Below are 55,635 nucleotides of genomic sequence, written 5' to 3'. Positions count from 1 at the left end.
CGGTCGCCCGCGTGAAGAGGGCGGCGAGGTCGGCCTCCTGCAGGACCGCGACGGCCCGCTCGGTGGTGCCCTTCGGGCTCGTGACCCGCCGGCGCAGCTCCGCGGGCTCCTCGCCGGAGTGGGCGAGCAGCTCGGCCGCGCCGCGGAACGTGCCGACCACCATCGTCGACGCCTGCTCCGGCGTGAAGCCCTTCGCGACAGCGGCCGCGATGAGCTCCTCGATCAGCAGGAACACGTAGGCGGGCCCCGAGCCGGAGATCGTCGAGAGCGCGTCGAGCTGCGACTCCGGCACCTCGACCACCTCGCCGACCGTCTCGAACAGGCGGCGCACGAGCGCCAGGTCCTCGTCGTCGGACCGCGTGCCCGCGCTGAGGCCGGTGACGGCGCGGCCCACGACCGCGGGAGTGTTCGGCATCGAGCGGAGCACGGCGACGGACGCGGGCAGGTGCCGCTCGAACGTGGCCGCGGTCACGCCGGCGGCGACGGAGACGACGACCGCGCCCGGGGCGAGCGCGTCGGCGATCTCGTCGAGCAGGTCCGGCACCATGTGCGGCTTGACGGCCACGAGCACGATCGCCGCGCCCTCGACCGCACGCCGGTTGGCCTCCGGGTCGTCCGCGGTGGCGAAGGCGGTGACCACCGGGTGGCCGTCCCACGCGGCGGCCTTCGCGGAGTCGCGGTTGGTCACCCGCACGCCCCCCTCGACGCGCACGCCGGGAGCCAGCAGGCCCTGGAGGATCGCGCCCCCCATCGAGCCGAGGCCGAGGACGGCGATGGACGGGAGCAGGACGGGCGCATCGGTCACGCCGCTCATCCTACGAAGAGCCCGCGGCAAGGGGGTCCAGGGGCGGTCCGGCGCCTCGTAGGATGGCCCGACCATCCAGCGGCGAGCCCGAGGAGACCACGTGAGCGCATCCGGAGGCGGCACCGCGATCATCGCGGCGCTCGCGGCCAACCTCGGCATCGCCCTGACGAAGTTCGTCGCCTGGTTCTTCTCCGGATCCGCCTCCATGCTCGCCGAGGGCGTGCACTCGCTCGCCGACTCCGGCAATCAGCTGCTCCTGCTGCTCGGCGGCCGCAAGTCGCGGAAGGCCGCCGACGAGGAGCACCCGTTCGGCTACGGACGGGAGCGCTACGTCTACGCCTTCGTGGTGTCGATCATCCTGTTCTCGGTCGGCGGCGTCTTCTCGCTCTACGAGGGCATCGAGAAGATCGCCGAGCCGCACGAGCTCGAGAACGCCTGGCTGCCGATCCTGGTCCTCGTGATCTCGATCTGCCTCGAGGGCTACTCGCTGCGCACCGGAGTGAAGGAGTCGAACCGGGTCCGCGGCTCGCAGTCCTGGTTGCAGTTCATCCGCCGGGCGAAGGCGCCGGAGCTGCCGGTCGTGCTCCTCGAGGACGTCGCCGCGCTCACCGGTCTGACGTTCGCGCTGCTCGGAGTCGGGCTGACCGTGATCACCGGCGACTCGGTCTACGACGCGATCGGAACGATCATGATCGGCACCCTGCTGATCGTGGTGGCGATCGTGCTGGGCGTCGAGACGAAGAGCCTGCTGGTCGGCGAGGGGGCGACCCCCGCCGACGCCGCCTCGATCCGCGCCGCGCTCGAGGCCGGGCGCGACGTCGAGCGCGTCATCCACATGCGCACCCTCTACCTCGGGCCGGACGAGATCCTCGTGGCCGCGAAGCTCGCCTTCCCGGCCGCCGAGACCCTCGAGCACGTGGCCGCCGGGATCGACGCCGCGGAGAAGCGGATCCGCGAGGCCGTCCCGGCCGCCACCACGATCTACCTCGAGCCCGACGTCGACCGCGGACGCGCGGGATCGGCGGCGGCCCGTCCGGCCGTGACGGAGGCGGAAGGGACGGCCGCTGCGGTCGCTCCGGCCGCCTCCGCTCCGCCCGCCGCCTCCCCGCCGGCCGCGCCGCACGGGAGCGCCTGAGATGCGCCGGGCCCTGGCGATCGTCAACGAGCGCGGTGCCGGGCTCGGCGCGCTCGAGCCGATGCTGACCGAGCGGGGGTTCGCCGTCGACGCCGTCGCAGGGACGGACCTCGACGCGATCGACATCCTCGCCCCCGACCTCGTCGTCACGCTGGGCTCCAGCGCCGGCGTCTACGAGACCTCGCGGCACCCCTTCATCAGCCCCGAGATCGCGCTCCTGCAGGACCGGATGCACCACCGCCGTCCCACGCTCGGCGTCTGCTTCGGAGCGCAGCTGATCGCGGCCGCCCTGGGCGAGTCCGTCCATCCCGGATCGGCCCGCGAGGTCGGCTTCCGCCCGGTCGTGCTCACGGAGGAGGGCGCCGGCTCCCCGCTCCGGCACCTCGCCGGCGTCGACGTGATGCAGTGGCACGGCGACACCTTCGCGCTGCCGAGCGGAGCGGCGCTGCTGGCGTCGTCGACGACCGGCGAGGTGCAGGCGTTCGCCGTGGAGGACTGGCTCCTCGGCGTGCAGTTCCACCCCGAGCTGACCGGCACGATGGCCGCGCAGTGGCTCGAGGGCGACGGGGAGTGGGCAGGAGCGGCGGGCTACGACGCCGCCGCGCTCGCCGACGACGTCGCGGCGGAGCGCTTCGAGCGGATGCACGCGGCGACGCGGCTCGCGCTGACGGAGTGGCTGGGCGCTCCGAGCTGAGGGGTTCTGCGGCGGTCGGCGTCAGCGGCGGTCGGCGTCAGCGGCGCTCGGCGTCAGCGGCGGTCGGCGTCAGCGGCGGTCGGCGAAGAAGTCGAGCAGGAGCCGCGAGCACTCCGCGGCGCGGACCCCGGGGTACACCTCGACCACGTGGTTGTGCCGGCGGTCGCGGAGGAGGTCGTGCACGGATCCGGAGGCGCCCGCCTTCTCGTCCCACGCACCGAAGACGACGCGGTCGATCCGCGCCGCCAGGATCGCTCCGGCGCAGAGCACGCACGGCTCGAGCGTGACCACCAGCGTGCAGCCCTCGAGATGCCAGTCGCCGCGGGCCTCGGCCGCCGCGCGGATCGCGACCACCTCGGCGTGCGCCGTCGGATCCCGCCGCAGCTCGCGCTCGTTGCGCCCGAGCCCGAGCACCGCACCCTCCGAGTCGAGGACCACCGCGCCCACGGGGACGTCGCCCCAACCCGCGGCCCGCCGCGCCTCGTCGAGCGCCAGGCCCATCCACTCCTCGGAGCGGCGGGGGACGCGGAGATCGCTGTCGCGCATCGCTCCCCCTCCTGCGGCGGCCCGCTGCGGCCGGTGGGGCGCCGCTCCGGCCAGTAGATTGAGCTTATGCGCGTCCACGTAGCCGACCACCCGCTGATCACCCACAAGCTCACCGTGCTGCGTGACAAGCGCACCCCCTCCCCCACCTTCCGGCAGCTCGCCGAGGAGCTGATGACGCTCCTCGCCTACGAGGCCACCCGCGGCGTCCGCACCCGCACCGTCACCATCGAGACCCCCGTGACGCAGACCACCGGCCTCGCGCTCAGCGACCCGCAGCCGCTGGTCGTCCCGATCCTCCGGGCCGGCCTCGGGATGCTCGAGGGCATGGTCAAGCTCATCCCGACCGCCGAGGTCGGCTTCCTGGGCATGGCGCGCAACGAGGAGACGCTCGAGCCGACCACGTACGCGGAGCGCCTGCCCGACGACCTGTCGAACCGCCAGTGCTTCGTCCTCGACCCGATGCTCGCGACCGGCGGCTCGCTCGTCGCGGCCATCCAGTTCCTCTTCGACCGGGGAGCGGTCGACGTCACCGCCGTCTGCCTGCTCGCCGCCCCCGAGGGCCTGGCCGCCGTCGAGAAGGCCTTCGGCGACCGCGACGTGACCATCGTCCTCGGCTCCCTCGACGAGAGGCTCAACGAGCTCGGCTACATCGTCCCCGGCCTCGGCGACGCGGGCGACCGCCTCTACGGCCTCGCGGGCTGAGCCCACCGGCCCCCGGACGAGCGGGCCCCGCGTCGGGCCCCGGAACAGGGAGCCCCGCTGAGCCGTGCCGGTCGGCCGGCGCAGCGAGGGTCTCGACACCCCCTCAGCGAGACCGTCCGGCACCGCCCGTCCTGCTGATCGAGCAGCCCGCGCAGCGGCCTCATCGCGATCCCCCGTCACGACTCGCGCCTCCTCCCGAGCACCGGAACCACCCGCGACGCGCCGTCCATCCCCACGGAAGTGTTGACGCACCGCACCGGCCTCCGCTTTACTGACGGACATGACTGACACCCTGCACGCCCTGACCTCCCTCGAGGCCACCGGGAATGCCGGCATGATGATGGCCGGTGGCCCCGTCATGTGCTGTCGAATGTGTGCATGAGGAACTGACCTCGCCGGATCCCCGCACCGCCTCCGCCCGCTGATCGTCACGATCGGCTGAGCGTTCGAGGCGCGGACGATCCCCTGGATGCCCCGCATCCGACTCTGCCGCCACCGCGCACCGCGGGCCGGCTCGATCGCGCACACCCGGATCCGCTCCCTCGGACACTCGTCCCGGATCCGACCAGCCAAGGACTCGTCATGACCCTCCTCCACACCCGCACCGTCACCGCTGCCACCACCACCGAGGCGCCCCGCCTCCAGCCGGTCGCCGACGGAGCGCCCGCAGCTCCCCGTCTCCGCGCCGTGCCCCAGGGCACCGAGGCCCGCGGCTTCGCCCTCTACGTCGGCATCGACGAGGCCAAGGCCCGCGCCGCCGGAGTCGACCTCGGCCGCCTGGTCGAGGAGCTCAAGCGCGTTACGGCGCAGCTCGCCCCCGACGCCGAGACCTACGCCTCCGTCGCCCTCGCCCCGCAGGGCGCCGGCGGCCGCGACGTGGACGTGGTCCGCCTCGCGCTGCAGGACCCGGCCGCCGTCGCCAAGCGCCGCTCCGACGCCGAGCCCGACCCCGACCGCGCACCCGGCGGCGTCGTCATCGACATCTCCCGCAAGCGCGTCGTCCTCGACGACGAGACCACCCCCCTCACCTACAAGGAGTTCGAGCTCCTCCAGTACCTCGTGCTCCGCGAGGGCCGCACCATCGAGCGCGCCGAGCTCATCGCCTCGCTCTGGGGCGCCGCGGACGACGACGCGCCGAACGAGCGCACCATCGACGTCCACGTCCGCCGCCTCCGCGCCAAGCTCGGCCGCTACGAGGAGATCGTGCGCACCGTCCGCGGAGTCGGCTACCGCTTCGACCGCCACGCCGACGTCGCCATCCGCTACGCGTCGACGCCGTCGCCGGATCTGTTCTGAACCGTGAGGAGAGCGATTGCGCTCTCCTCACCGCGGTCGGCTTCACCGGTGGTCGCGATTCGGAGAGCGGGTCGCGACCGGTTAGCGGGAAACGCTGACACGCGTTTCCCGCGTTCGCCTCGAGGGCGGAACGTCCTCTCGACCTCGACGGATGTGCGCGACCGCTCCTCAGACGTGGAGGGCTGCTCGACGGCCCGCTGCGTGGTCGAAGCCGTGGCGGGGCGGGTCGCGCCTCGCGTGGCAGGACGACGGGGCCGGGCCGCGTCGGCGGGGGACGAGGGCAGGGGGTGCTCGTCGTGTCCGTCAACGGTCAGGGATGGGCTGCGGTTCGGTGCGGACGTCGGAGGCAGCAGACGGGGCGTCCTGGGTCAGGAGAGAGTCGTGCGGAGCGCGGGCGGGCGCGGCGACGGGCGCGGCGGGGCGGCTCAGGGAGGATTCAGGAAAGAGAGGGTTGCGTCGTTACCGGGTCGTTATATAGTTCAAGTGCGTCGACCGTTTGCTGTGGCGGGAAGCGCGAGAAGTGATTGCAGGACACTCTTGGTGCAAGGGAATGAAGGCCGGCCGCTCGCCTCAGCGGCCGGCCTTCTGTCGTTCCCCCGGCCCCCCTCCTCCCAGCACCCCGGCGTAGGCTGTACGGCGTCTGGATGTCAGGGAACCGCTTCCTGAGTGCCGTGAAGGAGGACCAGTGGGGTCGAGAGAGGCCGTCGCCGCCTGGGAGTCGCTCTTCCGCGCCCAGGTCCAGGTGATGCGCACCCTGAGCACCGAGTTCCCCTCGCGGGAGATCTCGATGAACGAGTACGACGTGCTCTTCAACCTCACCCGGCAGCCCGGTCGGCGCGCGCGGCTGCGCGACCTGAACCGGCACGTCCTCCTGACGCAGCCCAGCGTCAGCAGGCTGATCGATAGGCTCGCCGCCCGCGGCTGCGTCGAGAAGAGCGAGGATCCGGCGGACGCCCGCGGCACGATCATCGCGATCACCGACGAGGGCTACGCGCTCTTCCGCCGCGTCGCGCTCACCCACATGAGGACCATCTCGGAGCAGGTCGGCGGCGTCCTCGACGAGGACGAGCTGAAGCAGCTGACCGCGCTCTGCGACAAGCTCCGCGACGGCATCGCCTCCTCCTGATCCGTCCCCGCTAGCACGGGCCGCAGCGACCGGCCAGGTCTTCGCCGCGGCGCGGGACTCGCGGATCATGGTGGTCACCATGAGTGACACCTCCCCCACCCTCGTCTGGCTCCGCGACGACCTGCGCCTGGCCGACAACCCCGCTCTGCGCGCCGCGATCGACCGTGGCGGCCCCGTCGCGGTCTGCTACGTGCTCGACGAGGAGTCGGCGGGCATCCGTCCGCTCGGGGGCGCCTCCCGCTGGTGGCTGCACGGCAGCCTCGCAGCCCTCGCTGCCGACTTGCGCGAGCACGGCGCCCCGCTGATCCTGCGCCGCGGGCCGGCCGAGGCCGTCGTCCTCCAGCTCGCCGAGGAGATCGGCGCCGGAGCCGTGCACTGGAACCGCCGCTACGGGAGGGCTGAGCGCACCGTCGACGCGGCGGTGAAGGAATCGCTCCGCAACGGCGGCCTCGAGGCCGAGAGCCACCAGGGCTCGCTGATGTTCGAGCCGTGGACCGTGCAGACCGGCGCCGGCGGCCCCTACTCCGTCTACACGCCCTTCGCCCGTGCCTGCCGCGCCAAGCCGACGCCGCGCGCGCCGCTCCCCCGCCCCCGCTCGCTCGACGGCGTCACGGGAGACATCGCCTCCGACTCCCTCGACGACTGGGAGCTGCTGCCCACGCGGCCCGACTGGGCGGGAGGGCTGCGCGAGCGCTGGGTCCCCGGCGAGAAGGCGGCGGCCGACCGGCTGCGCGCGTTCCTCGCGGAGCAGCTCGACGACTACGCCGACGGCCGCGACCGGCCGGCGGAGGACGCCACCTCGAACCTCTCCCCGCACCTGAGGTGGGGCGAGATCAGCCCCTTCCAGGTGTGGCACGCCCTGGAGGAGGCGCACGCGAAGGGCCTGCACCGCGGCGACGGCAGCGACCGGTTCCTCTCCGAGGTGCTCTGGCGCGAGTTCTGCTACCACCTGCTGTTCCACTGGCCGGATCTGGCGACCGCGAACTTCGACACCCGGTTCGACTCCTTCCCGTGGGGACGCCCCGGCCAGGAGGCGATCGACGCCTGGCACCAGGGGCGCACCGGATACCCCCTGGTGGACGCCGGCATGCGCGAGCTCTGGAGCACCGGCTACATGCACAACCGGGTCCGGATGGTGACCGCGTCGTTCCTGATTAAGAACCTGCTGGTCGACTGGCGGGTGGGCGAGGAGTGGTTCTGGGACACCCTGGTGGACGCGGACCCGGCGAGCAACGCCGCGAACTGGCAGTGGGTCGCGGGCTCGGGAGCCGATGCGTCGCCGTTCTTCCGGGTCTTCAACCCGGTCACGCAGTCGAGGAAGTTCGACCCGGCCGGAGAGTACATCCGCCACAACGTGCCGGAGCTGGGCGGAGTCGAGGGCGCCGCCGTGCACGAGCCGTGGACGCTCGGGGACACGCTGACCGGAGGCGCGGACGGCTACCCGGCGCCCCTCGTCGACCTCAAGGAGACGCGGGCGCACGCGCTGGACGCCTTCGCGCAGATCAAGAGCGCCCCGCGCGACATCTCGCCGCGGGGCGACGACTGAGCGTCGCCGGCTAGACGCGTCCCGCCGGTCCGGTGGAGCGGCCGGACCCGGCGAGCGGGTCCTCCTCCCCGCCCTGATCGCGCAGATCGCGGGCCGGGATGCCGACGAGAACCGCCCCGTCGGGCGCGTCCTTCACCACGACGGCGTTCGCGCCCACGCTGACGTCGGATCCGAGCACGAGCGGGCCCAGGACGACCGCGCCGGCGCCGACGACCACCCGGTCGCCGAGCGTGGGGTGCCGACGCTCGCGCCGGGCCGACCTCCCGCCCAGCGTGACGGAGTGGTAGAGCATGCAGTCGTCGCCGATCCGCGCGGTCTCGCCGATGACGACGCCCATGCCGTGGTCGATGAACAGACGCCGGCCGATGGTCGCACCGGGGTGGATCTCCACTCCGGTCGCCGCGCGCGCCGCCTGGCTGAGCAGCCGGGCGGGCAGGCGGAGGCCGCGCCGCCACCAGGCGTGCGCGACGCGGTGCACCCAGACCGCGTGCACTCCCGGGTAGGAGAGGACGACCTCCACCGCGCTCCGGGCGGCGGGGTCGCGCTCCCGGGCGGTGCGGACGTCCTCGCGGAGCAGGGCGAGGAGCCCGGGACGCTCCGGTCCGAACGGGACGCGGCGCTCCGGCCGACCGTCGCGTCCGGAGCGGGGCGTCCCGCCTCGTCTCGAGGGGCTCAGCTGCGGAGGTCCTCGTACAGGACGGTCGAGATGTACCGCTCGCCGAAGTCGCAGACGATGGCGACGATGGTCTTCCCCGCGTTCTCGGGGCGCTTCGCGACCTCGAGCGCGGCCCACATGATCGAGCCGGAGGAGATGCCGCCGAGGATCCCCTCCTGCGCGGCCATCTCGCGGGCCACCCGCACGGAGTCGTCGAGCGTCACGTCGATGATCTCGTCGTAGACCTCGCGGTCGAGGATCGCGGGGACGAAGTTGGCGCCGATGCCCTGGATCTTGTGCGGACCGGCGGTGCCCTGGGTGAGGAGCGGGGAGTCGATCGGCTCCACTCCGATGATCTGCACACCGGGCTTGCGCTCCTTGAGCACCTGGCCGACTCCGGTGATGGTGCCGCCGGTGCCGATGCCGGCCACGAAGACGTCGACCTCGCCGTCGGTGTCCTCCCAGACCTCCTCCGCGGTGGTGCGGCGGTGCACCTCGGGGTTGGCGGCGTTCTCGAACTGGCGGGCGAGGATCGCGCCGGGGGTCTCGTCGACGATCGCGCGGGCGCGCTCGACCGCTCCACGCATGCCCTCGCTGCCGGGGGTGAGCACGATCTCGGCTCCGTAGGCGCGGAGGAGGACCCGGCGCTCGACGGACATCGTCTCGGGCATCGTGAGGACGACCTTGTAGCCGCGGGCGGCACCCACCATCGCGAGCGCGATGCCGGTGTTGCCGCTCGTGCCCTCGACGATCGTCCCGCCGGGGTGCAGCTCGCCGGAGGCCTCGGCCGCGTCGATGATGGCGACGCCGATGCGGTCCTTCACGCTGTTCGCGGGGTTGTAGAACTCGAGCTTGGCGAGGACCGTCGCGTGGTCGGCGCCCTCCAGCCGGTTGATGCGGACGAGAGGGGTCCTGCCGACGAGCTGGGTCACGTCGTCGTGGATGCGTGCCATGGTGTGCGCTTTCTGCCGGGGCCGGCCGCCCGGGGCCCCGGAGCGGTGGGTGGAACGGGTGCTGCAGCGCCCCTCGGAGCGGCGCTCCCCCCACGATACGGATGCATCGACCCGAGGTCAGCACTCCGGACGCGCCCGCTCCTGCGCATCACCCGCCAGCTCCTCATCTCCACCGGGAGGAGGACGCCCCGCGGGCGCACCCGTCACGTACCATGAACCCGGGGGATCGCGCGACTGCTCGCGAGGCTTCTCGCCACCCTCCCTCACATCTCCGCGGCCCCGCGCCGCGTCGAAAGGACGACCGCTCCATGGCACTTCCCACTGCATCCCGCCGCTCCGTCCGGCCGCTCGGGATGTCGCTGCGGGCGGTCATGGGGTTCATCGGGATGAGCGCCGTGGCGGGCGTCCTGATCACCGTCGGCGTCACGCCGGCTCTCGCGCTGACGGGCCTGGCGACGAGCAACACGATCGGCATGTTCCAGAACCTGCCGGGCTACCTCGACGTGGGCCAGCTGATGCAGCGCACCAACGTCTACGCGAGCGACGGAACGACCCTCCTCGCCTCCGTCTACGACCAGAACCGCGTGGAGGTCGGCTGGGACGACGTCGCGCAGTCCGCGAAGGACGCCGCCGTCGCCGGCGAGGACCCGCGCTTCTACGAGCACGGCGGCATCGACCTCCAGGGCACGCTCCGGGCCATCGCCGTCACGCTGACGGGCGACGACCTGCAGGGCGGGTCGTCGATCACGCAGCAGTACGTCAAGAACGTCCTGGTGCAGAAGGCGGAGTCGATCACCGACGAGGCCGCGCGCGACAAGGCCTACCAGGAGGCGACGGACCCGACCCCCGAGCGCAAGCTCAAGGAGATGCGCCTCGCGATCGGACTCGAGAAGGAGGCGTCGAAGGACGACATCCTGCTCGGCTACCTCAACATCGCCCTCTTCGGGGGCACCGTCTACGGCATCGAGGCCGCGGCGAACTACTACTACGGCATCCCCGCGAGCCAGCTCTCGACCTCGCAGGCGGCCGCGCTGCTGGCGATCGTGAACAACCCGGCGAAGTTCCGCTTCGACAACCCGGGCGACGAGGCGAACGGCGCCGCCAACGGCTACGCCGCCACCAAGGAGCGCCGCGACTACATCCTCTCGGAGGAGCTCAAGCACGGCCGGATCGACCAGGCCGCGCACGACGCCGCCGTCGCCGAGCCGATCACCCCGAACATCACGGAGCCCTCGACCGGCTGCACCACCGCCGGCAACGCCGCGTACTTCTGCGACTACGTGCTGAACGTCCTCCGCAACGACTCCGTCTTCGGGGCGACCGACGACGAGCGCTACCAGCGCATCCGCCAGGGCGGCTTCGACGTCGTGACGACCCTCGACCTCGACATCCAGCAGGTCTCGCAGGCGGCGCTCAACGCCTACATCCCCTCCGTCGACCCGCGCTTCCAGGTCGGCGCGACGGCCGCCTCCGTCGAGGCGAAGACGGGCCGCGTGCTCTCCATGGTGCAGAACACGCAGTACAGCCAGGACGAGCAGTTCCTCGCCGCGAACCCCGGCTACAGCGCGATCAACCTCAACGTCGACCTCAGCATGGGCGGCGGCTCCGGCGTGCAGACCGGATCGACCTACAAGGTGTTCACGCTGGCGCAGTGGCTGAAGGCGGGGCACACAGTCAACGAGTCGTTCGCCTCCCCCACCTCCGGCTTCAGCTCCTACCCCCAGAAGTGCAACGTCGAGGGCGACGGCGGCTACTACGGCAAGTTCTCGCCTCGCAACGACGACCCGTCGGAGGACGCGAGCTCGATGAGCGCGCTCGGCGCGACCACGAACTCGATCAACACCGGCTTCATGGGAATGGCGCAGCAGCTCGACCTCTGCGACATCCGCACCACCGCCGAGTCGTTCGGGATGCACCGCGCCGACGGCCGCGAGCTCGCCAACGGGCCGGCCTCGGTCCTCGGGACGAACGAGATCGCGCCGCTGACGGTGGCCAACGCCTACGCGGGGATCGCGAACGACGGCACGACCTGCTCGGCGATCGTCATCGACCGGATCACCGACAGCGAGGGCAACGCCGTCGCCGCCCCGGCATCGGCGTGCACGCCCTCCGTGTCGCCCGAGGTCGCCCGAGGGATGCAGTACGCGATGCAGCGGGTGATGACCTCCGGAACGGCCTACGCCTCGAACCCCTTCGACGGGATCGAGCACATCGGCAAGACGGGCACCACCGACGAGGCCGCCGACGTATGGACGGCGGGCGCCAGCAAGGCCGCCTCCCTGGCGGTCTGGGTCGGCAGCATCAACGGCTTCGCCGACAACACCAAGCAGAACCTGCGCTTCATCAGCCTGACGGGCGAGAAGGGCACCATCCGCGCCTCCAACGCCCGGCACGCCATCTGGAAGCCGATCATGACGGCGCTCGACGAGAAGTACGGCGGCGACGACTTCACGGCACCGCCGGCCTCGATGCTCGCGTACTCGCCCCGATCGGCGGCGAACTCCGAGGTCCCCGACGTCACGGGCGAGACGGTCGAGAGCGCCACGGCGATCCTCACCGCCGCCGGTTTCGTCGTCGGGATGCACGAGTCGGTCGACTCCGCGACGATCCCGGAGGGCTCCGTCGTGTCGACGACGCCGAGCGCGGAGGAGACGGCGGTCGCCGGCGGGGTGATCCCCCTCCAGGTGAGCACGGGCAAGGCTCCGGCCAATCCGAACGACATCTCGGACCTGAACGGCGACCTGATCGAGTAGAGACGTCGCCCGTCCCGTGAGGGGGCCGATCCCTCCGGGGGTCGGCCCCCTCTGCTGTCGTGGCGCCGAGCCTGCGCGGGCGCCGTCGCGCCGACTCCGGGCGGACGGGCGTCCGGCGCGGCCGTGGCGCGCCTCGTCGGGGATGTCGCAGGCCTCGCCTAGGGTGCTGGTGCAGCGAGAGGATCCATCCTGAAGCGACCGAACGTCCCCGTCTTCCAGCCCCGTCGAACCGTCCACGGGGCTCTCGGCGCGCTGTTCGGATTCGTGATCGTCAGCGTCCTGGCGGGTCTGCTCGCCTCGCTCGTGGTCGCCCCCGCCGCCGCGCTCACCGGCGCGGCGACCTCCGGCACCATCTCGGCGTTCCAGTCCCTCCCGAGCTACCTCGAGGTCGGGCGCCTGATGCAGAAGAGCGACGTCTACGCGGGCGACCCTGACGATCCGACGCTGCTGGCCTCCTTCTACGACCAGAACCGGATCGAGGTGCCGGCCGACCGGATCGCCGACTCCGTGAAGGACGCGCTCGTCGCGAGCGAGGACCCGCGCTTCTACGACCACGGCGGGATCGACCTGCAGGGCACCCTCCGCGCCATCGCCAGCACCTACCTCCTCGACGGCGACACCCAGGGCGGCTCGTCGATCACGCAGCAGTACGTGAAGAACGTGCTCGTGCAGAAGGCCGAGTCGATCCCGGACGAGGCGGACCGCGACCGCGCGTACGCGGAGGCGACGGCGACCACGGCCGAGCGCAAGCTCAAGGAGATGCGGCTCGCGATCGGGCTCGAGAAGGTGTCCTCGAAGGACGACATCCTGCTCGGCTATCTCAACATCGCCCTGTTCGGAGGCACCGTCTACGGCATCGAGGCCGCGGCGGAGTACTACTACGGCATCCCGGCGGCCGACCTCTCCCTCGCGCAGTCCGCCTCGCTCCTGGCGATCGTGAACAACCCCGAGAAGTTCCGCTTCGACCGGCCGGACGACACGGCCAACGGCGAGGCGAACGGCTACGCGCAGACCCGGGAGCGGCGCGACTACATCCTCGACCGGATGCTTGAGACGGGGAGCATCGACCAGGCCGCGCACGACGCCGCGGCCGCCGAGGCGATCACCCCCGACATCACCCCGCCGTCCACCGGCTGCCAGACGGCCGGCAGCGCGGCCTACTTCTGCGACTACGTGACCCACGTCCTCCGCGACGACCCGGCGCTCGGAGCGACCGACGACGAGCGCTACGCGGCGATCAAGCAGGGCGGCATCAAGGTCTACACGACGATCGATCTCGACCTGCAGAGGACCGCGCAGGAGCTGATGGACGAGCAGGTCCCCTCCTCCGATCCGCGCTTCGACGTCGGGGCGACGGCGGTCGCCGTCCAGAACGGCACCGGGCGCATCCTCACGATGGTGCAGAACAAGCGCTACAGCCAGGACCCGGACGTGATCGCGAGCGGGCCGGAGTTCTCGGCGATCAACCTCAACGTCGACGCGTCCGCGGGCGGCGGCAACGGCTTCCAGACCGGCTCCGCCTACAAGGTGTTCACGCTCGCCGAGTGGCTCGACCGCGGGCACACCCTGCTCGAGCAGTTCGACTCGAAGCAGAAGAACTGGACCGGCTTCGCCGACAGCTGCGAGGGCACCTGGGACTACGACTCCTACAACCCCAAGAACGCCGGCGACGGCGGCTACACCGACACCCAGACGGCGCTGTACTCGACGATCTACTCGCTGAACACGGGCTTCACCGGGATGTCGCACCTGCTCGACCAGTGCGAGATCCGCAAGCAGGCCGAGGCCTTCGGAGTGCACCGCGCGGACGGGACCGCGCTCGTGCAGTCGCCGGGAGCGGTCCTCGGCACCAACGAGATCGCACCGCTCACCATGGCGACCGCCTACTCCGGCATCGCCGAGAACGGCACGACCTGCACCCCCGTCGCGATCACGGCGATCGTCGGAGCCGACGGCCGCGAGATCGAGCCGGTGGAGACGACCTGCAGCCGGGCGGTGTCGTCGAGGGTCGCGTCGGCGATGCAGTACACGATGCTCAAGGTGACCGCCGAGGGCACGGGCGTCGAGGACGATCCGAAAAACGGCATCCAGCACATCACCAAGACGGGCACCACCGACAACTCCGCCGACACCTGGGCCATCGGGGCCTCGACCGAGACCTCCCTCGCGGTCTGGGTCGGCAGCATCTCGGCACGCGCGGACGGGTCGAGGGTGAACCTCGACTCGATCGACTTCGACAGCGGCTGGGCGCCCTCGGCACGCCACCGGATCTGGAAGCCGTTGATGACGGCGATCGACTCCCGCTACGGCGGCTCCGACTTCCCGCAGGCCGACCAGTCGCTCGTCGCGGCGCCGCAGGTCACCGTGCCGGACCTGTCGGGCCGGACCAGCGACTCCGCCGCGCAGGCGCTGACCGCCGCAGGGCTCACTCCCGGAGCGACGTCGCAGGTCGACTCGACGCAGCCGATGAACACCGTGGCCGGCACAGGTCCGGCCGCGGGCACCCGCGTGGACAAGGGCTCGGTGGTGGGCGTGCAGCTGAGCACGGGGAAGGCGCCGCCCGCTCCCGCTCCGGGCGGCTGACACCGCAGGTCAGGGACGTCGCCGGTCGGCGAGGATCTGCGACGGGAACGGGTCAGGGGGAACGGGTCAGGGAAGCCGGCTCAGGGCTCGACGGCTCCGGCGGGGAGCAGCCCGAACTCGACGAGCTCGTCGTCGGTGAGCAGTCGGCTGCGGATCATGAAGCGCTTGCCCTCGGGGGCTTCGACGCTGAATCCGCTGCCCCGCCCGTCGACGAGGTCGACGGTGAGGTGGGTGTGCTTCCAGTACTCGAACTGGGAGCGGGACATCCAGAAGTCGATCGGGTCCAGGCCGTCGAGCCGGAGCGATTCGACGAGCACGTCCGAGGCGCCGGTGCGGAACATCCCGGCAGGGAAGCACATCGGGGAGCTGCCGTCGCAGCATCCGCCCGACTGGTGGAACATGAGCGGCCCGTGCAGCGCCGTCATCCGGCGGAGCATGCCCGCCGCCTCCGCAGTGACGTCGACCCTCGTAGAGGTCATGAGTGGTGCTCCTTCGCTCGTGGTGCGGAATGTCTATATGCGCCCGACCGCTGACGCCGGACACTCCTCCGGGCGGCGTCTCGATACGCCGCTGCGCGGACTACTCGATCAACATGAGGGGGCGCCCCCTCGCCCGAAGGGCCGAGCACCGTTCTCCCGCGCGTCGTCAGGTGCCTCGCCCGCAGGGCCGAGCACCGTTCTTCCACGCGCCGTCAGGTGCCTCGCCCGCAGGGCCGAGCACCGTTCTCCCGCGCGCCACCAGGTACCTCGCCCGTAGGGCCGAGCACCGTTCTTCCACGCGCCGTCAGGTGCCTCGCCCGCAGGGCCGAGCACCGTCCTTCCGCGCGTCGCCAAGTGCCTCGCCCGCAGGGCCGAGCACCGTTCTCCCACGCGCCGCCAGGTGCCTCGCCCGCAGGGCCGAGCACCGAACGGCGGATCCGCGTGCCAGCGGATCCGTCTCGGTGCGGACGCTCCCCGCTCCTCCCCACCCGGCCACGCCGGCGAGCCGACCGCGGCACGGGCGACGAGGAACGAGGAGCCCGTGCGAACCGACTCAGAAGAAGCCCATCGGTCCTTCCGCGTAGGAGACGAGGAGGTTCTTCGTCTGCTGGTAGTGGTCGAGCATCACCTTGTGGTTCTCGCGTCCGATGCCCGACTGCTTGTAGCCGCCGAACGCCGCGTGCGCGGGGTACTGGTGGTAGGTGTTCGACCAGACGCGGCCGGCTTCGATGGCCCGGCCTGCGCGGTAGAGCTGGGCGCCGTTGCGGCTCCACACTCCGGCGCCGAGGCCGTAGAGGGTGTCGTTGGCGATGCCGATCGCGTCGTCGAAGTCGTCGAAGGAGGTGAGGGCGAGGACGGGTCCGAAGATCTCCTCCTGGAAGATGCGCATCGAGTTGCGGCCCTCGAACACGGTCGGGTTGACGTAGTAGCCGCCGCTGAGCTCGCCGCCGAGGTCGGCGCGGTCGCCGCCGATGAGCAGCTTCGCTCCCTCCTGCTTGCCGATGTCCATGTAGGAGAGGATCTTCTCGAGCTGGTCGTTCGAGGCCTGGGCGCCGATCATCGTGGCGGTGTCGAGCGGGTTGCCCTGCTTGATCCGCTTGACCCGCTCGAGGCCGTCTCCGACGAAGTCGTCGTAGATCGAGCGCTGCACGAGCGCCCGCGACGGGCAGGTGCAGACCTCGCCCTGGTTGAGGGCGAAGAACGAGAAGCCCTCGAGCGCCTTGTCGTAGAAGGAGTCGCGTTCCGCGGCGACGTCGGCGAAGAACACGTTGGGGCTCTTGCCGCCCAGCTCCAGCGTCACCGGGATGAGGTTCTCGCTGGCGTACTGCATGATCAGGCGGCCGGTGGTCGTCTCGCCGGTGAAGGCGATCTTCCGGATGCGCGGGTGGGAGGCGAGCGGTGCGCCCGCTTCGAACCCGAATCCGTTGACGACGTTGAGCACGCCGGCGGGGATGAGGTCGCCGATCAGGTCGAGCAGCACGTGGATGGACGCCGGCGTCTGCTCGGCCGGCTTCAGCACCACGCAGTTGCCCGCGGCGAGCGCCGGTGCGAGCTTCCACACGGCCATCAGGATCGGGAAGTTCCAGGGGATGATCTGCCCGACCACGCCCAGCGGCTCGTGGAAGTGGTACGCGATCGTGTCGTGGTCGATCTCGGAGACGCCTCCCTCCTGCGCGCGGATCGCTCCGGCGAAGTAGCGGAAGTGGTCGATGGCGAGGGGGATGTCGGCGGCGAGGGTCTCGCGCACGGGCTTGCCGTTCTCCCACGTCTCGGCGACGGCGAGCAGCTCGAGGTTCGCCTCCATGCGGTCGGCGATCTTCAGGAGCATGTTCGAGCGCTCGGCGGGGCTGGTCTTCCCCCAGCTCGCGAACGCTTTCCAGCCCGCCTCGACGGCGCGGTCGACGTCGGCGGCGGTGCCGCGGGCGATCTCGCAGAAGGGCTTCCCGGTGATCGGGGTGATGTTCTCGAAGTACTGGCCGCTCGCGGGGGCGACGTGCTCGCCTCCGATGTAGTGGTCGTAGCGCGAGCGGAAGGAGGCGACGGATCCCTCCGTGCCTGGATTCGCGTAGACCGTGGAACCGGGCTCCTGCGGTGCCTGCTCGGCGACCTGGTCGGCGTACAGCGTCATGTGGACCTCCATCGACGTCGTTGTCGTGGGCGCGGGGTGGGCGCCCGGTCCTGACGCTACGTCGCGGGGGGTTGCACGACGTTGCACGGGTCGACGCACCGGCGGGAGCGGCGAGGACGGAGACCGGACCGGCCGGGTGAAGACGCGGCCGCCCGAGGAGGAGGGCCCCGCGACCCCGGACCTCAGACGCTCGTGAGCAGGCGCTGGGCGATCCGGCTCATGTAGACGCCGTAGGTCATCGTGGCCGCTGCGGCTCCCGCGCCGACCCAGGACCACACCTGCGGCCAGGCGGAGCCGTCGACGAGGACCACGACGACTCCGATCGCTCCGACCAGCGTCGTCCAGGTGGCGAGCCAGAGGTCGAGGGTCCGGCCGAAGATCCTCGCCATCGGGTAGAAGTGCAGGCCCACGATCACGGCGATGGCCGGCACGAGGAACCGGTCGAGCCCGGTGCCGGTGAGGACGCCCACCGCGACACCGATCAGCACGCCCTCCGCGGCGAAGACCGCCCCGAAGAGCACGCCGTTCGGCTTCGCCGCGCGATCGGCGTCGGTGAGCTCCACCGCCATCCTCCGCCGGGCGACGAGGAGGCGGACGGCCTGCACGGCGAAGACTACGGCCGCGAGCGCGCACAGGGTCACGGCGGTCGTCGCCGCCGGTGCCGGCCAGCCGACCGTGGTGTCGCTCGCCCACCACATCGTGAAGACCGCCATCAGGAGCAGGCCCCCCGCGACTCCGCTCGCGAGGGCCCGGGGAGGTGGTGCGAGGGTGCTCATGCGTCGAGGCTAGCGAGGCGGCTCCGCGGCCGGACGGCTCCGGCGGCACTCCCGGGAGCGACCGGAACGGCTCAGCGCTGCTCCGCCTCGATCGTCTCGAGGTGCGCGGCGACACCGGCACGCCGGGGCGAGCGGGGCGGGAGGACGCGCAGGAGCTCCCGCCACACCTCCGCGTCGTCGCGGCCGTCAGGGCCCTCCGCCCAGGCGAGGAGGGTCGTGGGCGCCGCATCGGCGAGGACGCTCGCCCGCACCCGCAGGCGCAGCTCGCCGGCGATCGCCCGGATCCCCGGCGCCTCGGACGAGGGCAGCGGCGCGCCCCGGTAGGCATCCAGGGCGAGGCGGTGGGAGCCGCGGTCGAGCAGGCCCAGCACCTGGCGGGCGTCGAGGTCGACCGGGCTCGCCAGGCGGTAGGGGCGCGAGAGGGGCACCAGGCGCGGGAGGGTCGGCTCGAGCGCGCGGCGCAGCCGCACCATCTCGGCGCGGACGGTGACCACCGCGTCGTCCCGGCCGTGGAGCAGGAGGGCGAGCTGCTCGGCCGAGAGCCCGGCCCGGTGCCAGACGAGCAGGGTCAGGATCTCGGCGTGCCGGCTGCTGAGCTCGAGCGTCGCTCCGGCGGCCGTCACCAGGCCCGTCTCGCGCCCGAGGACCCGCAGGCTCGGCGCCCGGGCCGCCGCCGTGCTCCGTGCAGCGGGCCGCCGCGGGCGGAGGAGCCGCTGCACCATCAGCTCGCTCTCGACGGCGGCGGCGGTCGCCTCCATCAGCGGGAGGGTCTGCGGGGCGACGACGTCGGCGCCGCCGGTGATGTCGATCACTCCGAGGATCTCGTGCGTCTCGGGGTCGTGCACGGGGACGGCGGTGCAGCTCCACGGGTGCACGAGCGAGGCGAAGTGCTCGGCGCCGTGGATCTGCACGCCGTGATCGAGCACGAGGGCCGTCCCCGGCGCGGACGTCCCGACGTCGGGCTCGGCCCACGCCGCGCCCTCGACGAACGACATCCCCTCGGCGAGGCTCTTGAGGTGCTGGTCCCCGTCGATCCAGAGCAGCCGCCCGAGCGCATCGCCCACCGCGACCAGCACGCCGCTGTCCTCGTCGGCGTCGCGCACCAGCAGGCGGCGGATGACCGGGAGGACCGAGGCGAGCGGATGCCCGGTGCGGTACTCGCGGAGGTCGTCGCCCGAGAACGAGAGCGGTGCCGTCAGCCGGTCCGGATCGAGGCGCCGCCGCCGTGCGCGCTCCCACGACTCCTCGACCAGCGCGCGCCGCCGACCGCTGCCAGGGCGGGCCAGCCACGGGTTGGTCATGCGCTCCGCCTCGTCGTCGGGTCGGTGGGAGTCGACGCTACTCCGCGGAGCGCGGCGGCGCCTCTCTCCGCGCACCGGAACGGCGGCGCCCCCGCACCGCCAGCAGCAGCACCGCCGCCACCAGCACCGCGACGCCCAGGACGGCTCCCGTGGTCAGCCGCTCTCCCAGCACCCCCACGCCGAGGAGAGTCGCGGTCGCCGGCTCCAGGAGGGTGAGCGTCGAGACGGTCGCCGCGGGAAGCACTCGCAGGCCGCGCGCGAAGAAGGTGTAGGCCACGGCGACCGTCACCACTCCGAGCCAGAGCACGGCCGGGATCGAGCCGGAGAGCCGCGACGGATCGCCCAGCAGCAGGAACGGGACCGCCAGCCGCGCCGCGGCTCCGAACTGGGCTCCCATGGCGGCGACGGGGCTGAGCCCGCGCTCGAGCAGCAGCTTGCCGCAGACGGCGTAGAGCGCGTAGGAGGCGCCGGCGCCGGCCGAGGCGGCGAGGCCGGAGAGCGTCACGCCGCCGGATCCGCCGCCGCTGAGGAGCACCACGCCGACCGCGGCGAGCGCGGTCGAGGCGAACCAGCGCGGGCTCGGCGTCGTCCGCAGGACGAGCCACTCCAGCAGGCCGGTGAAGGCGGGAGCGGAGCCGAGGGCGACGATCGTGCCGACCGCGACTCCGTTCTGCGCGGTGCCGGTGAAGAAGGCGGGCTGGTACGCGGCGACGCCGACCGCTCCGAGCACGACGAGCAGCACGACGGCGCGGGTCGGGCGGGAGCGGCTCCGCCGGCGCAGGGCCTCCACGCCGAGGAGAGCGGCCAGCAGGGCGCCGCCGAGGACGATGCGCGCCGCCCCGAGGAGGAGCGGATCCACGCCCGCCGCTCCGAGGGCCTGGGCGGTCCCCGTCGTGCCGAAGCAGACGGCGGCGAGGAGGACGGCGCCGATCGCCGAGGTCCGGGTCCCGCTCATCCCGCCCTGCTCCCCCGGCCGCCTGACGACCGGCTCCCAGTGTCCCAGGGATGGGCGCGTGCTCTTCCGCCTCTCGCACCGGGGGCCCAGGATGGAGGGACCGGACTAGCGGAGGAGCACGACGTGGGCATCGCGGAACCGTTCGACCTCGAGGACCACCACCGCAGCGCGCACGGCGCCCTGCGCGAGCACTTCTCGGTGCGCGAGTTCGAGGAGGTGCCGCTGGACCGCGAGGCCATCGTCGCCACCGCGTACCTGCGGGCGATCGAGCACGCCACCGTGGCCCGGGTGCTCCCCCTCGCGCGCGCCCACCCCGACGAGCAGGTCCGCGCGTTCGCGTCCGTCTGGGCCGCCGAGCGGCACCGGATCGCCGACGCCCTGGGCGACGTGCTCGCGGCCTCGCCGCAGATCCGCGGCATCGACGTCCGCCCGCCGGAGCCGACGGTGAGGTCGCGCCCGCTCCTCGACCGCGCCGCGGCCTCCCTCGCCGGCCCCGTCGCGCTGGCCCTCGCGGTGGACGCCCGGGTCGCGGTGCACGGCTACCGCCGGCTCGCCCGGCTCTCGCTGCACCCCGAGATGGAGCGCCTCGCCGAGACGGTCACGGGCATCCTCGAGCGGCAGGCCGACTTCTTCACGGTGCACGCGGCGGGACGCCTCGGACGCCCGCTGCCGCGCCGGGTGCAGGCGGCCGGCCTGCTCGCCGTGCTGCGCCTCCCGATCGGCGAGGCCGACCTGCCGGAGGCTCTCGCCCGCGAGGGTCGGGAGCTCGTCTTCGGCCGGGACGACGGCGGACTCGACGGGATCGACGCGGGCGTCGTCGCGGCGTTCGCGCTGCCCTGCACGGCGGCCCGGCGGCTCGTGCACCCGTACCGGCCGGTGTCGATCCGTGCCGCGCACCGCCTCGGACGGCTCGCCGCCGACACCCGCGCCGCCGTCACGACCCTGCTGGAGCAGGTGCGCGAGTAGCGGCGGCGCTCAGCCCAGCAGCTCGCGCACGTCCTCGGCCGTGATCCCGCCGGTGGCCGCCGCGCCGTCGTCCGACATGACCGCGGCGAAGAGCGCGGCCTTCGCCTCCTTGAGGGCCATCACCTTCTCCTCGATCGTGTCCTTCGCGACCAGGCGGTAGACCATGACCGAGCGGGTCTGGCCGATGCGGTGCGCGCGGTCGACCGCCTGCGATTCGGTGGCGGGGTTCCACCACGGGTCGAGCAGGATGCAGTAGTCGGCCTCGGTGAGGTTGAGCCCGAAGCCGCCGGCCTTGAGCGAGATCAGGAAGACGCCCGCCGCGCCCGAGCGGAACCGCTCGATGACCTCGTCGCGCTTTTTCGTCGCTCCGTCGAGGTAGGCGTACTCGATGCCCGCCGCGTCCAGCCGGCCGCGGACCCGGCCGAGGAACCGCGTGAACTGGCTGAACACCAGCACGCGGTGCCCCTCGCCGAGGGCGTCGCCCAGCAGCTCGTCGAGCAGGTCGAGCTTGGTCGAGGGCACGCTCTCGTGCGCCTCGTCGACCAGTGCCGCGTCGAGCGCGACCTGGCGCAGCACGGTCAGCGCGCGGAAGATCGCGAAGCGGTTCTTCTCGAAGTCGCCGATCAGGCCCAGCACGCGCTGCCGCTCCCGCGCCAGGTACGTGTCGTAGACCTTCCGCTGCTTCGGGCCGAGCTCGACCTCGAGGGTCTGCTCCTGCTTGGGCGGCAGCTCCTTGGCGACGAGCTCCTTGGTGCGCCGCAGCATCAGCGGGCGGATGCGCCGCCGCAGCTGCGAGAGCTTCTCGCTGTCGGCCTCGCGCTCGATCGGCTTCTGGTAGAACTCGACGAACCCGGCGGGCGAGGGGAACAGGCCCGGAGCGACGATCGACAGCAGCGACCAGAGCTCCATCACGTTGTTCTCCATCGGCGTTCCCGTGATGGCGAGCTTGAAGGGCACGTCGAGCCGGCGCGCGAGCTGGTGCGTCGCCGACTGGCGGTTCTTGACGAACTGCGCCTCGTCGAGGAGGAGCCCCGACCACTGGATGCCCGAGTACGACTCGTAGTCGAGCCGGAACAGGGCGTAGGAGGTGACGACCAGCTCGGCCTCGCCGATGACGCTGGAGAGCGCCTTCCGCTTCTTCTTCGACGTCTCGTCGATCCCGACGACGCGGAGGTCCGGGGCGAAGCGCTTGGCCTCGCCGACCCAGTTGGGCACCACGCTGGTGGGCGCGACGACGAGGAACGGGCGCGGCGAGGTGCCCGCCTCCGCGGCCGCGGCGCGCTGCTCCTGCATCACCCGGGTGACCAGGGCGAGGGACTGCACGGTCTTGCCCAGGCCCATGTCGTCGGCGAGCACGCCGCCGAGCTGGTTGTCGTAGAGGAACGAGAGCCAGTCGTAGCCGAGCTGCTGGTAGGGCCGCAGCTCCACGGCGAAGCCCTCGGGCAGGACCCGCGACTCCAGCGCACCGGTTGCGGTGAAGCCGGAGAGCCCCTCCACGGAGCGGCGCCACGCGGCGGCCTGGGCCTCCACGACGCCCAGCTCGACCAGCTCGTCCCAGAGGGAGGACTGGAACCGGCTGATCCGCAGGGTCTCGCCGGGGTCGTCCGAGAGCTCGCGGGCCTCGGCGATCAGCTCGCGGAGGCGGCCGAACCGCTCGTCGTCGAGGGCGAAGTAGACGCCGCTGGGCAGCACCATGTACTCGTCGCCGCGGGCGAGCGCGAGGAAGATCTCGGCCAGCGGGACCGCCTCGTCGTTGACGGTGACGGAGATCTCGAGGTTGAACCAGTCGCGGCTGTCGGGCTGGGCGACGGTCTGCACGGCGACCACGGGCGCGGTCTGCGCCTCGCGGTACTCGACGCGCTCGCCGATCTCCTCGATCTCGACGGTGCCGAGCTCGCGGAGCCGCTCGACCTCGCCGGTGAGGAAGCCGACGGTCTGCATGCCGCGCAGGTCGAAGGTGGGGCGCAGGCGCCTGCTCGACGGGGACACCAGGGCCGGCGTCGTTTCCGGGTCGAGACCCGCTCCCACGAGGGAGTCGAGGATCCGCTGCTCGGCCTCGGGGTCGCGGTAGCCGGCGTCCTCGCCGACCCGCAGCGGGAGCCGCTCGGCGTCCACGCCGCCGCGCGCCCCCTCCACTCCGTAGCGCCACCACCACGAGCCGCGCAGGCCCGCGCCGTCGGTGTGCTCGAGGGTGAGGCCGAGGCGCGGCTCGGGCACCGCGGGCGCCTCGAAGGAGCCGTCGCGGGAGACGATGTCGAACAGCCGGTGCAGCCGCTGGTAGTGCTCGGTGAGGAACGCCGACTCCTCGGCCACCGGGATGCGGATGGCCTCGCGGCTCCAGAGGAACGTGCGCGCGGAGGACAGCAGCGGCGCGGCGAACGGGATGAGCGTGACCGGGCGGGCGCGCATCTCGTCGCCGCCCTCCCACGTGTAGAGGCCGACGGCCGGGTCGCCGATGAAGCCGAACTCCTCGGGCGCCGGGTGGTCGCCGATCGCGACGAGCGAGCGCAGCTCGAGGCCGGCGGCGGTGCGCGTGACGTCGATGGAGGCGGTGGCCGTCGTGTCGAGGATCTTCAGCGGCGTCTGGTCGCGGTCGCCCATCACCAGGCCGATGCCCGCGCGGACGGCTCCGTGCAGGGCCGCCCAGATCGCCTCGCTCCGGCACTGGTCGAGGTAGAGCCAGGTGTCGGGCGAGTAGTAGCTGGAGGCGCTGTGCCCGGAGAGCAGGCCCTGCATCTCGCGGATCACGTCGATCTGGCGCTCGTCGTAGTCGTGGCTGTAGTGCAGGTAGCCGAGGTCGCGCCAGCTGGTGCCGGTGCGGACCCAGCGGTCGCGGTCGCCCATCCGCACCGGGCGCACGCCCAGGCGCGGGCGCGGCTCGGGCGGCGGCCGGTAGGAGTTGTAGCGGCCGGGCGGGCGACGCACGGGCTCGCCGGGCAGCAGCTCGAACTGCAGGCCGAGCGGGATGCCGGTGTGGGAGCGCTCCGCCCCGGCGAGGAGCGGGGCGAGCGCGCTGCGCCACTCCGGGACGGCGTCGACAGCGGCCTCGCCCGGGAAGGGACCGGCCACTCCGCCCTCGCGCTCGCGGCGCAGGGCCTCGATCAGAACGGCGGCGACGTGCTTGCACTCGTGCTTGACCGGGCAGCTGCAGGCGCCGCCGAGGAGGGTCCAGTGCTCGCCCTCGTCGCGGAGCTGCACGCTCACGGCGTACGGCGAGCGCCCGGATCCGCGGACCTGGCCGAAGAGGCGGGTGCGGCCGCCGAACCACTGCAGCTCGCGCACACGGCCCTCGTCCGCGTACGCGGTGCCCTTCTCGACGGCGGCGGTTCCGACGAGGGCGCGGATGTCCTGCTCGGAGAAGGGCTCGTGGCCGGCGGTCACCGGCCCGGGTGCGGCCGACGGCAGCACCTCACCGGGGGGACTCTGGCGGGCCATGGACCTCACGCTCTCCGCGCTCGAACGAGCGCATCCGTCTATTCAACCCGATTCCGGAGGCGCTGCGAGCCGCGGGCTGGGATCCGTGGAGGACGCACGGCCGTCCCTACGATGGAGGGATGCCCCTTCTGGCCGTCGTCTCGGCGCACACCTCCCCGCTCGAGCAGCCGTCGACGGGCGACGCGGGCGGGATGAACGTGTACCTCGCGGCGGTGCTCCCGGAGCTGGCGGCGCTCGGCTGGGAGATCGAGGTGCTGACCCGCGGCGAGGGCGTCCGGATGCTCGCGCCGGGTGTGCGGGTGGTCGGCGTGCCGGTGCCGGCGGGCGACAAGTACGCGCTGGCGTCCGCGGCGCCGGAGTTCGCGCGCGCCGCGGAGGGGGCCGACGTCGTGCACTCGCACTACTGGGTGTCGGGCCTCGCGGGGGCGCTCACCGGCCGGCCGCACGTGCACTCGATGCACTCGGGCTCGCTCGCGAAGAACGCCCGGCTCGCCCCGGGCGACGTCGCGGAGCCGCAGCAGCGGATCGACGCGGAGCGCTCCGTGCTCGCCTCCGCCGACGCGATCGTGGTGGCGGGCGCCTCGGAGCGGGAGGACGTCGTCAGCGGGTACGGCGCGGATCCGGACCGGGTCGTCGTGGTGCCGCCCGGAGTCGACGCGCGGTTCCGTCCCGGCGGCGGCGAGCGCTCCGGAGTCGTCCTGGTCGGCCGGGTGCAGCCGCTCAAGGGCCAGCTGCTGGCGGTCGAGGCGCTCGCGAGAATCGCGCCGGCGGAGCGGCCGGTGCTGCGGCTGGTGGGAGGGGCGGCACCGGGCCGGGAGTCGTACCTCGATGCGGTGCGCGCCGCGGCGGCTCCGCTGGGAGATCGAGTGCTGATCGAGGGGGCCGCCGACCGCGACCGGGTGGCGGAGCGGCTCCGGAGCGCGCAGCTGGCGCTCGTGCCCTCGGCGGCCGAGACCTTCGGGCTCATCGCGCTCGAGGCGGCCGGCAGCGGCACTCCCGTGCTCGCACGCAGGACGACCGGCCTGGTGGACGCGGTGCGCGACGGCGGGAGCGGCGTGCTGCTCGACTCAGACTCCCCCGCGGCGTGGGCCGAGGCGATCCTGACCCTGCTGGGCTCGCCCGGTGAGCTGGCGCGCCTCGGCCGCGGCGGCGTCGACTGGGCGGCCGCCCACTCCTGGCCGGCCGCAGCCGCCCGGCTGGACGCCGTCTACCGCGGCCTGTCGGCCCGCTGAGGGAACCCCGGACCGTCGAGGGACCCAGCGCCTCCGGAAGACCTCGACGGGTCGGGGCTCCCTCGGTGCAGGGACGAGTGTCAGTCGGCGATGGCGGGGGCCCCGGGGTCGAGGCGGGCGCCGCGAGTGGAGCGGTACCAGGGAGCGAGGCGGTCGGGCGAGACGGCGACCATCGCGGCGCCCGTGAATCCGGCGTCGTTGCCGAAGCGGGCGGGGACGATCTCGGTGCCGATGTCGAGGAAGCGGGCGAACTCGTCGAAGACGTGCGCCGCCGCGCCGCCGATCACGAACAGCTGCGGCGAGAGCAGCATCTCGAGGTGCCGGTAGTAGACGCTGAGGCGACCCGCCCACTCCTCGAGGGTGATGCCCTCGCGGCGGACGGCCGAGAAGCCGACCTGCGGCTCGAAGTCGGGACCGTCGATGTGCAGGTGCCCGAGCTCGGAGTTGGGGATCACCACGCCCTCGTGGACGAGCGCCGTCCCGATGCCGGTGCCGAGGGTGGTCAGCAGGAGGAGGCCCTCGCGTCCGCGCATCGCGCCGAACTCGCGCTCGGCGACCCCCGCCGCGTCCGCGTCATTGACGACGACGACGTCGACCCCGGTCGCCTCCGAGAGGAGGGCCTGCGCGTCGAGCCCGACCCAGCGCTGCGAGACGTGGGTGGTCTGGCGGACGACGCCGCCGCGGACGATCCCGGGGAAGCCGACGCCGACGGGCGTGCCCGCGATCGGCGAGACGTCGCGGACGATGCCGGCGATCGCCTCGGCGAAGTCCTCGGGCTCCTTGCCCAGCGGGTTCGCGACCGCGAAGCGCCGAGCCGCCCGCTCACCGGTGGTGACGTCGACGAGAGACGCCTTGATCGACGTCCCCCCGATGTCGACGCCGACGGCGAAGCGCGGGAGGAGGCCGTCGTGGGGCTGGGTCACGGATGCTCCGTCTGCAGTGGTGGCGAGTGCGGGGACTCGGGAGAACGGTCGGCCCGTCGGATCCGGGATCGCGACGAGCCGAAGGCGATTCTACGAGCCGTCAAGTGCGCGCGGGCTCCGAGAGGGCGCGGAGGACGAAGTCGATCACCGGCTCGTAGAGGTGGACGGCCAGCCCGTCGTCGATCGGGACGACCACCTCGATCGAGCCCTGCGCCTCGGCGACGAACACCGCCGGGTCGTTGCAGTCGGCGATCGCGATGACCGGCAGCCCCCGCCGGCCGGCGGCGCCCGCGAAGCCGTGGTCGGCGACGACCAGGTCGGGGCGGATGCCGAGCTCGTCGAGGCGGTCGAGCAGCGCGTCCATCGGCTCCGGCGAGTGCGTGTGCTGCAGCCCTCCCCCGCGGTAGACGCAGGTGACCCCGCCGGTGCACCACAGGGCCTGGTGCTCGTCCGCGAGAGGCACGCGGATCGCGTCGGGGGCGGCGAACGGGAGCGCATTCACGTCGATCACGCGAGCGCCCCGTTCCGTCGCGGCAGCAGCGAAGCGGCGGTAGACGTCCATCAGGGTCGCGGGGTGCGCGGTGGTGAACAGAAGGAGCGCCCCCTCGCGGACAGCGGCGGCGAACCGGTCGCGGTAGCGGGCGAGACCCGCGACCGTCAGGCGGGCGTCGATCCGGTCCTGCCCGCTCTCGAAGGAGGGGTCGGTGCTGATCCCCACGCGCTCCCCCATCAGGGCGAGCAGGCTCTCGAGCGTCCAGTGCTCCGCCACGTCCACCCCGTAGAGGTGCGCGGGCTCGCGGGCGGCGAGGCCGCGGAGGTTGCCGAGGTTGCTCGCGCGGCCGGTGAGGACGTCCCCGGCGAGGAGGGAGGAGTCGAGGTACGCCTCGAGCTCGGAGTCGGGAAGCGGCATGCGGGACCTCTCGATCGACGGGGAGCTCCCAGGCTACGGGCAATTCAGGTGTTGACATCCGATCCGTCACCGATATATCGTTAATGCATCGCCGACAGATCGGAAACAGCCGCTCCCGACGGGCGACCGGATCCGATCGAAAGGGATCCCCTCACGACAGAGAGCAGCACACCCATGAACTCCAGGACCTTCTTCTCCGACGACCGCCGCGACTCCTGCGACGGCGACCACTCCTCCCGCCACGAGCACCCCGGCCGCGGACAGCGCCGCGGACCCGGCGGTCACGGCCGCGGTTTCGGGCCCGGCTTCGGCTTCGGCCCGGGCTTCGGCCCCGGCTTCGGCGGCCCCTTCGGCCGCGGCGGAGGACGCGCCCGACGCGGTGACGTCCGCGCGGCCCTCCTCTCCCTCCTCTCCGAGAAGTCCTCGAACGGCTACGGCCTGATCAAGGCCATCGCCGAGAAGACGAACGGATCGTGGCGTCCCAGCCCCGGCTCCGTCTACCCCACCCTCCAGCAGCTCGTCGACGAGGGCCTCATCACGGCCGTCGGCGAGGGCCGCGGCACCGAGTACCAGCTCACGGACGCGGGCGGCACCTACGTGCGCGAGCACGCCGACGAGCTCGACGCGGCCTGGGAGGCCACTCCCGGCGCGAGCGACGCCGATCGTGCCTTCATGGAGAACGTCGGCAAGCTGATGGGCGTCGTGCAGCAGTTCCGCGGAGCGACCGAGGCGCAGCGCGCCGCCGCCTCCGCCAAGCTCGACGAGACCCGTCGCGCGCTGTACCTCATCCTCGCCGACTGACCTCGGCTCCCCTCCCGCGATCCTTCGCGGGAGCCCCGGACGGACGGGACCCCCTCGCCTCGGCGACGGAGTCCCGTCCGTTCCGTCGTCTCCGGAGCCGCCGCCTCAGCGGGCGGTGGACAGGCGCGCCAGACCCTCGTCGAGGGTGACCGACGGGCTCCACTGCAGATCGGCGCGCGTGCGGCGCTGGTCGAACCAGTGCGCGGTCGAGAGCTGCTCGGCGAGGAAGCGGGTCATCGGCGGCTCATCGGCGCCGGGCCGCACGGCCCACACGCGCTCGACGAGCGAGCCCGCGACGCGGGCGACGGAGGCGGGGACGGACCAGCGCGGCGGCTCGACGCCCGAGGCGCGGCAGATCCCGGCGAGCAGCTCGGCGACGGGGCGCGGCTCGCCGTTGGTGACGACGTAGGAGCGGCCGTGCACCTCCTCCGCCCGCCCGAGAGCAGCGACGATCGCCGAGGCGGCGTTGTCGATGTAGGTGGAGTCGATCAGCGCCTGGCCGTGCCCGAGGAGCGGCAGCCGGCCGGCGCGCGCCCGCTCGACGATGCGGGCGACGAGCTGGGTGTCGCCCGGACCCCAGACCAGGTGCGGGCGCACGGCGACCACCGCGAAGCCGGGGGCGTCGGCAGCGAGGGCCAGCAGCTCGGCGCGGGCCTTGGTGCACGCGTAGTCGCCGCGGGCCCGGTCCGGATCGGCGGGTTCGGCGTCGTCGCCGGTGATCGAGGAGCCGGAGTGGGCGACGGAGGGCGACGAGATCTGGACGAAGCGGCTCACGCCGGCGCGGGCGGCGGCGGCGAGCAGACGCCGGGTGCCGTCGATGTTCACGCGGTCGAAGTCGCCCGGATCGCCGGCGAGCGAGACCTTCGCGGCGAGGTGCACGACGCCCTCGGCCGCGTCGACGGCCTCCTCGACCGCGCGCGGATCCGTCAGGGAGCCCCGCGCCTCCTCGACGCCCGCGACCCCGGAGGGCCGACGCTGGAAGGTGCGGACCTCGTGCCCCTGGGCGACGAGGCCCGCGGCCACCGCACCGCCGAGCAGGCCGCTCGCGCCGGTGACCAGGACCCTCACGGAGCCACCATCGGGCCGCCGGCGAGCACGCCCTCGGCCCAGCGCGAGAGCGCGGCCCGGTCGATCTTGGAGTTGTGGCGGATGTCGGTGGGCAGCGCCGGGACGACGAGCACCGCGGCGACGGGCCGGCCGACGGCCGCGCGCACCTCGGCGGCGAGGGCCTCCTCGGCCAGCACCACGCGGCGCGCGCCCGAGCGCAGCTCGACCACGGCGACCAGCTGCGCGACTCCGCGCGGGCCGGCTCCGACGATCGCGGCGCGGGCGACCGAGGCCACGCGCGCCTCGATCCGCTGCTCCGGTCCGACCGGCGTGACCACGCCGTCGGGAGTGACGACGACGTGCGGCATGCGGCCCTCGACCCAGAGGCGGCCGGCGGAGTCGATCCGCCCGACGTCCCCGGTGCGGTGCCAGCGCTCACCCGGGACGGCGCCGACGCGGGCGGCGCGGTCGGTGAGCCAGAGGCGCTCGTAGTGGTCCTCGACGTGACCGGCCGAGACGACGATCTCGCCGGTCGTGCCGGTGATCTCCTCCGGCTCGTCCGCGGCGCGGCCGCCGGCGTCGAGCGGGGCGATCCGCAGCCGGACGCCCGCGGCGGGCACGCCCACGCAGACGCCTCCGCGCGGATCGTCGTCGGAGGCGGCCTCGCGGATGCCCTCCAGCGACGCGTCGGTGAGCAGCAGCCCCTCGGTCATGCCGTAGGGAGTGCGGGCGGAGGCGTTCGGCATGAGCGCTTGCGCCTCGCCGAGCAGTCCCGCCGAGACGGGGGCGCCGGCCGAGAGGAAGGTGCGCACGCCGGCGAGGGCGCGGTGGTCGTCAGTGTCGAGCGCACCGGCGGTGGCCACGACGTTGGCCAGTGCGGCCGGCGAGAGGAACAGCACGGTCGCGTCGACCCGTGCGGCGGCCGCGGCGACGGCGGCCGCGGTGAGCGTCCGGGGCGCGGTGACGTCCATGTCCGGAGTGGCGGAGCGCGTGCCCAGCGCGGGACCGAGCAGTGCGAACGGCGCGAAGCCCGCGACGAGGCCGGTGCCCGGTCCGATCCCGTACTGGCGGGCGAGCGCGTCGCGGACGCCCGCCAGCTGCCGGTGCGTGTAGACGACGCCCTTGGCGGGGCCGGTCGAGCCGGAGGTGAACAGGATCGCGGCCACGGCATCGCCGGCGGGCGCCTCGCCCAGCGCCTCCGGGTCGGCGGCCAGCTCGGCGCGGCCGAGCTCGATCAGCTGCCCGAGCGAGGTGTCGACCCCGAGGGCCGAGGCGGAGGCGCGGGGCAGGGTCTGCGTCGAGACCCGGCCGCCGGGCCAGCGGAGGGCCCGCGCGACGGTGAGGCCGGGCAGGGCGCCGACCACCAGATCCGGCCAGGCGCCACGGACCGCGCGGGTGAGACCGCGCAGGCCCAGGCCCGCGTCGGCGACGACCACGACGGCTCCGATGCGCAGGCACGCGTAGAGCAGCGCCGTCAGGTCGGCGCCGGGCGGCACGAGGAGCGAGACGCGGTCGCCCGGGGAGACGCCGGAGGCGCGGAGCCCGGCGGCGAGCTCGCGGACCCGCTGCGAGAGCAGGCGCCACGAGACCGAGCGGGGCCCGCCGCCTCCGGGAGGCGCCATCTCGACCAGGGCGAGCGAGTCGTCCTGCGCATTGCGGTCGAGGTGCGCCCAGAGCGGCTCGACCGGCGCGGTCGGGCGTCGGACGTCGGGGGCGGGGTCGCCGCCGAACGGCTCCTCGCCGTCGGAGAGGTCGCCCAGCCAGGTGAGGACGGCGGACGCGTAGTCGACGTCCTCGGCCACCAGGTGGCCCGCTCCCTCGTAGCGGTGGACCTGCGCGTGCGGGAGGCGGTCGACGAGGTCGTCGAGGTAGCGGTCGGAGAAGATCGGGTCCAGCGGGCCCCAGAGCATCAGGGCCGGCGTCGTCAGGGCGCTGACGCCCTCGGCGATGCGCTGCAGCTCCGGGTCGCTCGGGTGGGCGGAGTCGACCGGGATGTCGGCGACGAAGCCGCCCACTCCGCCGCGGCGCGACGCGGACCGGTAGGGCGCGCGGTATCCCTCCTTCACCGCGGAGGGCAGCGCCGGGTGCCCCAGCGCGAGGGTCGTCTCGAGGAAGGCCGGCGTGCCGACCGTCGAGGCGCCGAGCACACCCGAGGCGAGCGCGAGCCGGAGCGGGGCCGGGATCGGCTCGTCGGCGCTCTGGTGGATCGCGGTGTTCAGGAGCATCGTGGCGCGCAGCTGCTCCGGGTGGTCGACCGCCCAGCCCAGCGAGACGACTCCGCCCCAGTCGTGGCCGAGGGTGACCACGTCGTCGAGGCCGAGCACGTCGGTGAGGTTCGAGAGCTCGCGCACGCGGTCGGCGAGCGTGTGCAGGGCGCCGGTCCGCTCGGAGAAGCCCATCTCGAGCTGGTCGACAGCGACCACCCGCCAGGCGGGGCCTCCGTGGCGGGCCGACTCGAGCGTGGCGGCCGCGAGGCGGCGCCAGAGGTAGGACCAGGTGGGGTTGCCGTGCACGCAGAGGACGGTGCCGACGGGCTCCGTGCCGAGGGCCCCACCCGTGTCGAGCAGGTGCCAGCGGCGCGGCACGCCCTGGGCGTCCGGAGCGTCGACGAGGCGCGACCACGCGGGATCGAGCCCGTCGAGCCCGGCCGGGGGCAGCTGCGCCGCGGCCGTGGAGCCGAGCGCTCCGCGGATCCGCTCGGCCGGGTGGGGCGCGCTCACCAGGCGATCTCGAGCATCGCGGTGTTGATGCCCGAGCCCACTCCGATGAGCAGCACCCGGTTGCCCGGCTGCAGGGTCTCGGCCTCCTGGGCCAGGGTGATCGGGATCGACGCCGGGCCGACGTTGCCGAGGGTGGGGTAGGTCGTGGGGACGCGGCTGCGGTCGATGCCGACCGCCTTCACCAGGGCGTCGGTGTGCACGTCCGACACCTGGTGCGTGATGTAGCGGTCCATCCCACTCCAGTTCCAGTCGCGGGTGGCCTCCTTCCACGCCGAGAGGACGAGCTCCATGCCGCCCTTGAGCAGCGCCTTCGCGTCCGTGAACATGCCGTCGACGCTGCCGACGCAGAGCTCGTTGAACTGCGTGGCCGCGCGGGTGATGCCGCCGAGGATGCGGTGGCCCTTGGGGTGCTCGTCGGCCGGGCCGAGGACGGCCGCGGCCGCGCCGGAGCCGAGGGTCAGGCTCGCGAACTCGCTCATGAAGTCCTTGCGCTTGACGCCCTCGCGGCTCAGGCGCTCGATGGTGTTGACCTGGATCTCGTCGGCGTCCTCGCCGTCGATGATGAGCGCGTAGCGGATCTGGCCGGAGTCGATCAGCTGCGCGGCGAGGGTCATGCCGTTGACGAAGCCGAGGCACGCGTTCGCGATGTCGAAGTTGATGGCCGACGAGGGCAGGCCGAGCCCGTGGTGCAGGCGCACGGCGACCGAGGGCTCGAGGTGCTTGCGGGTCACCGACGTGTTGATGATCAGGCCGATCTGGTCGGCGCGGACGCCGGCCTCGGCGAGAGCGCGCTTGCCCGCGTCGATCGCCGCTCCGTCGAAGCCCTGCTCGGAGCCCCAGTTGCGGCGCTCGTGCACTCCGGCGACGCGCTGGAGGAGCCCGGTGGGGAGCCGCAGGCGCTTGAGCGCCGGAGCGAGCCGCGCCTCGATCTCGGCCGAGGTGGTCACGCGCGGAGCCAGCGTGGTCGCGACGGACAGCAATGCGACGTTGCGGTGCGTGGTCGTTGCGTTTCCGTCCAACGGAACTCCCTGTCGAGTTGTCGATCCTGGCATGTGCCTCCGTGATTTTACGCTGTCGTTCAGGCTGCGCTTCCTGGACGCCGGCTGGGCGGTCGCGGAACGCGTCCTCGGCGGCCCGGCGGAGGCTCCTCCCCCGGAACGACGGGTGGGGAGCCGACGAGGCCACACGCGACGCGCGGTGTCAACCCACCCGCCGGGGCGTCAGGTCCCCATCGCCCACGGCTCGCGATCGCCGCGGAGGCGGGCGGCGAGCGCCATCGCCTGCTCGTCGGTCAGGGTCGCGACGTAGTCGACCACACCGCGTCCCCGGCCGAGCCGCTGCAGCGCCGCCGGGTCGGAGGTCGGCCGGCCGCGCTCGTCGGCCGGGAGCCAGTCGGGGTGGTCGGCGCGCAGGCGGAAGTAGCCGTCGGTCGCGAGCTCGATCAGGTCGAGCAGCTTCTGCGGAGCCCGCGAGCCGTCGCGCGGATCCTCCAGCCAGGCGTCGAGGTGGGTCACCAGCGTCTCGAGCACCTGCGACTGGCCGCGCTGGTAGGTGGCGAAGTCCGGCCGGTCGATCACGAAGCGGGTGTGCACGAACTTCAGCACGGCCACGTCGTGCCAGGCGTCCGGGAGGAGGGAGAGGTGGCCCGAGCGCACGTTCGGCTCGGCGAGCACCACCACGGAGCGCTGCAGGCGGCCGATCCAGGAGGAGACGAAGGCCTCGATCGCGCGCTCGGTGCGCGTCGATCCGTCGAAGGGGAGCGCGAGGAGCCCCTCGACCAGCTCGGTCGACACCCGCTCCACGGAGGCGCGGAAGTGCTCGTCGCTCGCGATCCACGGGTCGCGGGCCACGAGCCTCCGGCGGAGCATCTCGAGCGAGTGCCCGGGGGCCCGCGCCCACAGCTCCTCGGCGTCGAGGGCGGCGAGCGCGTTCTGCTCGCGGAGGAACGCGCGGAACTCCACGGCGACGGCCGCCTGCTGCAGCACCCCCGCGCGGTAGAAGTCGTCGAGGTCGTGCAGCGAGTAGGCGATGTCGTCGGCGACGTCCATGACCGAGCACTCGAGGGTCTGCTGCCAGGGGGCGATCGCGGCGAAGCCGGAGCGGGCGTCGAGCAGGTCGTCGAGGTCGAGGGTGTACGCCGAGAACTTCGGCGGCGCGGTCTCCCACCGGCTGGCGGTCGAGCCGCGGGGCAGCTCGGTCGGGTCGGCGGAGTCGATGCCGGGGCGGTGGACCGTCCGCCCCCACGGGTACTTGAGCACGGCGGCACGGGAGGCGGCGGTGAGGTTCAGCCCCACCTCCACCGTCTCGCAGACGTCGAGCTCGGAGAGGATCCGGAACGACTGCGCGTTGCCCTCGAAGCCCTCCGCGAGCCCCAGCCGCTCGCGCGCGAGGCGGTCGAGCGCCTGCTCGCCGAGGTGGCCGAACGGAGGGTGGCCGAGGTCGTGCGCGCTGGCCGCGGCCTGCACGACCACCGGGTCGCATCCGCCGAGCCGCTCGACCAGCTCGCGCTGGGCGGGATCGGTGGTGGTCAGCTGCATCGCGATCGCGCGGGCGACCGCGGTGACCTTGATCGAGTGCGTGAGCCGGTTGTGCACGACCTGGCCGACGCCCGAGGGCGAGATGACCTGGGTCACCGCGGAGAGTCGGGCGAAGTACGGCGAGAAGCGGATCCGCTCCAGGTCGACGCGGTACTCGGGGTACTCCTCGCCGGTGGCGAACCGGTCGACGGGCTCGGGGATGCGCCGGTCGCGGCGGTGGTCGTGCGGGGCCGAGGCCCGCGGGGCCGTCGTCTCGGGGAGTGCCGGCTCGCTCATGGCTTCACCCTAATCAGGGGCGCGGGGGCGGAGGGACCGCGCCGCTCCGGCGGTCGGCGTCGCTCCTCCGGTCGGCGTCGCTCCTCCGGTCGGCGTCGCTCCTGCGGCGAGACACCGCGTCCGCCGGCGAGGCACCGCGGGGACGGCGGCGCCTCGGGGAGCGCACGAACACCTCGGCGGTCCGGTGGGCGAGGCCGGCGCCTCGGCGGACGCCGGGACGCCTCGCGGCAGCCCGGCCGACGGGCGAACAGGAGACGCCGGGCGCGGACTCCCGTCAGGCGGACTGCTCGCGCGGAGCGACGGCGAGGTGCACGGCCGCGGCGACGACCGCGCCGAGGACGTAGGCCGCGATGTCGAGCCAGGAGAAGGTGGTGCCGACGACGAGGCGGAGCGGCGCCCACAGCTCGACCAGGCGCGCTGCGACTCCGATCGCCTGCAGCTGCTCCATCGCGATCGACCAGGCCAGCGCGATCCCGGCAGCCGTCACGCCCGGGATGCGCGGCAGGAGCACCGCGATCAGCAGCGCCACCAGGACGACGTAGGCCACTCCGCCGGCGAGGTCGGCGAGCAGCCCCGTGAGCACAAACCGCAGCGCCAGGCCCAGGCCGAGCACGGCGACGGCCGCGAGGGCGAAGCGGAACCGCGCCTTCACCGGGCACGCTCCTCGAGGGCGCGCTGGAGGCGGTCGAGAGCGAGGAGGAACGTGCGGTCGTCGGCCACGCGCCAGCCGAGGGCGGCCGGGGCGGCGACGACCAGGGGCACGAGGACGGTGCGCGGGCGCCGCCTCGCCGCACGCAGGACGGCGGAGGCGGGCGGCGGAGCGAGGACCGCCAGGACCAGTGCGCGGACCCGGTGGGCACCCGAGGGCGAGGTGCCGACGCCCACCGAGACGATCCGATCCCACTCGGCGATGCGCAGGGCGTCCGCGCGCTCGGCGGCGAGTTCGAGTCCGTCGCGGCCGACGGCCAGCACCGCGGCGGCGGCGGCCGGAGCGGCGGAGGCGGGTGCCGCGATCCGGCGCAGCGCCCGGGCGAGCTCGGGAGTGCGCAGGACGGCGAACCCCTCGGTGACCGCGGCGAGCGCCGCCAGCCGGCGCTGCCGCTCCGGGGAGGCCTGACGGACCCGGGCCCGGACGGCGGCCGGGGCGGGCAGGGGCGCGGCGAGCAGCGCCGTCGGCTCGAACCGCGTGCGCGGGGGCAGCGGGACCGCCGGCGGCGTGCGCGGCGGGGGCTCGCCCCAGTGCGGCGTCGATGCGGGATCCATGCGCCCCTCCTTCCTCGCGCGGCTCCGAGCCGCCCCTGAGATCATCCCTCCTCCGCCCTCCCGCCTTGCCGAGAGGGCTCGGCGGGCTTACCATGAAGTACCCCCCGGGGGTATGCCGCGACCGACATGCCGACCGGACGCCCACCGGGCCGATCGACCGGATCGGACCGGACGCACGACACAGGAGGACCCATGAGCACCAGGATCGACCTCGGCCTGACCGCGAGCGGATCGACGGGAGGCTGCGGCTGCGGCGGAGGCGGCGCCTGCGCGTGCGGCGGCCACGGCGACGCCGGCCGCTCCGACGCCGGCCACGCGGCGCAGGGCTCCCTGTCGGCCGCGTCCGTGCAGAGCTTCGGCGTCGCGGGCATGACCTGCGAGCACTGCGTCCTCAGCGTCACCGAGGAGCTCGCCGCCTACCCCGAGGTCTCGGCGGTCGACGTGTCCCTCGCCCCCGACGGGGTCTCGACCGTCACGGTCGGCTCCTCCCGGCCGCTCGGCCGCGAGGAGATCGCCGCCGCCGTCGCCGACGCGGGCTACCGCCTCGCTCCCCTGAGCTGACGTGGCCGAGACCACCGGCACCCCGCTCGAGCTCGCCATCGGAGGGATGACCTGCGCCTCCTGCGTCGCGCGGGTCGAGAAGCGCCTCGACGCGCTCCCCGGCGTCCACGCGACCGTCAACCTCGCCCTCGAGCGCGCGACGCTGACCCTCCCGCGCGGCACGACTCCGGCCGACGCGATCGCCGCCGTCGAGGCCGCGGGCTACAGCGCGACGGTCCCCTCCACCGGCGAGGCGGCTCCGGCGGAGGAGCAGGAGGAGCAGAGCGACGACGACCGCGAGCGGCGCGCCCTGCGCACCCGGCTCCGCGTCTCCGCCCTGCTCGCCGTGCCGGTGGTCCTGCTCTCGATGATCCCGCCGCTGCAGTTCGCGAACTGGCAGTGGCTGTGCCTCGCCCTCGCCTCGCCGGTCGCGGTCTGGGGCGCGCTCCCCTTCCACCGCAACGCCTGGCGGGCGCTGCGGCACGGCTCCACCACCATGGACACCCTGATCAGCCTCGGGGTCGGCGCCTCCTTCGCCTGGTCAGTCTGGGCTCTGTTCCTCGGCGACGCGGGGCGGCCCGGCATGAGCATGCCGTTCGAGCTGCTGGGCAGCCGCTCCGGCCACGACGAGATCTACCTCGAGGTCGCCGCCGCCGTCCCTGTCCTCGTGCTGGCCGGCCGCTACCTGGAGGCGCGGTCGAAGCGCGACGCCGGTGCGGCGCTCCGGGCGCTCCTCCGCCTCGGCGCGAAGGACGCCGTGCGCGTCGCCGCCGACGGGCAGGAGGAGCGCGTGCCCGCGTCCTCGCTCGCCGTCGGCGACGTCCTCCGCGTGCGCCCCGGCGAGACCGTCGCCGCCGACGGCACCGTGCTCGAGGGCTCGAGCGCGATCGACGCGAGCATGCTCACCGGCGAGAGCGTGCCGGTCGAGGTCGGCCCGGGCTCGACCGTGACCGGCGGAGTGCTCAACGCCCACGGCCTGCTCACCGTCCGCGTCGACCGCGTCGGCTCCGAGACCACGCTCGCGCGGATGGGCCGCCTCGTCTCGGACGCGCAGGCCGGCAAGGCGCGCATCCAGCGGCTCGCCGACCGCGTCTCCTCCGTCTTCGTGCCGGTCGTGGTGGTGCTCGCCCTGGCCACCCTCGCCGGCTGGCTGATCGCCGGCGCCGAACTCGCCGCCGCCGTCTCTCCCGCCGTCGCCGTCCTCGTCGTCGCCTGCCCGTGCGCGCTGGGCCTGGCCACCCCGACCGCCGTCCTCGTCGGCACCGGCCGCGGCTCCCAGCTCGGGATCCTCCTCCGCGGGCCGGAGGTGCTCGAGGCCGGGCGCCGGATCGACACGGTCGTGCTCGACAAGACCGGCACGCTCACCACCGGCGCGTTCCAGGTCGTCGAGTCCAGCGACGACGAGAGCCTGCGGATGCTCGCCGCCGTCGAGCGCGGGTCGGAGCATCCGCTCGCCGCAGCGATCGTGGCCGGGGCCGCGCACCTCGACGTCCCCGAGGCGACCGGATTCCGCTCCAGCACCGGGTTCGGCGTGCGCGCCCGGGTCGAGGGCCGCCTGGTCGTCGCCGGCCGGCTGCGCTGGCTGGAGGAGCAGTGGGGCTTCGCGCCGGGCGGTCTCGCCGAGCGCGCCGAGCGAGCGACCGCCGAGGGCGGCACCGTCGTCGGCGTCGGCTGGGAGGGGGCGCTGCGCGGCTTCGCGGTCCTCCGCGACGAGCCGAGGCCGGAGGCGTCCCGCACCGTCCGCGCCCTGCGCGAGCGGGGCCTGCGGGTGATGGTGCTGACCGGCGACAACCCGCGGGCGGCGCAGGCCGTCGCCTCGGCCGTCGGCATCGACGAGGTCGTCGCCGAGGTGCTGCCGGAGGAGAAGCTCGCCGTGATCGAGCGCCTCCGTGCGGAGGGCCGCCACGTCGCCTTCGTCGGCGACGGTGTGAACGACGCCGCCGCGCTGGCCGCCGCGGACGTGGGGATCGCGATGGGCGCCGGATCGGACGCGGCGATCGAGGCGAGCGACATCACGCTCGTCGGCGACGACCTCGGCCGGGTGCCCGACGCCCTGCGCCTCGGGCGCCGCACCCTCGCGGTCATCCGGGGCAACCTGTTCTGGGCCTTCGCCTACAACGTGGCCGCGATCCCGCTCGCGATGGCCGGACTCCTGGGGCCGCTCGTGGCCGGCGCCGCGATGGCGTTCTCGAGCGTCTTCGTCGTGCTGAACAGCCTGCGGCTGCGGTCGTTCCGCTGAGTCCCGGCGGGCCGTCCGGGGTTCCCTCGCGGAGCTCTTGACGGCCCGCCCGCAGGTGGCGAGGGTGAGCGCATGAGCCTCTTCATCACCTGCCCGGTCGACGACGTCGAGCGCGCCACCGCCTTCTACACCGCGCTCGGCTGGACCCTGAACGCCGAGATGTCCCGCGAGGACGTCTCCTGCTTCGGGATCGGTCCCGACACGTCCGTCATGCTGGCGAGCCGCGCGATGTACGAGAGCGTCGGCGCCACCGAGGAGCTGATCGGCGCCCCCGGCACCCCCTCGAAGGTGACCGTCTCGTTCGACCTCGACAGCCGCGAGGCCGTCGACGAGCTCGTCGAGCGGGCCGCCGCCGCGGGCGGCCGGATCGGCGACACCGACGACTACCCCTTCATGTACCAGCGCCAGTTCGACGACCTCGACGGCTACCACTACTCCCCGTTCTGGATGAAGCCGGGCGGCGACGCGGCGGAGTGACGGGGCCGCGCGGACTCACTCCGCGTGCCGCAGGCGGTGCCGCCGGACCGCGGCCCGGTTCGCGCAGCGGACGGAGCAGTACCGCTGCCGGCCGTTCCGCGTCACGTCGACGACGACGTTCCTGCAGTGGTCGCCCGACGCCCGACCGGCCTCGCACCGCAGGAGGCGGCTCATCCCCCGGGTCGTCAGGTGCAGCGCCGTGCCCACCGCGATGACGGCGTGGAGGACGTGCGCCAGGGACTGGTCCTGGTCGCGGTAGTGCAGGTGCCAGCCCTCGTCGTCGTGGTCGGTCAGGCGCGGATACGCGGCGATCGCGGCCATCTGGCGGTTCAGCGACGTCGCCCGGTCGCTCGGAGTCGGCGCGTCGACCACTTCCAGCCACTCGTCGATCACGTCGCGTGTCCTGGCGTGGTCGTCCGGGCCGGACTCGAAGGCCATCGTCATGCCGCATTCGCGCGTTCGAGCCTCGATGCCCTCGCGGTCGGACGGCCAGTCGTTCGCGAGGGAGGCGGCGAGCAGGACCGCGTACTCGCCGTAAGGGTTGAGCTGCATAAGACCATGACAGCACAGTGGCTCCCATGCGCACCTCCACACCCTCCCCGCACCCCTCCGAGCCGCTCGCCCCCGCCGTCGATCCGCACGAGCACGGCTGGACGACCGAGTCGGCCCACCGGACCAGCGAGGGCGTCGTCGTGTACGTCCGCTGCGCCGGCTGCGGCACGCGGCGCGTGGACGTGCGGACCGGGCACCAGGATCCCCCTGCCGCTCTCAGCCGCGTCCTGCCCGCCTCCGACGACCGCTCCCGCCGTGGAGCAGAGGGAGGATGAGGGCATGATCGCCGACCTGACCCTCCCCTGCGACGCCGGCCCCGGGGAGAGGAGCCTCCTCCTCCGGCGTGCGGTGCTCGACGACCTCCCCGCGATCGTCCGGCTCCTCTCCGACGACCCGATCAGCGCCGGGCGCGGAGACGTCGCCGCCGAGGAGGACGGGGCCGCCTACGAGGCCGCCTTCCGGAGCATCGCGCAGGACCCGGGCAACGATCTCGTGGTCGCGGTGGACGGCGCCGGAGCCGTGGTCGGCACGCTGCAGCTGACCGTGATCCCCGGGATGGCGCGCCGCGGCAGCTCCCGCCTGCTCGTCGAAGCGGTCCGGGTGGCGAGCGCCGAGCGGTCGGCCGGGATCGGCACGGCCCTGATGCGCTGGGTGCTGGACGTCGCTGCGATCGCGCTCCGCACGCCGCTCGTCCAGCTGACCTCGGACGCCGCCCGCACCGACGCCCACCGCTTCTACCTGCGCCTGGGCTTCGTCGACTCGCACGTGGGCTTCAAGCGCCGCGTCGAGCTGCCGGGCTCGTAGCGGCGGTGCGGGCAGCCCGTCCGGACGCCTGATCGGCGTGTCCCCGCAAGCACGGCCAGCCCGGGAGGGGACGATCCGAGCGGAGGCCCGGACGGCACCGCTCGCCTCTCCCCGGCCGACGTGATTGGCTGGCCCGATGAGAACCGAGACCCGCCAGGGCGTCCCCCTCCTGCTCGTCGACGACGACGGAGGCGCGCTCTCGACCCCGGACGACGCGATCGCGCTGATCGGCGAGACCTACGGCGGCGACGTCGAGACGATCGTGGTGCCCGTCGGCCGGCTCGACCCCGAGTTCCTCCGCCTGCGCTCCGGCATCGCCGGCGAGTTCGTGCAGAAGTTCGTCTCGTACGGCAAGCGGCTGGTGATCCTCGGCGACGTCAGCGGGCCGGTGGCGGAGTCGAGCGCGCTGCAGGCCTTCGTCATCGAGTCGAACCACGGCGACCACCTCTGGTTCGCCGCCGACCTCGAGGCGCTCGACGCCCGCCTCCGCAGCTCCGGGACCGCGACCGAGCCCGGCGCCGACGGCGGAGTGGAGCCGACGCCCGGCCCCGCCCGCTGATGCCCCTGCTCCAGCCCGGCCCCGACGGCTCTCCACCCGAGGTCGACGGTCCGGTCCGCCTCCTCCTGCTCGCCGACACGCACCTCCCGAAGCGGGCGAAGGCCCTCCCGGACGAGGTGTGGCGCGCGGTCGACGAGGCAGACCTGGTCGTGCACGCGGGCGACTGGGTCGACGAGGCGACGCTGGACGCGCTGGAGGAGCGGGCGGCGCTCCTGCTGGCCGTGTGGGGCAACAACGATCCGGAGCCGCTGCGCGCCCGCCTGCCCGAGGTCGCGCGCGCCCGCATCGCCGGCCTCGACGTCCGCGTGGTGCACGAGACCGGAGCGGCGACCGGCCGCGAGACCCGCGCCGACGCCGCCCATCCGGGTGCCGACGTGCTCGTCTTCGGGCACAGCCACATCCCCTGGGACACCGTCTCCCCGGCGGGTCTCCGCCTGCTCAATCCGGGCTCCCCGACGGATCGGAGGCGCCAGCCGGCCTGCACCTTCCTGACCGCCGTCGCCGACGACGGAGGGCTCCGCGACGTGCACCTGACCGCCCTGCCGCTCCGGGCACGAACCATTCCCGGCGGCGGCGCAAGGGGGTCACAGAGCATTTAGGTCGGCCTAAGCTCACCTGGATGAGCAGCTCACACGACCACCCCGACTCCGCGCACCTGCGCCCGGAGGGTCTCGACGACGCCACCGTGGCGGCGCTCGGGAAGCTCTCGGAGGCGCTCGAGACGGTCGAGCACGCCCGCGGTCTGCTCTACGGCTTCCACCGGCTCACCGGCGCGGCCGACCTCGCTCTGGGCGAGGCCGTCGACGCGTTGCGCGAGGCCGGCCACGCCGCGACCGCCGAGCGGATCGAGGCCGAGCTCGTCGGCCGCAACGTCATCGAGGGGCGCTGGACCTTCCAGATCGTCGAGGACTACGACGACACCTACTACGCCGCGTTCCGGGAGCAGGAGCGCGCCGCGCGCGACGAGCTCGCCGGCGGACGCCGCCACCTCTTCGAGTCCGAGATGAAGGAGGGCCGCCGCTCCGGCGGCCGCCGCCACCACGAGTCGCGCCCGGAGGCGGGCTCGTGAACGCCGTCATCCGGATGCACGCCTCGTCGCTGCGGGTCAAGGCGGTCACGCCCGGCCGCGGTGGACGCGGCACGCCTCCCGAGCCCGAGGCGACGATGCGGCGCACCACGCTCAGCATCGACGGCCGTCGCTTCCTCCTCGCCGTCTCCCTCGACACCGAGGAGCTCGAGAAGCGCCTGGTCGAGGCCGTGCGCAACCGCGGCGACATGGTGAGCTTCACGGTCGCCGGCGAGCGCGAGGTCTGCGTGCTGGTCTCCCCGGGCGTCGCGGTCATCCTCGAGCACGAGGACGTCCCGGTCGAGGATCCGGACGCCGAGGACGCGCCGATCCTGTACGACGACGTCGAGTACCTGACCTGATCCGTCGGCGGCCGGTCCCGGCCGCCGGTCCGGGCGCGGCTCTCGACTCGGGTCGTCCACCCGCTCAGACCGCTCCGGTGCTCGCCCACAGGTGGAACGCCGCGTGCGCCCGGTGCGGCCGCCACGCCTGCGACGCCGCCTCCGCCTCCGCCGTGCTCACCCGGCCGAGCGCCTTCCGCAGCACCAGGTCGCCGGCGGGGAAGGCGTCCGGATCGCCGAGGAACCGGAGCGCGAGGTAGTCGGCCGTCCACGGCCCGATGCCCGGGATCGCGAGGAGCGCGCGCCGCTGCTCCGGCAGGTCGCCCGCGCGGTCGAGCACGGGTCCGGCGGCGAAGGCCTCGGCGACGGCCCGGACCGTCCGCGCCCGGGCGTTGGTGATCCCGATCGCCGAGCGCAGCGCCTCGAACTCCGGCGCGAGCAGGGCGGCGGGTGCCGGGAACGCCAGCAGACCGCGCTCCCCCGGGGCGCCGAAGGCCGCGGCGGTCCGTCCGCCGAAGGTCCGGGCCGCGGCGACGGACACCTGCTGGCCGAGGACCGCCATCACCGCCGCCTCGAACGCCTCCGGGTACTGCGTCGCGCGCAGCCCCGGCCGGGCCGCGACGGAGCGGGCGAGCAGCGGGTCCCGCGAGAGCTCGGCGCCGATCGCCACCACGTCGGAGTCGAGGTCGAACCAGGCACGGACGACCGCGGCCGCCGGCGTCAGCACGTCCGTCTCCGCCTCCACCAGCAGCCCGGTCTCCGTCACCTCGAGCACGATCGGCCGCGGCGCCCCGTCGAGGGTGAGCAGGCGCTCCAGGCGCCGGCCGTCGGCCGAGACCCGCTCCACTCCGGGGAGGGCGTGGTTGCGGAGGAGGCTCGCGGCGCCGGCTGAGTCGAAGGGCCCGAGGGCCGGCAGGTCGAGGGAGGACGTCTCGTTCAGGGGAGCAGGACCGTCTTGCCGCGCGCGCGGCCCGACTCGACGAGGGCGAGCGCGGCGGCCGCCTCGGTCAGCGGGAAGGAGGGCCCGAGCACGACCTCGAGCTCCCCGCGACCGGCGCGGTCGAGCAGGCCCGGCCGGGCGGCGTCGCGGAGCGCGGTGCCGGGATCGGCTCCCGGTCCGCCGCCGAGCATCAGGATCCCGCCGAGGCGGGCGGCGTGCTCGAAGCCGGCGACGGTGGCGATGCGCGAGCGGTCGGCGACGAGAGCCACCGAGGCGTCCAGCGCCTCGTCGGTGCCCGCCGTGTCCAGCGCGACGTCGACGCCGCCGGGGGCCAGGGCGCGCACGCGCTCCTCCAGCCCGGCGCCGTAGCGGACCGGCTCCGCGCCGAAGCGGCGGACGACCTCCTCGCCGCGCTCGCTCGTGGTGCCCAGCACCCGTGCTCCGCGGACGACCGCGAGCTGCACCGCGAGCGAGCCGACGGCTCCGCTCGCCCCGTGCACCAGGACGGTGTCCCCGGAGGAGACACGGGTGGCCTCGACGAGGTGCTCGGCGGTCGTCCCGGCCAGCAGCAGGCCCGCGGCCGCCGCCCAGCCGAGCCCGGCGGGCTTGGGCAGGACCGCGCTCGCGGGCGCGACCAGCTCGGCGGAGTAGCCGCCGGAGACCCGGAAGGCCACGACCTCGTCGCCCACCCGGATCGGGCCGAGCGGCCCCTCGGCCCCCCCGCCGACCGCGGTCACGACTCCGGAGACCTCGCTGCCCGGCCGGACCGGCACCCGCCCGCGCCCGAACATCCCGCGCAGGAGCTTCGCGTCGGCCGGGTTCACGCCCGCGGCGCGCACCGCGATCCGCACCCTGCCGGGCGCCGGCTCCCCCGGATCGACCTCGACGGCGCGCAGCGCCTCCGGCCCGTCGAATCCCTCGGCCTGCATCGCGACGACCATGCGTCCGCCTCCCGTCCCCGGGCGCCTGCGCACCCGAGCGCGACGCTAGCAGCAGCGTCCGATCCCCGGACCCCCTGCGGAGAGCGCGGCAGCCGACCGAGAACGCCCGTTCTGGTACCGCCTACCATGGAGGGATGTCCCCGATCCTCGACGAGCGCCCTCCCCGCGAGGCGATCCTCGCGGCCGCCGACCGGCTCTACTACGAGCGCGGCATCCAGTCCGTCGGGATGGACGAGCTCCGCACGGCCGCGGGCGTCTCGTTGAAGCGCCTCTACTCGGAGTTCCCGAGCAAGGAGTCGGTGGTGGTCGCCGTCCTGCACGGCCGGCACGAGCAGTGGACCCTCGGCGTGACCACCCGGGTCGCCGCGGCGGACGGACCTCGCGGCAAGCTGCTCGCGATCTACGACTTCCTCTTCGACTGGTTCTCCGAGGACTCGTTCCGCGGCTGCGGCTTCATCAACGCCTTCGGGGAGCTCGGCTCGTCGAACCCGATGGTCGCCGAGATGGCGCGCGACCACAAGGAGACGTTCCAGCGCTTCCTCGCGACCCTCGCCGAGGAGGCGGGTGGCGGCGCCGAGCTCGCCGCGCAGCTCGCGATCCTCGCCGAGGGCGCCCAGACCACCGCGGCCATCGCCGGAACCCCGGAGGCCGCCCTGCACGCGCGTCGCGCCGCCGAGATCCTCATCGACGCGGAGACGCGCCCCGTCTGAGGCACGCCGCGCGCGGGATCAGGCCTCGCCGCCCCCGGGCGGGCCGACCACCAGCAGCGCCGCGAAGACGACGGCGACCAGAGCCAGGACCAGCGCCCCGGCGAGCACGGGCCGCGCGAGCGCCCAGCGGAGGAGCCGGCTCGTCACGCGCCGGTCGCGCGGGTCGTCCGTCGCGTGCATCCGCCACGGGCCCTCCAGCAGGCCGCGGCGCTCGAAGCCGCGCTCCAGCGGGACCGTCGCGTAGGGCACGACCGCGCTGACGACCGCGAGCGCCGTCGCGCCCGCCGACCACCGCTGGTTCACCGCGAGCACCAGGGCCGCGGCTCCGTAGGCGAGGAACGCGAACCCGTGGATCGGCCCGGCGACGCTCACCGGCCAGTCGCCGGCTCCGGCCGCGTACTTCAGCAGCATCCCGACGATCAGGAGAGTCCAGGTCCCCGCCTCGACGATCGACAGCAGGCGGAAGAGGCGGCGCGGGCTCATGGGATCGGCTCCGTTCGGTCCGCGGCGACGCGGCTCGGGGTCGGTCGAGGGTCGCCCGGAGCCTACGGGAGCACGCTCGCGAGGAACCTGAGCGGACGAGGACCGCTCGGGGCGCTCAGCCCAGCCAGCCGGTGAGCGAGAGGGCCGTCACCGCGCCGACCAGGCCCGCGGCGACGAGGGCGACCGTGCCCGTGACTCCGCTGCGGGAGGGGGCTGCGGCGGGGCCGCCGGCCAGGCGCGCCCAGAGCCGGCGTGCCACCTCCTCGGCGGAGGGGCGGTCGGCCGGATCGAGAGCGGTCATCGCGGTCAGCAGCTCGCGCCACTCCGCCGGGACCGTCTCCGGGACGACGGGCGCGTGGTGGAGGCGCTGGATCGAGATCTCGAGCGTCGTGCCGGTGTAGGCCCTGCGGCCCGAGACGGCCTCGAGCAGGACCAGCCCGAGCGAGTATACGTCGGACGCCGGTCCTACCGGGCCGGAGCCGAGGCTCTCGGGGCTGAGGTACGCGGCGGTGCCCACCAGCACGTCGGAGCGGGTGAGCCGGGCGTCGTCGACCGAGCGGGCGATCCCGAAATCGCTGAGCTTGGCCTCGTGCGCGGAGAAGCCGGTTGCGGTGGCGCGCGAGCGGACGAGGACGTTCTCGGGCTTCACGTCGCGGTGGAGGACGCCCTGCGCGTGCAGGTGCGCGAGAGCATCGGCCACCTGAGCGCCGACCTCCGCGATGAGCCGCTGATCGCCGGAGCCGAACCAGTCGGCCGCCGGGTCGCTGCGGTCGAAGTACTCGAGGACGAGGAACGCGAGGTCGCCCTCCTCGCCGGGGATCTCGCCCTGGTCGAGGACGTCCACCACGGAGGCGTGACGCGAGTCGATCAGGAAGCGGATCTCGCGCTCGCGACGCGCCCGCTCGTTGGGGGTGTCCGGGACGTCGCGGTGGACCTTGACCGCGACCTGGCGGGCGAGGCGGAGGTCGCGGGCGCGGTAGACGACGGCGCTGCCACCCTCCCCCACCCGCTCGAGCACGAGGTAGCGACCGGCCAGGGTGGAGCCGACGAGCGGATCCACGACGTCGGCGGGGAGCGGCTGCAGGCGGTCGAGTTCGTCCAGCACGGGCAGCTCCCTTCGCGAATGAGTCACTAGCTCGTCTAACTAGTAGTCCCTTCGTAGTGGTCGCCGCCCCTTCAGGCAAGCACCTCGGGGGAGGTTGGCTTGTCTAGATGTTCTTGCTACGAGACTGTCTAGACTGTTCGTCATGGATGAGGTCACGCTGAAGCGACCCGGGGCCTTCTGGTTCTCGGGTGAGGCGACCGAGCCCGGAGCGGTGGAGGTCCTCGCCGCGATGCGCGCCTTCCGCACGGCGGAGGCCGCGATGCGCCGCCGGACCCGCGGATCCATGGGCATGGGCGAGAACGACCTGCTGGCCGTGCAGTTCCTCATGCGCCGCCAGCAGAAGGGCGTGCACGTCAGCCCGAAGGACCTGGCCTCCTACCTCGGCATCTCCTCCGCCTCCACGACCGTGCTGATCGACCGGCTGGTCAAGAGCGGGCACGTGGTCCGGGAGCCGCACCCGAGCGACCGCCGGGCCATCCGCATCGTCGCCACCCCCACCTCCCACCGCGAGGTGCGCGAGACGCTCGACGAGATGCACCGCCGCATGCTCGAGGCGGCCGAGACGCTCAACCCCTCCGAGGCCGGGACCGTCATCCGCTTCCTGCAGACGATGCGCGACATCGTCGAGCGCCCGGCCGACTCCGAGACGGTCGACGCCGCCCAGGAGCTCGCGGGCGAGCCGATCGGCGAGTACGCCGACGGCGTGCTGGAGCAGCGCCGCGCCTGACCGGCGTCCACTCGGCCGCGACCGCGTGTCCCCGGGAGTTCACTCCGAGGGTCTTCTGCCGCGCCCCGGATCCGTCGGAGAATCGAGGCGTCCGGCGGCGATGGACAGAAAACGCAGTCCGCGACGTAAGTAGCTAGCTCAACTAGTAGGAAGTCTTTCTAGCGATATAGAGTGACGGACGTCAGCCACTCGCACGTCAGATCGGAGCACACCATGGGCAACATCCTGTACGGCACTCCCCCCGCCGCCATCGAGGTCGAGGACCGCGCCCTCGCCCACCTCCAGATCGTCATCATCAACAAGTTCCGCCGCGACGAGCGCTTCCTGCTCACCCTCGACGCGAGCCCCCAGGCCGGCACCGGCCGCCGCGGCGTGTGGATGCACCCGACCATCCCGATCCAGTTCGAGTTCAAGGGCAGCCGCCAGCCCACGATCAACCCGGAGTGGGTCGAGGCCCTCATGGAGCGCGCGAACAGCGGCGCCGGCCTCCGCATCGTGCCCGAGCCGACGAGCAACGCCGCCGTCCCGCTGCGCCGCGCCGAGCCCGCCGCCTGACCCTCCGCGCCGGAGCCGCTCCCGATCAGGCTCCGCCGCCGCACACCGACACGACCCGCCTTCCCGCCCGGGAGGCGGGTTCCGTCGTCTCCGGGACTGAGAACCCCGGGAGCGCGCTCGCAAGTGGTTGACATTCCGCGCCACGGTCAGGGTCGCAGTCCTACACTGCTCCTGCGGCACGGGGTCGTTCCGGCGGGCTCGTCCCTGCTGTCGCACGCATGACCGGCCGCCGGCCGCTCGGGCCCCCCTCTCGAGCGACCGGCGGACGGCTGCGCGGCGCACCCGAAGCGCCGTCCGCGAGGTCCGCCGGAACCAGGAGCGGCCAGATGACCCACGGAACGAACAGCCTCACCACCACCGTCGACGAGGTGCGCCCGGGCGACCTCTTCTGCGCCGTCGTCGCCCACGAGACCGAGCAGTGGCGCGTCGTCGCCGTCCTCGGCATCCGCGTCCTCGCCGAGCGGGTCGCCGGAGGAGACCGCCGCAGCTTCACCCTCCGCTTCGTGCGCCACCAGCTCTCGCCGGACGTGCTCATCGCGAGGGGTGCCGCAGCGACGGCCTCTCCGGACTCCCGCCGCTAGAGCGCCGCCGTCGCCACGGCGGGCCGCGCCAGGCGGGCGAAGAGGCGGTCGAACACGACCCGCCGATCGAACTGCAGGGCGTACTCCCGGGCGGCCGCCGCTCGGCGTGCGCGATCGTCGGCGCTGAGCTCGAGGACGGCGTGATCGAGGAGCGCGGCGATCGTGTCCGGGCTGTCGACCGGGGTCACGAAGGCGTGCTCGCCGATCGCCTCGCCGATGCCGCCGGTCAGCGTGGTGATGATCGGCCCGCCCCCGGCGAGCATCTTCTCGGCCAGCGCGATGCCGAAGGTCTCGACGAACTCGGGCCGCGGCTTGCTCGGGAGCACGAACGCCGCGCAGCCCGCCATCAGGAAGGGCTTCTCCGCGTCGCCGACGTCGTCGAGGAAGCGGATGCGGTGCGCCAGCGGCGACGCCGCCGCGATCCGGCGCAGCTCCGCCTCCTGCGGACCGCGACCCGCGATGACGAGCTCGTGGCGCTCGTGGACGGCACTGCGCTCGTAACCCGTGATGAGGTCCTCCACGCCCTTCGCCTCGGTCAGGCGCGAGAGGAAGAGGACGTAGCCGTCGGTCCGGAGTCCGCGGGCCCGCACGACCTCCTCGACGACGCCGGGGTCGAGGTCGAGGTAGGCGTCCGCGTCGATCGCCGGGTAGGACACGGCGATGCGCTCCCGGCACTGCGGAGCGAAGCGCGTCCCGTGCGCGGCGTCGACGCGCTCCGCCTCCTCGATGATCAGGTCGCGCGTGTACTCCGACACCGCGACGCAGTGGTCCTGCGAGAGGTAGGAGGAGAGGATGTGGGCGGCGGCGCCCAGCCGGCCCTCCTCCACCGCCCGGCGAACCACGTTGGTGACGTCGGAGCCGACGGCCTCGGCGATCGTGGTGACCTCGACGGGGAGGCCTGTGCTCCAGGCGGCGCGGAGGGCGTCGGCCACGACGAGCGTGTGCGGGCTCAGGTAGAGCGAGAGGCAGACGGTCGGGACGCCGTCGGTGAACAGCTCGATCAGGCGTCCGGTCATCCCGGCCAGCCAGCGGCCGTCCGGGACCTTGTAGTCACCCACTGGTCCCGGCCGCTCCACGACGATGCCGTCGCTGTAGGGCAGCACGGCGTCGAGCGGCTTGAGCGGGAGGCCCGCGGCCTCGAGCCGGTCGATCGGCCAGGTGACGATCCGGACCTCGTCGAACCCGCGCTCCCGGGCGGTCTCGGCGAGATTGCGCGCTTCGACGGAGTGCCCGCAGATCACCGGATCGGCGCGGACGACGATGACGAGTCTGTTCTGCACGGTGTTCGCGTGCGTGCTCTGGTCCATGGGTCTCCTTCAGGGGTCGTCGGTCGGGTGCGGCGGCGGAGGCCGGACGCGCGGGGTCGATGGTGGCGGGGGTGACGGCGAGCGGGGCTCAGTGCCGGCGCGCCGGCCACGAGGGCGGCCGGTGCTCGGGCAGGGTCCCCCAGTCGGAGGGCTCCGGACCGAGGTGCAGGAGCAGCTCACCGCCGAGATGGAGGGCGGCCGCGGTCAGGACGCTCGTCAGGAGGGGCGCGCCGTCGAACTCGGCCGACTGCACGTACTGGACCGGCCCACCCGGCTCGGGCTCGACGAAGCCGGTGGTCCGGATCTCGAGGTCGGCCCCTCCGATCGCCACCGACGCGCGCGCGAAGCTCGGCGCGTTGACCAGCACCAGGCCCTGCCCGGCGACGGGGAACAGCCCGAGGCTCGCCCACACGTACCAGGAGCTGAGGCCGCCGGAGTCGTCGTTCCCCGGCAGGCCTCCCCGGCCCGCTCCGAACCGCTGGTGCAGCACGCCGTGCACGATCTCGGCGGTCCGGTCGGGCCGTCCCGCGTAGTGGTACGCCCACGGCGAGTCCATGTCGGGCTCGTTGTTGAGCCCCTCGAAGCGTCCGAGCTCGGCTCCCGCGAGCATCTCGCTCCGCTCGGGGCGCAGCCCGGGCTGGACGACCGGCTCGGCTCCGTAGCCGAAGAACTCGTCCAGCTGGGCGACGAAGCCCTCGTCCCCTCCGCTGAGGGCGATGCGCCCGGCCATGTCGTGCAGCAGGCGGAACGAGTAGTTGTGGCGGGTGCCCTCGTAGTACGTCGAGTCCTTGAGCAGGCCGGAGCGGAGGTCGAACGCGTTCACCCACTGCGCGGCGCGCTCCTCGAGCTGCTCGGCGAGCTCGAGATCGCCGACGTGGCGGGCCACGACCGCTGTGCACCAGTAGCCGTGCGCCAGGTCGAGCGTGTGGCTGATCGGGTGAGCCTCCCCCGCGGCGAGGAACTCCTCGCCGTACATCCGCTTGAGGTCCTCGCTCATGTGGACGAGAGCGGCGTCCCAGTCGATGCCGGGCAGCCCCAGTCGGCAGAGGTCGGCGAGGAAGGTGTGCGCGAGGGCACTGCCCTGGCGCGAGAACCGGTCGCTGCCCTTGGCCATCCGGTAGCCGATCGGGAAGTTGCCCTCCTCCTCGCAGATGGTGAGGAGCGCAGCCGCGATCTCGACCGCCCGCTCGGGCAGCAGCATCGTGAGCAGCGGGAGCTGAGTGCGGTAGATGTCCCACATCGTGCTGATGTCGAAGACGAAGGGTCCGTCCGTCGGCCAGAACGGGCTCTCGGAGGGAGCGAGGCACGGCTTGATCAGCGAGTGGTAGAGCGCGGTCGAGAAGACCGTCTCGCGCTCGGCGGACGGGGTGTCGACGGCGATCGTGCGCAGGCGCTTCCGCCACGTCTTGCGGGTGCGATCACGGCGCTGGTCGAACCCGGTGCCCGCAGGAGGGACGTCGCGATGCAGGTTCTCGCGGGCGCGGTCGGTGCCCCGCAGCGAGAAGCCCATCCGGAGCTCGACGGTCTGCCCGGCCGTGCTGGGTCCCGCCCACATCAGCCCGAAGGGGCGCAGCGTGGTGGGACGGATGTGGTCGAAGTCGAGCCGGGTCCCGCCGGGCATCAGCCGGCGGTCGTACCAGAGCATCTGCCGCCACTGCAGGGCGTCGCACTCCAGGTGCACCGCGAGCGGCGCCCCCTCCATCACGACCTCGCCGGCCGCGACGCCGGGCGAGATCGAATGCAGCTGCGCGCGCAGCGGCACCGTCGCTCCGCTCGGGATCGCCAGACCCCCGAGGGAGAGGTCGACCACCACGCGGGCGCTGCGGTGCTCGGGGAAGGTGTAACGGTGCACCACGGAGGCGGGCCCGACGGTGAGCTCGGCCCGCACGCCGGAGGAGAGGGTCGCCGCGTAGTAGCCGGGCTCCGCCACCTCGTCCTCGAGGGCCCAGCTGCGCCCGAATTCGTCGAGCGGCTCGAGCATCGGCGTGACCCGCAGGTAGTTGTAGTACTTGCGGATCGCGCCGGTGCCCGACTGCTGGAAGTGGGTGAATCCGCTCGCCTCGAGGCCGTCGTGGAGCGTCGGCGGGACCCCCTCGAGCGCGAGGTCGTAGCGGCCGTAGCCCGTCGGATAGGCGCCGGAGTAGGAGCACGCGGACACCATGCCGAGGGGGTAGGTGGCTCCGGGGTGCGTGTTCCCGATCTGCGGCTTCGGCGACCACCACGTCGCTGCGAGCCCCGTCGGCTCCGCGAGCGCGGTCGCCTCCGTGCCCAGGAACGGGTCCACCCGCTCGATCATCCGCTCGCCGCCATGCCGTGACGCTAGGCACGGCGGGGAGACGAGGGGTGTCGACGGGGTGTCCGGCGGACGACGGAGCGGCGACGGATGAGGGCCGACGGGCTAGGGGATCAGGCGCTCCGCGCGGTAGCGGTCGAAGAGCGCCGTGAACGAGTCGACCGTGCGGTGGAACGCCGTGAAGCCGGCGAGGCGGGACTTGCCGATGTCGGTGACGACCTCGAGGTTCCGGCCGAGGTCGGCGTCGGTGTGCCACCAGGAGGCGACGCGGGAGAGGTCGGGCTCGATCAGCCCGTGCTCGTCGACGAGGCGCCGCCAGACGGGCTCGGCATCGGCCATCTGCTGCTCGAGCGGCTGCGGCTCCTCCCCCGGGCCGACCGGCTCGACGCCGAAGTGCTCCGCGATCCGGGTCCACATCCAGCGCCAGCGGAAGACGTCGCCGTTGACCACGTTGAAGGCCTGGTCGCGGCCCGCCTCCGACGTCGACGCCCAGAGCATCTGCTCGGCGAGGATCGTCGCGTCGGTCATGTCGGTGAGTCCGTTCCACTGCGTGAGCGAGCCGGGGAACACGAACGGGGTGCCCTCGGCACGGTGGATCGAGGCCGCGACCGCGAGGGTCAGCCCCATGTTCATCGCGTTGCCGACGGCGTGCCCGATGACCGTGTGCGAGCGGTGCACCGACCAGGTGAATCCGGCGCGCCCGGCCGCGGCGAAGAGCTCGTCCTCCTGCGCGTAGTAGAAGTTCGGGGCGTCGAGGCGCTCCTCCTCCTCGTGGAACGGGGTGTCGGGCATCGCGCCCTGCCCGTACGCCTCGAACGGGCCCAGGTAGTGCTTGAGGCCGGTCACCAGCGCGACGTGCTCGACGGGAGCGTGCGCGAGCGCGGCGAGGAGGTCGCGGACCATGCCGCCGTTGACCGCGATGTTCTCCTCCTCCGTCGCCTGGCGCGACCATGCGGTGAAGAAGACGTGCGTGGGGCGCTGGTCGGCGAGCACGCGGGCCAGGTCCTCGGCGGAGCGCAGGTCGGCGGCGAGCGGAGTGACGCCGGGGCGCGCGTCGATCGGGCGGCGCGAGAGGGCGGTCACCGGCCAGCCCTGCTCGGTGAGCAGGTCGACGAGGGCGGAGCCGCCGATGCCGGTCGCACCGACGACGAGGGCGCTGCGGGGGTCGGACGGGGGGACGGGAGTGGTGGAGGACATCCCCTGGGCCAACAGCCCCGGGGGCGAGGCATTCCCCGATCCGGGCGTCACGGAGGGACACCGGAGGTCACGGAGGGACACCGGGCGTCACGGGCGGACCGCGGACCGGGCTCCTCCCCTACCGTCGAGCACGAGCCGCCCGGGGTGGGCGCAGCGGAACAGGAGCCGACGATGACCGCGACCGACGTGCGGGCCGTGCCCGAGGTGGACTACGAGGAGCTGGCGGGGCGGTTCCGGCCGCTGTTCGCCGAGATCGCGGCGGGGGCGGCGGCGCGGGAGAGCGCGCGCGAGCTGCCGGTCGCGCAGATCCGAGCGCTGGCGGACGCCGGGTTCGGCGCGGTGCGCGTGCCGCTGGAGTCCGGCGGGGCCGGCGCGAGCCTCCCCCAGCTGTTCCGCCTGCTGACGGAGCTGGCCGCCGCCGACTCCAACCTGCCCCAGGCGCTCCGCGGCCACTTCGCCCTGGTCGAGGACCGGCTGCTCGCGACCGACGGGACCCGCGAGCGCTGGCTCCGGCGCTTCGCCGACGGCGAGCTCGGCGGCAACGCCTGGACCGAGGTCGGCACGGTCGCGATCGGCGACGTGCAGACGAAGGTCGCTCCGGTCGAGGGCGACCCGACGCGGTTCACGGTGACCGGCACGAAGTACTACTCCACCGGCAGCGTCTTCGCCGACTGGATCGACACCTTCGCCCAGCGCACCGACACCGGGCAGAAGGTGATCGCGATCGTCGACGCTCGCCAGGCGGGCGTCGAGCACGCCGACGACTGGGACGGCTTCGGCCAGCGCACCACGGGCTCGGGGACGAGCACCTTCACGGAGGCGGTGGTCGCGGCCGAGGACGTGATCGACTTCGAGACCCGGTTCCGCTACCAGACCGCGTTCTACCAGGCGGTGCTGCTGGCCGTGCTGGCGGGCTCGATCGCGGGGGCCGAGCGCGAGATCGCGGCCGAAGTGCGGGCGCGGACCCGGATCTTCTCGCACGGGAACGCCGAGTCGTTCGCGGCGGATCCGCAGATCCTGCAGGTGGTGGGGCAGGTCTCGGCCGCCGCCTACGCGGGAGCGGCGATCGTGGAGCGCGCGGCGGTCGCGCTGCAGCGGGCGCACGACGCGGCCCTCGACGGCGACCCGCTCGAGGACGAGCGGCAGAACGACCTCGCCGAGCTCGAGACGGCGCAGGCCCAGATCGTCCTGACGCAGCTGGCCACCCGGGCGACCTCCGACCTCTTCGACGCGCTGGGCGCCTCCGGGGTGAGCACCCGCAAGAACCTCGACCGGCACTGGCGCAATGCTCGCACGGCCGCGAGCCACAATCCGTGGGTGTTCAAGGCGCGGATCGTCGGCGACCACGCGGTCAACGGCACCGTGCCGCCGCGGGTCTGGGCGATCGGCGCGGGGCCGAAGCGGTAGTCGCCCCGGCGCCGGCCGGGGGCGGTGGACAGCCGGCGAGAGCGGAGGAGAGGATCGAGGGGGCGGCGACGCGGCCGCCGCGGACGAGGGGGCTCGCGATGATCCGGACGACGACCGCGAGGGGCGCCGGTGCGCTGCTCGCCTGCGCGGCGGGGCTGCTCGCGCTGAGCGGCTGCACGGGAAGCGCCGACGAGGGGACGGCCCCGACGACAGCTCCACCGCTGGTCTCGAGCGCACCGACGACGAGCAGTGCCGTGCCGACCGCGAG

General features: G+C 73.6%; 52 protein-coding genes (2 of these 52 only partly in view). 26 read left to right on the top strand and 26 right to left on the bottom strand.

Annotated elements, in window-relative coordinates; all coding sequences use genetic code 11:
• Positions 1-814, bottom strand: the 5' portion of a protein-coding gene (proC, locus tag C5C25_RS03750) for a pyrroline-5-carboxylate reductase (protein ID WP_104249770.1). The gene continues 41 nt to the left of window position 1, outside the view; 814 of the gene's 855 nt are visible here — the first part of the coding sequence; it begins with the start codon at positions 812-814; the stop codon falls past the left edge of the window.
• Between the two features lie 91 nt (positions 815-905).
• Here proC and C5C25_RS03745 point away from each other — a divergent pair, with 91 nt between their 5' ends.
• Together C5C25_RS03745 and C5C25_RS03740 are read left to right on the top strand one after the other, a co-directional pair.
• A complete protein-coding gene (locus C5C25_RS03745; RefSeq protein ID WP_104249769.1) occupies positions 906-1,940 on the top strand; it encodes a cation diffusion facilitator family transporter in 1,035 nt (344 codons plus the stop codon).
• Between the two features lies 1 nt (position 1,941).
• A complete protein-coding gene (locus C5C25_RS03740; protein WP_104249768.1) occupies positions 1,942-2,634 on the top strand; it encodes a gamma-glutamyl-gamma-aminobutyrate hydrolase family protein in 693 nt (230 codons plus the stop codon).
• A 69-nt stretch (positions 2,635-2,703) separates the two neighbouring features.
• On the opposite strand, the gene C5C25_RS03735 is transcribed toward C5C25_RS03740, so the two are convergent.
• Entirely contained in the window at positions 2,704-3,180 is a 477-nt protein-coding gene (locus C5C25_RS03735) for a nucleoside deaminase (protein WP_219812140.1), read from the bottom strand.
• Between the two features lie 66 nt (positions 3,181-3,246).
• Here C5C25_RS03735 and upp point away from each other — a divergent pair, with 66 nt between their 5' ends.
• The 4 genes from upp to C5C25_RS03715 all read left to right on the top strand — a co-directional run bounded on the left by upp (position 3,247) and on the right by C5C25_RS03715 (position 7,850).
• A complete protein-coding gene (gene upp, locus C5C25_RS03730; protein WP_104239094.1) occupies positions 3,247-3,882 on the top strand; it encodes a uracil phosphoribosyltransferase in 636 nt (211 codons plus the stop codon).
• 582 nt (positions 3,883-4,464) lie between these two features.
• Entirely contained in the window at positions 4,465-5,178 is a 714-nt protein-coding gene (locus C5C25_RS03725; protein WP_104249767.1) for a winged helix-turn-helix domain-containing protein, read from the top strand.
• Between the two features lie 745 nt (positions 5,179-5,923).
• Positions 5,924-6,304 (top strand): MarR family winged helix-turn-helix transcriptional regulator, encoded by a 381-nt coding sequence (locus tag C5C25_RS03720; protein ID WP_104247054.1) that lies wholly within the window; start codon positions 5,924-5,926, stop codon positions 6,302-6,304.
• Positions 6,305-6,383: 79 nt separating this feature from the next.
• Positions 6,384-7,850, top strand: coding sequence for a deoxyribodipyrimidine photo-lyase (locus C5C25_RS03715; protein WP_104249829.1), 1,467 nt, complete (start codon positions 6,384-6,386; stop codon positions 7,848-7,850).
• Between the two features lie 10 nt (positions 7,851-7,860).
• On the opposite strand, the gene epsC is transcribed toward C5C25_RS03715, so the two are convergent.
• Positions 7,861-8,427 (bottom strand): serine O-acetyltransferase EpsC, encoded by a 567-nt coding sequence (gene epsC, locus C5C25_RS03710; RefSeq protein WP_104224204.1) that lies wholly within the window; start codon positions 8,425-8,427, stop codon positions 7,861-7,863.
• Between the two features lie 95 nt (positions 8,428-8,522).
• A complete protein-coding gene (gene cysK / locus C5C25_RS03705; RefSeq protein ID WP_104249766.1) occupies positions 8,523-9,458 on the bottom strand; it encodes a cysteine synthase A in 936 nt (311 codons plus the stop codon).
• Positions 9,459-9,766: 308 nt separating this feature from the next.
• Between cysK and C5C25_RS03700 the strand changes: the two genes are divergently transcribed.
• Entirely contained in the window at positions 9,767-12,211 is a 2,445-nt protein-coding gene (locus C5C25_RS03700) for a penicillin-binding protein (protein WP_159939720.1), read from the top strand.
• Between the two features lie 264 nt (positions 12,212-12,475).
• Positions 12,476-14,794: a transglycosylase domain-containing protein gene (locus tag C5C25_RS03695; protein WP_104225929.1), complete on the top strand. Its 2,319-nt coding sequence runs from the start codon at positions 12,476-12,478 to the stop codon at positions 14,792-14,794.
• Positions 14,795-14,874: 80 nt separating this feature from the next.
• Here C5C25_RS03695 and C5C25_RS03690 read toward each other — a convergent pair whose 3' ends face one another.
• The 5 genes from C5C25_RS03690 to C5C25_RS03670 form a co-directional block, all read right to left on the bottom strand.
• Positions 14,875-15,273 carry a DUF779 domain-containing protein gene (locus tag C5C25_RS03690; RefSeq protein WP_104249764.1) on the bottom strand — a complete coding sequence of 133 codons (399 nt, stop codon included), beginning with the start codon at positions 15,271-15,273 and terminating at the stop codon, positions 14,875-14,877.
• Between the two features lie 553 nt (positions 15,274-15,826).
• On the bottom strand, positions 15,827-17,401 hold the full coding sequence (locus tag C5C25_RS03685; RefSeq protein WP_104226069.1) for an aldehyde dehydrogenase family protein: 1,575 nt from the start codon (positions 17,399-17,401) through the stop codon (positions 15,827-15,829).
• A gap of 182 nt (positions 17,402-17,583) precedes the next feature.
• Complete coding sequence (locus tag C5C25_RS03680) at positions 17,584-18,177, bottom strand: hypothetical protein (RefSeq protein ID WP_104249763.1); 594 nt, start codon at positions 18,175-18,177, stop codon at positions 17,584-17,586.
• Between the two features lie 71 nt (positions 18,178-18,248).
• Positions 18,249-19,478, bottom strand: a complete 1,230-nt coding sequence (locus tag C5C25_RS03675) for a GAF domain-containing protein (RefSeq protein ID WP_104249762.1) — start codon at positions 19,476-19,478, stop codon at positions 18,249-18,251.
• Positions 19,479-19,515: 37 nt separating this feature from the next.
• Positions 19,516-20,433 (bottom strand): EamA family transporter, encoded by a 918-nt coding sequence (locus C5C25_RS03670; protein WP_104249761.1) that lies wholly within the window; start codon positions 20,431-20,433, stop codon positions 19,516-19,518.
• Positions 20,434-20,556: 123 nt separating this feature from the next.
• Between C5C25_RS03670 and C5C25_RS03665 the strand changes: the two genes are divergently transcribed.
• Complete coding sequence (locus C5C25_RS03665; RefSeq protein ID WP_104249760.1) at positions 20,557-21,399, top strand: hypothetical protein; 843 nt, start codon at positions 20,557-20,559, stop codon at positions 21,397-21,399.
• 9 nt (positions 21,400-21,408) lie between these two features.
• On the opposite strand, the gene C5C25_RS03660 is transcribed toward C5C25_RS03665, so the two are convergent.
• On the bottom strand, positions 21,409-24,834 hold the full coding sequence (locus C5C25_RS03660; RefSeq protein WP_104249759.1) for a DEAD/DEAH box helicase: 3,426 nt from the start codon (positions 24,832-24,834) through the stop codon (positions 21,409-21,411).
• A gap of 119 nt (positions 24,835-24,953) precedes the next feature.
• On the opposite strand from C5C25_RS03660, the gene C5C25_RS03655 reads away from it, so the two are divergent.
• A complete protein-coding gene (locus C5C25_RS03655; RefSeq protein ID WP_146079421.1) occupies positions 24,954-26,066 on the top strand; it encodes a glycosyltransferase in 1,113 nt (370 codons plus the stop codon).
• Positions 26,067-26,146: 80 nt separating this feature from the next.
• On the opposite strand, the gene C5C25_RS03650 is transcribed toward C5C25_RS03655, so the two are convergent.
• Both C5C25_RS03650 and C5C25_RS03645 read right to left on the bottom strand, forming a co-directional pair.
• Complete coding sequence (locus C5C25_RS03650) at positions 26,147-26,989, bottom strand: ROK family protein (RefSeq protein ID WP_244229583.1); 843 nt, start codon at positions 26,987-26,989, stop codon at positions 26,147-26,149.
• 100 nt (positions 26,990-27,089) lie between these two features.
• Complete coding sequence (locus C5C25_RS03645; RefSeq protein WP_104249757.1) at positions 27,090-27,899, bottom strand: phosphatase; 810 nt, start codon at positions 27,897-27,899, stop codon at positions 27,090-27,092.
• Between the two features lie 174 nt (positions 27,900-28,073).
• Here C5C25_RS03645 and C5C25_RS03640 point away from each other — a divergent pair, with 174 nt between their 5' ends.
• Positions 28,074-28,700, top strand: a complete 627-nt coding sequence (locus C5C25_RS03640) for a PadR family transcriptional regulator (protein ID WP_104224185.1) — start codon at positions 28,074-28,076, stop codon at positions 28,698-28,700.
• Between the two features lie 105 nt (positions 28,701-28,805).
• On the opposite strand, the gene C5C25_RS03635 is transcribed toward C5C25_RS03640, so the two are convergent.
• The 6 genes from C5C25_RS03635 to C5C25_RS16410 form a co-directional block, all read right to left on the bottom strand.
• Positions 28,806-29,768: an NAD(P)-dependent oxidoreductase gene (locus C5C25_RS03635; protein WP_104249756.1), complete on the bottom strand. Its 963-nt coding sequence runs from the start codon at positions 29,766-29,768 to the stop codon at positions 28,806-28,808.
• The gene (locus C5C25_RS03630; protein WP_258069328.1) at positions 29,765-32,467 is read right to left on the bottom strand and encodes an alpha/beta fold hydrolase; all 2,703 of its coding nucleotides are present in this window, start codon (positions 32,465-32,467) and stop codon (positions 29,765-29,767) included. The genes C5C25_RS03635 and C5C25_RS03630 overlap by 4 nt, the downstream gene beginning before the upstream one ends.
• Positions 32,464-33,519, bottom strand: coding sequence for a 3-oxoacyl-ACP synthase III (locus C5C25_RS03625; RefSeq protein ID WP_104224183.1), 1,056 nt, complete (start codon positions 33,517-33,519; stop codon positions 32,464-32,466). Before C5C25_RS03625 ends, C5C25_RS03630 begins: the two co-directional genes overlap by 4 nt.
• 168 nt (positions 33,520-33,687) lie before the next feature.
• Complete coding sequence (locus C5C25_RS03620) at positions 33,688-35,280, bottom strand: deoxyguanosinetriphosphate triphosphohydrolase family protein (RefSeq protein WP_104233447.1); 1,593 nt, start codon at positions 35,278-35,280, stop codon at positions 33,688-33,690.
• Positions 35,281-35,554: 274 nt separating this feature from the next.
• On the bottom strand, positions 35,555-35,932 hold the full coding sequence (locus C5C25_RS16415; RefSeq protein WP_104262387.1) for a DUF2809 domain-containing protein: 378 nt from the start codon (positions 35,930-35,932) through the stop codon (positions 35,555-35,557).
• The gene (locus C5C25_RS16410) at positions 35,929-36,543 is read right to left on the bottom strand and encodes a hypothetical protein (protein ID WP_181133623.1); all 615 of its coding nucleotides are present in this window, start codon (positions 36,541-36,543) and stop codon (positions 35,929-35,931) included. Before C5C25_RS16410 ends, C5C25_RS16415 begins: the two co-directional genes overlap by 4 nt.
• 192 nt (positions 36,544-36,735) lie before the next feature.
• Here C5C25_RS16410 and C5C25_RS16740 point away from each other — a divergent pair, with 192 nt between their 5' ends.
• From C5C25_RS16740 to C5C25_RS03600, 3 genes are all read left to right on the top strand, one after another.
• Positions 36,736-37,104 carry a heavy-metal-associated domain-containing protein gene (locus tag C5C25_RS16740; RefSeq protein ID WP_104249755.1) on the top strand — a complete coding sequence of 123 codons (369 nt, stop codon included), beginning with the start codon at positions 36,736-36,738 and terminating at the stop codon, positions 37,102-37,104.
• Between the two features lies 1 nt (position 37,105).
• Positions 37,106-39,322, top strand: a complete 2,217-nt coding sequence (locus C5C25_RS03605) for a cation-translocating P-type ATPase (RefSeq protein WP_258069327.1) — start codon at positions 37,106-37,108, stop codon at positions 39,320-39,322.
• A gap of 72 nt (positions 39,323-39,394) precedes the next feature.
• A complete protein-coding gene (locus C5C25_RS03600) occupies positions 39,395-39,799 on the top strand; it encodes a VOC family protein (protein ID WP_104249754.1) in 405 nt (134 codons plus the stop codon).
• 15 nt (positions 39,800-39,814) lie between these two features.
• On the opposite strand, the gene C5C25_RS03595 is transcribed toward C5C25_RS03600, so the two are convergent.
• Positions 39,815-40,351, bottom strand: coding sequence for a CGNR zinc finger domain-containing protein (locus C5C25_RS03595; protein ID WP_104249753.1), 537 nt, complete (start codon positions 40,349-40,351; stop codon positions 39,815-39,817).
• A 26-nt stretch (positions 40,352-40,377) separates the two neighbouring features.
• On the opposite strand from C5C25_RS03595, the gene C5C25_RS03590 reads away from it, so the two are divergent.
• From C5C25_RS03590 to C5C25_RS03565, 6 genes are all read left to right on the top strand, one after another.
• The gene (locus C5C25_RS03590) at positions 40,378-40,626 is read left to right on the top strand and encodes a hypothetical protein (protein ID WP_104224177.1); all 249 of its coding nucleotides are present in this window, start codon (positions 40,378-40,380) and stop codon (positions 40,624-40,626) included.
• Between the two features lie 4 nt (positions 40,627-40,630).
• Positions 40,631-41,155: a GNAT family N-acetyltransferase gene (locus C5C25_RS03585; RefSeq protein ID WP_104249752.1), complete on the top strand. Its 525-nt coding sequence runs from the start codon at positions 40,631-40,633 to the stop codon at positions 41,153-41,155.
• 136 nt (positions 41,156-41,291) lie between these two features.
• Positions 41,292-41,714: a DUF4180 domain-containing protein gene (locus C5C25_RS03580; RefSeq protein WP_104249751.1), complete on the top strand. Its 423-nt coding sequence runs from the start codon at positions 41,292-41,294 to the stop codon at positions 41,712-41,714.
• On the top strand, positions 41,714-42,313 hold the full coding sequence (locus tag C5C25_RS03575) for a metallophosphoesterase (protein WP_104225945.1): 600 nt from the start codon (positions 41,714-41,716) through the stop codon (positions 42,311-42,313). The genes C5C25_RS03580 and C5C25_RS03575 overlap by 1 nt, the downstream gene beginning before the upstream one ends.
• 20 nt (positions 42,314-42,333) lie before the next feature.
• Positions 42,334-42,783 carry a hypothetical protein gene (locus C5C25_RS03570; RefSeq protein WP_104249750.1) on the top strand — a complete coding sequence of 150 codons (450 nt, stop codon included), beginning with the start codon at positions 42,334-42,336 and terminating at the stop codon, positions 42,781-42,783.
• The gene (locus C5C25_RS03565; RefSeq protein ID WP_104224172.1) at positions 42,780-43,142 is read left to right on the top strand and encodes a hypothetical protein; all 363 of its coding nucleotides are present in this window, start codon (positions 42,780-42,782) and stop codon (positions 43,140-43,142) included. The genes C5C25_RS03570 and C5C25_RS03565 overlap by 4 nt, the downstream gene beginning before the upstream one ends.
• Positions 43,143-43,206: 64 nt before the next feature.
• Here C5C25_RS03565 and C5C25_RS03560 read toward each other — a convergent pair whose 3' ends face one another.
• Positions 43,207-44,037 (bottom strand): DNA-3-methyladenine glycosylase, encoded by an 831-nt coding sequence (locus tag C5C25_RS03560; RefSeq protein WP_258069333.1) that lies wholly within the window; start codon positions 44,035-44,037, stop codon positions 43,207-43,209.
• A gap of 20 nt (positions 44,038-44,057) precedes the next feature.
• Complete coding sequence (locus tag C5C25_RS03555) at positions 44,058-45,002, bottom strand: NADP-dependent oxidoreductase (RefSeq protein WP_258069326.1); 945 nt, start codon at positions 45,000-45,002, stop codon at positions 44,058-44,060.
• Between the two features lie 134 nt (positions 45,003-45,136).
• Between C5C25_RS03555 and C5C25_RS03550 the strand changes: the two genes are divergently transcribed.
• The gene (locus C5C25_RS03550) at positions 45,137-45,712 is read left to right on the top strand and encodes a TetR/AcrR family transcriptional regulator (protein WP_104224170.1); all 576 of its coding nucleotides are present in this window, start codon (positions 45,137-45,139) and stop codon (positions 45,710-45,712) included.
• 18 nt (positions 45,713-45,730) lie between these two features.
• Here the strand turns inward: C5C25_RS03550 and C5C25_RS03545 are convergent, their stop codons facing one another.
• Both C5C25_RS03545 and C5C25_RS03540 read right to left on the bottom strand, forming a co-directional pair.
• The gene (locus tag C5C25_RS03545) at positions 45,731-46,195 is read right to left on the bottom strand and encodes a DUF3817 domain-containing protein (protein ID WP_104249748.1); all 465 of its coding nucleotides are present in this window, start codon (positions 46,193-46,195) and stop codon (positions 45,731-45,733) included.
• A 115-nt stretch (positions 46,196-46,310) separates the two neighbouring features.
• Positions 46,311-47,300 carry a serine/threonine-protein kinase gene (locus tag C5C25_RS03540; RefSeq protein ID WP_181065516.1) on the bottom strand — a complete coding sequence of 330 codons (990 nt, stop codon included), beginning with the start codon at positions 47,298-47,300 and terminating at the stop codon, positions 46,311-46,313.
• A 142-nt stretch (positions 47,301-47,442) separates the two neighbouring features.
• Here C5C25_RS03540 and C5C25_RS03535 point away from each other — a divergent pair, with 142 nt between their 5' ends.
• The 3 genes from C5C25_RS03535 (at position 47,443) to C5C25_RS03525 (ending at position 49,163) form a co-directional block, all read left to right on the top strand.
• Positions 47,443-48,027 (top strand): MarR family winged helix-turn-helix transcriptional regulator, encoded by a 585-nt coding sequence (locus tag C5C25_RS03535; RefSeq protein ID WP_104224167.1) that lies wholly within the window; start codon positions 47,443-47,445, stop codon positions 48,025-48,027.
• 213 nt (positions 48,028-48,240) lie between these two features.
• Positions 48,241-48,582: an ATP-dependent DNA ligase gene (locus C5C25_RS03530; RefSeq protein ID WP_104224199.1), complete on the top strand. Its 342-nt coding sequence runs from the start codon at positions 48,241-48,243 to the stop codon at positions 48,580-48,582.
• Positions 48,583-48,908: 326 nt separating this feature from the next.
• Positions 48,909-49,163, top strand: a complete 255-nt coding sequence (locus C5C25_RS03525) for a hypothetical protein (protein ID WP_104249747.1) — start codon at positions 48,909-48,911, stop codon at positions 49,161-49,163.
• Here the strand turns inward: C5C25_RS03525 and C5C25_RS03520 are convergent.
• The 3 genes from C5C25_RS03520 to C5C25_RS03510 all read right to left on the bottom strand — a co-directional run bounded on the left by C5C25_RS03520 (position 49,160) and on the right by C5C25_RS03510 (position 53,960).
• The gene (locus C5C25_RS03520) at positions 49,160-50,470 is read right to left on the bottom strand and encodes a glycosyltransferase (RefSeq protein ID WP_104249746.1); all 1,311 of its coding nucleotides are present in this window, start codon (positions 50,468-50,470) and stop codon (positions 49,160-49,162) included. The genes C5C25_RS03525 and C5C25_RS03520 overlap by 4 nt on opposite strands.
• An 88-nt stretch (positions 50,471-50,558) precedes the next feature.
• A complete protein-coding gene (locus C5C25_RS03515; protein ID WP_258069325.1) occupies positions 50,559-52,754 on the bottom strand; it encodes a glycoside hydrolase domain-containing protein in 2,196 nt (731 codons plus the stop codon).
• A gap of 114 nt (positions 52,755-52,868) precedes the next feature.
• On the bottom strand, positions 52,869-53,960 hold the full coding sequence (locus C5C25_RS03510) for an SDR family oxidoreductase (protein ID WP_104224165.1): 1,092 nt from the start codon (positions 53,958-53,960) through the stop codon (positions 52,869-52,871).
• 171 nt (positions 53,961-54,131) lie between these two features.
• Between C5C25_RS03510 and C5C25_RS03505 the strand changes: the two genes are divergently transcribed.
• The gene (locus tag C5C25_RS03505; protein WP_104233459.1) at positions 54,132-55,367 is read left to right on the top strand and encodes an acyl-CoA dehydrogenase family protein; all 1,236 of its coding nucleotides are present in this window, start codon (positions 54,132-54,134) and stop codon (positions 55,365-55,367) included.
• A 98-nt stretch (positions 55,368-55,465) separates the two neighbouring features.
• Positions 55,466-55,635, top strand: the 5' end (the start) of a protein-coding gene (locus C5C25_RS03495) for a hypothetical protein (protein ID WP_146079420.1). It continues 442 nt past the right edge of the window; 170 of the gene's 612 nt are visible here — the first part of the coding sequence; its start codon is at positions 55,466-55,468; the stop codon falls past the right edge of the window.

The sequence above is a fragment of the Rathayibacter sp. AY2B9 genome (assembly GCF_002931595.1).
GTDB lineage: Bacteria > Actinomycetota > Actinomycetes > Actinomycetales > Microbacteriaceae > Rathayibacter.
The sequence above is the reverse complement of the archived record's forward strand: the minus strand, read 5'-3'. Positions and strand labels throughout refer to the sequence as shown.

What these genes read in the sequence shown, in the direction of transcription:
- C5C25_RS03735 (WP_219812140.1), bottom strand. Translation starts at nt 3,180, where the DNA reads ATGCGCGACAGCGATCTCCGCGTCCCCCGCCGCTCCGAGGAGTGGATG.
- C5C25_RS03525 (WP_104249747.1), top strand. Translation starts at nt 48,909, where the DNA reads ATGACCCACGGAACGAACAGCCTCACCACCACCGTCGACGAGGTGCGC.
- C5C25_RS03655 (WP_146079421.1), top strand. Translation starts at nt 24,954, where the DNA reads ATGCCCCTTCTGGCCGTCGTCTCGGCGCACACCTCCCCGCTCGAGCAG.
- C5C25_RS03640 (WP_104224185.1), top strand. Translation starts at nt 28,074, where the DNA reads ATGAACTCCAGGACCTTCTTCTCCGACGACCGCCGCGACTCCTGCGAC.
- C5C25_RS03725 (WP_104249767.1), top strand. Translation starts at nt 4,465, where the DNA reads ATGACCCTCCTCCACACCCGCACCGTCACCGCTGCCACCACCACCGAG.
- C5C25_RS03585 (WP_104249752.1), top strand. Translation starts at nt 40,631, where the DNA reads ATGATCGCCGACCTGACCCTCCCCTGCGACGCCGGCCCCGGGGAGAGG.
- C5C25_RS03685 (WP_104226069.1), bottom strand. Translation starts at nt 17,401, where the DNA reads ATGACGCTGTACGCCGACCAGGTCGCCGAGCAGGCACCGCAGGAGCCC.
- C5C25_RS16410 (WP_181133623.1), bottom strand. Translation starts at nt 36,543, where the DNA reads ATGGATCCCGCATCGACGCCGCACTGGGGCGAGCCCCCGCCGCGCACG.
- C5C25_RS03720 (WP_104247054.1), top strand. Translation starts at nt 5,924, where the DNA reads ATGCGCACCCTGAGCACCGAGTTCCCCTCGCGGGAGATCTCGATGAAC.
- upp (WP_104239094.1), top strand. Translation starts at nt 3,247, where the DNA reads ATGCGCGTCCACGTAGCCGACCACCCGCTGATCACCCACAAGCTCACC.
- C5C25_RS03520 (WP_104249746.1), bottom strand. Translation starts at nt 50,470, where the DNA reads ATGGACCAGAGCACGCACGCGAACACCGTGCAGAACAGACTCGTCATC.
- C5C25_RS03600 (WP_104249754.1), top strand. Translation starts at nt 39,395, where the DNA reads ATGAGCCTCTTCATCACCTGCCCGGTCGACGACGTCGAGCGCGCCACC.
- C5C25_RS03690 (WP_104249764.1), bottom strand. Translation starts at nt 15,273, where the DNA reads ATGACCTCTACGAGGGTCGACGTCACTGCGGAGGCGGCGGGCATGCTC.
- C5C25_RS03545 (WP_104249748.1), bottom strand. Translation starts at nt 46,195, where the DNA reads ATGAGCCCGCGCCGCCTCTTCCGCCTGCTGTCGATCGTCGAGGCGGGG.
- C5C25_RS03680 (WP_104249763.1), bottom strand. Translation starts at nt 18,177, where the DNA reads ATGAGCACCCTCGCACCACCTCCCCGGGCCCTCGCGAGCGGAGTCGCG.
- C5C25_RS03740 (WP_104249768.1), top strand. Translation starts at nt 1,942, where the DNA reads ATGCGCCGGGCCCTGGCGATCGTCAACGAGCGCGGTGCCGGGCTCGGC.
- cysK (WP_104249766.1), bottom strand. Translation starts at nt 9,458, where the DNA reads ATGGCACGCATCCACGACGACGTGACCCAGCTCGTCGGCAGGACCCCT.
- C5C25_RS03700 (WP_159939720.1), top strand. Translation starts at nt 9,767, where the DNA reads ATGGCACTTCCCACTGCATCCCGCCGCTCCGTCCGGCCGCTCGGGATG.
- C5C25_RS03505 (WP_104233459.1), top strand. Translation starts at nt 54,132, where the DNA reads ATGACCGCGACCGACGTGCGGGCCGTGCCCGAGGTGGACTACGAGGAG.
- C5C25_RS03670 (WP_104249761.1), bottom strand. Translation starts at nt 20,433, where the DNA reads ATGAGCGGGACCCGGACCTCGGCGATCGGCGCCGTCCTCCTCGCCGCC.
- C5C25_RS03570 (WP_104249750.1), top strand. Translation starts at nt 42,334, where the DNA reads ATGAGCAGCTCACACGACCACCCCGACTCCGCGCACCTGCGCCCGGAG.
- C5C25_RS03660 (WP_104249759.1), bottom strand. Translation starts at nt 24,834, where the DNA reads ATGGCCCGCCAGAGTCCCCCCGGTGAGGTGCTGCCGTCGGCCGCACCC.
- C5C25_RS03510 (WP_104224165.1), bottom strand. Translation starts at nt 53,960, where the DNA reads ATGTCCTCCACCACTCCCGTCCCCCCGTCCGACCCCCGCAGCGCCCTC.
- C5C25_RS03535 (WP_104224167.1), top strand. Translation starts at nt 47,443, where the DNA reads ATGGATGAGGTCACGCTGAAGCGACCCGGGGCCTTCTGGTTCTCGGGT.
- C5C25_RS03715 (WP_104249829.1), top strand. Translation starts at nt 6,384, where the DNA reads ATGAGTGACACCTCCCCCACCCTCGTCTGGCTCCGCGACGACCTGCGC.
- C5C25_RS03645 (WP_104249757.1), bottom strand. Translation starts at nt 27,899, where the DNA reads ATGCCGCTTCCCGACTCCGAGCTCGAGGCGTACCTCGACTCCTCCCTC.
- C5C25_RS03580 (WP_104249751.1), top strand. Translation starts at nt 41,292, where the DNA reads ATGAGAACCGAGACCCGCCAGGGCGTCCCCCTCCTGCTCGTCGACGAC.
- C5C25_RS03595 (WP_104249753.1), bottom strand. Translation starts at nt 40,351, where the DNA reads ATGCAGCTCAACCCTTACGGCGAGTACGCGGTCCTGCTCGCCGCCTCC.
- C5C25_RS03555 (WP_258069326.1), bottom strand. Translation starts at nt 45,002, where the DNA reads ATGGTCGTCGCGATGCAGGCCGAGGGATTCGACGGGCCGGAGGCGCTG.
- C5C25_RS03620 (WP_104233447.1), bottom strand. Translation starts at nt 35,280, where the DNA reads ATGAGCGAGCCGGCACTCCCCGAGACGACGGCCCCGCGGGCCTCGGCC.
- C5C25_RS03675 (WP_104249762.1), bottom strand. Translation starts at nt 19,478, where the DNA reads ATGACCAACCCGTGGCTGGCCCGCCCTGGCAGCGGTCGGCGGCGCGCG.
- C5C25_RS03625 (WP_104224183.1), bottom strand. Translation starts at nt 33,519, where the DNA reads ATGCCAGGATCGACAACTCGACAGGGAGTTCCGTTGGACGGAAACGCA.
- C5C25_RS03530 (WP_104224199.1), top strand. Translation starts at nt 48,241, where the DNA reads ATGGGCAACATCCTGTACGGCACTCCCCCCGCCGCCATCGAGGTCGAG.
- C5C25_RS16740 (WP_104249755.1), top strand. Translation starts at nt 36,736, where the DNA reads ATGAGCACCAGGATCGACCTCGGCCTGACCGCGAGCGGATCGACGGGA.
- C5C25_RS03575 (WP_104225945.1), top strand. Translation starts at nt 41,714, where the DNA reads ATGCCCCTGCTCCAGCCCGGCCCCGACGGCTCTCCACCCGAGGTCGAC.
- C5C25_RS03590 (WP_104224177.1), top strand. Translation starts at nt 40,378, where the DNA reads ATGCGCACCTCCACACCCTCCCCGCACCCCTCCGAGCCGCTCGCCCCC.
- C5C25_RS03550 (WP_104224170.1), top strand. Translation starts at nt 45,137, where the DNA reads ATGTCCCCGATCCTCGACGAGCGCCCTCCCCGCGAGGCGATCCTCGCG.